Genomic DNA, 57,671 nt, shown 5'->3' with positions numbered 1-57,671 from the left:
GCAGGCCGTCTTCAGCGGCGACCACATCACGCACCACATCCCAGTTCATACGCAGGTTGTTGGTGATGTCTTCACGCTTGAGCATCGCATTGATGACTGCGGTGTGCTTGTCGACCACCGACGGGTTGCCCTTGTCGTCCAGCGGCGTATGCGCCTCCAGATAGACCTTGCCGCCACTCAGACCAAACTTGTACGGGTCGTTGATGATCCGCACGGACGTTCCGACCGGTACCATGCCCGCCATTTCCAGCACGTTGTTGTTGAACATGCGGAAGCAACCGTGGCTGGTGCGCATGCCGATACCGAACTTCTTGTTCGAACCGTGGATCAGGTAGCCCGGTGTGCCCAGGGTGAACTTGAACGGCCCCAGCGGGTTGTCAGGGCCGGCCGGCACGACGTTGGGCAGCGGATCACCGTCTGCTGCGTGCTCGGCCTTGATCGAAGCCGGAGGCGTCCAGGTAGGGTTCGGTGTCTTGGCGGTGATGCTGGTGTGGGCAATCGGCGAGCCCCAGCCTTCACGACCGATACCCAGCGGGAACGTGTACACCACGTTCTTGCCTTTCGGGTAGTAATAGAGGCGGTACTCGGCCAGGTTGATCACGATGCCTTCACGCGGACCTGGTGGCAGGATGAAGCGAGTCGGCAGAATGATTTCCGTACCGGCGCCAGGCAACCAGGCATCGACACCCGGGTTGGCCGCGACCATTTCCGTGTAGCCCAGATCGTAGGCGGTACCAAGGTCGGCGAAGGTATCTTCGTACTTGGCCTTGATCACCTGCACCTGGCCGATGATGTCCTCACCGGGCGGTGGCAGGGGAAGCTCCAATGCTGCGACTGGACCGGCCACTAAGAGGGCGGCAAGAGTCAGGCAGCGGGTGACGGCAGGAAAGCGCGACAACATCCGGAAAATCCTATGCATGATCAACTGAGAGTATAAGAACGCGATTGTACACTGCAGTCCGTTATTTCGGGGAGATCGCCCGATTACAGGCAGTGCGGGCCGATTTTGCGATTATCTTCGATCCCGTGTGGGAGCGGGCTTGCTCGCGAAGGCTGTAGGGCAGGCGGTGTGGATTTTTGAGGGTGAGGCGGCCTGCTGGCCGGGCCGATCACAACTGAACGCGTTTCCCTGTAGGAGCGAGCTTGCTCGCGAAAAACGCCAGGACAACGCGGGCATTCAGGCAGCACGCGTTATCGTTGACGTCCATCGCGAGCAAGCTCGCTCCTACAGAAGAGCAGAGCAACGGCAGGTCGGCGCACACCCGTGCTCTTCACCACTCAACAGGCCGAGCGCAACTGACCAGAGGGCAATGCCGCCGTTACCGTAGAAACGGATACACGCACAGTCGGCAAAAGGCTAACGCGCAATGACGGATCAAAGCTCAAACCGCAATTCCGGCCAGATCGGCGACGTCCCCCGCTTCTGCGACTCAAGAATGGCCCGGCACAACGAACACAGCCGCTGGTCCTGAAACACCCGGCGATCAACACTCGACCAGCGCGGTTGCGCCGGCAACAGACTGCCGCACAGGGTCCGGTCCGCCGAACCGCCCAACTCCAGCTGACGGGTCACCAGATGCACCCGCACTTCCTGGCAGGCGAACAGATCCAGCTGTTCGTCAGGCTCGATCAGTTGATAGGCAAATAGTGACCAGGCGGGACGCGGCATCGGGGGCTCCAAATCGGGGGCGCCACCTTAGCCGAAAGCCTGCTTCTAGAAAAGTGTCATAACAGTGGTTTTAGAGTAGGCCAGACATTTTCCAGCAACTTGTCCTGGGCCCCGGCCGCCGGGTGTATGCCGTCAGCCTGCATCAAGTCCGGATGGCCGCCTACGCCATCGAGGAAAAACGGCACCAGCGGGATCTTTTTCTCATCGGCCAGGTTGCTGTAGACCTCGGCGAACGCCTTGGTGTAACGCGCACCATAGTTGGGTGGCAATTGCATGCCGAGCAGCAACACCTTGGCACCGCTGGCCCGGGAGCTGTCGATCATCGAAGCAAGATTTTGTTGCAATTGAGTTGGCAGCATCCCGCGCAGACCATCATTGCCGCCCAGCTCGAGGATCACCAGTTCCGGTTTATGCTCTGCAAGCAGCGCGGGCAGGCGCGCCTGGCCTCCGGCACTGGTGTCGCCACTGATGGACGCATTGATCACTTTGTCGTCGAAACCTTCGTGCCTGAGCCGTTGCTCAAGCAGCGACACCCACCCCAGCCGGGTATCCAGCCCGAAACCGGCGCTGATACTATCGCCAACGATCAGGACTGTACCCGCCGCTGCGTTTTGGGCCATGCACATCAAGGCCAGGCCAGCACTCAAAAACCAGACACGCATCGGACTCTCCATGGGCGCAAGCATTCTCATCGCGAAGGACCTTAGCAAAGTGGTTCCCAGCGCGGAAGGTGAACTGACCATCCTGCACCAACTCAGCCTGGAACTGAACAAGGGCGACAGCCTGGCCATCGTCGGCGCTTCCGGCTCCGGCAAGTCCACCCTGCTGGGTCTGCTTGCCGGCCTCGACCTGCCGAGCAGCGGCGAAGTCACACTCGCAGGGCAAGGCCTGAGCAACCTCGATGAAGACCAGCGTGCGCGCATCCGCGCCGAGCACGTGGGTTTTGTCTTTCAATCGTTTCAGCTGCTCGACAGTCTCAATGCCCTGGAAAACGTCATGTTGCCACTGGAGCTCGATGGCCGCAAAGACGCCCGCGAACGCGCCACCCAATTGCTGCAACGGGTGGGACTGGGCCAACGCCTGACTCACTCGCCGCGCCAGCTCTCCGGAGGCGAGCAACAACGCGTGGCGATTGCCCGCGCATTCGCCGCCGAGCCCGATGTGCTGTTCGCCGACGAACCGACCGGCAACCTCGACAGCCACACCGGCGAGCGCATCAGCGACTTGCTGTTCGAGCTCAACCAGGAGCGCGGCACGACCCTGGTGCTGGTGACTCACGATGAACGCCTGGCCCATCGCTGCCGGCGCCTGATCCGTCTTGAAGCCGGCCTGCTGGTCGCCCCTCTGGAGCCTTGATGGCACGCCTGCCGCTGTTGCGCCTGTTCAGTCTCGCCATCCGCCAATTGCTGCGCGATGCCCGCGCCGGTGAATTGCGCGTGTTGTTTTTCGCCTTGCTGGTGGCCGTGGCCGCCAGCACCGCCATCGGTTACTTTGGCGCGCGCCTGAACGGCGCCATGATGCTGCGCGCTACCGAATTCCTTGGTGCCGACCTGCTGCTCGAAGGCAGTTCGCCTGCGCGCCCCGAACAGATAAGAAGCGGCACCGAACTGGGTCTGGAGCACGCTCAAGTGGTGGAGTTCTCCAGCGTCATCGCCACCGACAACAGCATTCAGCTGTCCAGCATCAAGGCGGCCGATGACACCTACCCGCTACGCGGCGAATTGAAAAGCGCGCCCGCCCCCTTTGCCACGCAAATAGTCGGTGGCGGACCGCACCCCGGTGAAGCCTGGGTCGAGGCACGCCTGCTGACCGCCCTGGACCTGAAGATCGGCGACAGCATCGATGTCGGCATGAAAACCCTGAAACTGGCGCGGGTGCTGACTTACGAACCCGATCGCGCCGGCAATTTCTACAGCCTGACACCGCGGGTGCTGATCAACCTCGACGACCTTGCAGCCACCGGCGTGGTGCAGCCCGGCAGCAGGGTCAGCTATCGCGACTTATGGCGAGGCAGCGCTCAGGCACTCGAGACGTATCGGCAACTGATCAAACCGGGGCTTGCCGCCAACCAGCGCTTGCAGGACGCCCGCGACGGTAATCGACAGATCGGTGGCGCCCTGGGTAAAGCCGAACGCTACCTGAACATGGCCAGCCTGGTGGCGGTGTTGCTGTCCGGCGTGGCGGTGGCGCTGTCGGCAACCCGCTTCGCCACCCGACGGTTCGATGCCAGTGCCTTGCTGCGCTGCCTCGGGCTGTCGCGCCGGGAAACCATGGTGCTGTTCAGCCTGCAACTGACTGTCCTCGGGCTGCTGGCCAGCATCAGCGGCGCCCTCCTCGGCTGGCTCGCACAGTTGGGGTTGTTTGCCCTGCTGCATGACTTGTTGCCGACCGACGTGCCTCCGGGCGGGCTGTTTCCGGCCATTGCCGGGATCGGTACCGGACTGGTGGCGTTGGCCGGATTCGCCTTGCCGCCACTGGCGGCTCTGGGTCGGGTTCCGCCATTGCGCGTGCTGCGCCGGGACATGCTGCCGATCCCTTCCAGCACCTGGATGGTCTACGGCGCAGCGCTGGGCGCCCTCGCCCTGATCATGTGGCGCCTGAGCCTGGACCTGGTGCTGACCTTTGCCCTGCTCGGCGGCGGCGTGATTGCAGCGTTGGTGCTGGGCGGCTTGTTGTTGCTGCTGTTGAAGAGCCTGCGGCGCATGCTTGCTCGTGCGTCCTTGCCCTGGCGCCTGGGACTGGGCCAACTGCTGCGCCACCCGCTCGCTGCCGCGGGCCAGTCCCTGGCGTTCGGCCTGATTCTGCTGTCAATGGCGCTGATTGCGCTGCTGCGCGGCGAGTTGCTGGACACCTGGCAGAACCAGCTGCCGAAAAACGCTCCAAACTACTTCGCGCTGAACATCCTGCCGGCGGACAAACAGGCCTTCACCGATCACCTGATCACCGTATCGGCGCAATCGGCACCGTTGTACCCGGTAGTGCCTGGACGCTTGATCAGCATCAACGGCGAGCCTGTACAGCAAATCGTCACCAAGGAATCGGCCGGGGACCGGGCGATCCAGCGCGACCTGAGCCTGACCTGGGCCGCGGACCTGCCGTCGGGCAACAAACTCACGGCCGGCAATTGGTGGAACCAACAGATGCCGGACGATGTTCCCGGCGTGTCGGTAGAAGGCAAGGTCGCCGAGAGTTTGAAAATAAAGCTCGGCGACCACCTGGTATTCAGCGTTGGCGGAGTCAATCGCGAGGCGAAGGTCACCAGCCTGCGGGAGATCAACTGGGACAACTTCCAGCCGAACTTCTTCATGATCTTCCAGCCCGGCACCCTCAAGGATCTGCCAGCGACCTACCTGACCAGTTTCTATCTGGCAGCGGGTCACGACCAACAGATTGTCGACCTGTCCCGCGCCTTCCCGGCAGTGACCATCCTGCAGGTCGAAGCCTTGCTGGAGCAACTGCGCAGCATCCTCGCCCAGGTAACCCTGGCGGTGGAGTACGTGTTGTTGTTCGTGTTGGCGGCGGGGATGGCGGTGCTGTTCTCCGGCCTGCAAGCGACGCTGGATGAACGCATTCGCCAGGGCGCGCTGTTGCGTGCGCTGGGGGCGGAGAGGCAATTGCTGGTCAAGGCCCGGCGTATCGAGTTCGGTTTGCTGGGCGCAGTCAGTGGCTTGCTGGCGGCACTGGGTTCGGAAGTGGTGAGCTGGGTGCTCTATCGCTACGCCTTTGACCTGCCGTGGCATCCACATCCATGGCTGTTGTTGCTCCCACTGGTGGGCGCCGTGCTCATTGGTGGTGCAGGGGTGTTCGGCACCCGTCGGGCATTGAACGCCAGCCCGCTGACAGTTCTGCGCGAGGGTTGATAGACTCCTGCCATCCTCACCACAAGAAGCTGTCATGAGCCGTTACCGCCCTCCCCGCACCGCTGGCACCGCGCTGATCACCCCCGAGGGTGAAGCGCGGATGCGCGCCGAGTTCCATGAGTTGTGGCATGTACGTCGGCCCCAGGTTACCCAGGCTGTCAGCGAAGCCGCGGCCCAGGGTGATCGCTCGGAGAACGCCGAATACACCTATGGCAAAAAGATGCTGCGAGAGATCGACAGCCGCGTGCGTTTTCTCACCAAACGCCTGGAAGCGCTCAAGGTGGTCAGCGAAAAACCCAGCGATCCGAACAAGGTCTATTTCGGCGCCTGGGTCACGATCGAGGACGAGGATGGCAAAGAGTCGCGCTACCGCATTGTCGGGCCGGATGAACTGGACCTCAAACAGGGCCTGATCAGCATCGACTCGCCCCTGGCCCGCGCATTGATCGGCAAGGCACTGGACGCCGAAGTCCGGGTCCAGACACCGACGGGTGAGCAGTGCGTGTACATCGTGGCAATCGAGTACCCGTGAGCGTTAAAGCCGGGTAATCAGCCCTTGCCGGGCAACGCGGGTCAGTTGCCGGATCACTTCAGGCGCATCTTCGAGGCTGGGGGACTGAATCACTGCCAGATCGAAACTGTCGTTGGCGAAACGAGCGAGCGATTCACCGTCTTCGACAAACTGGATCAGGAAGGCAGCGGGACCGCCGGTACGACGTGGCCAGCCATCGAGATAACGCAAGAGCGTCGGCTGATGTTTGCCGCCAAGCAGGATTTTTGGATTGCGCTGGGTGAGATGTGCCGTGATCGGCGCGGGACGTACAACGGGGTTTAGTGCATTCATTGTGTCGTGTCTCTGCCTCAAAAGTCTGCATGGCAGGTGAGAGGCAACACCGAACCAGCGCTTTAGCGGTATTTCGAAGCCTGTTCCGGCTTCTATCGGCAACTGGATGAGTCACCTGGCGCCCCGCAAGTAGCTGTTTAAATCGGCGCATGAGCAACATCCTAGAGAAGCTGACTGGACAGTGTCAAGAATGACGCTCAACAAAAAAGGCCCGCACAATGCGGGCCTTTTCGTTGAGCCAGAGCGGTCAACCGGCGATGGCACGGTCCGCCGAGAGCTTGCCCGCACCTTCGATCAATACCGCGAGACTGCCACCGAGCAACGCCAGGGCGAACTCATAACCGTTGTTGGCCATGAACAGACCGTTGCTGATGTGCACCGAGAAAATCGCGACCAGCGACAGGAAGATCAGGCCCAGTGCGGCCGGGCGAACCAGCAAGCCGATGATCAGGGCCAGGCCGGCGAAGAATTCGGTGCCGCCCGCCAGTACCGCCATCAGGTAACCCGGCGTCAGTCCGAGGCTTTCCATGTACTGCGCGGTTCCAGCCAGACCATAGCCACCGAATGCCCCGAAGAGTTTTTGCGAACCGTGAGCGGCGAAAACAATACCGACCACGATGCGCAGAACGGTCAGGCCGTAGCCAGCGCGGGTAGACAGTACCTTATTGATCAGAGTGCTCATGCTGTTTCATTCCTTGTCAGTGTGTGTGGGTTGGCCGCCATATTAATCAGTAATTCACATTCTAAAAGCGCAAAAAACCCGTAATAACAATCAAATTTGTTGATCATTTGCGTGATACAACCTTTTGCCCCTGGGGCTCCAACGACTCCCGCTCCCGGTCGAACGCCAAGTAATACTTGTTCACGCTATTAACATAACTGACAGGCCCCATACCCACTTGCTCCATGGCAATGCGTTCGACCTGGAAGAACCACTGGTTGGGATTCAAGCCTCGCCGGCGGGCTTCGGCGCGCATGCCTTGCACCCGCTCCGGCCCGATGTTGTAGGCCGCCAGCACGAAGGCCATGCGTTCGCGCTCGTTGAGTTTCGGACTGGCAAAGAATTTGCGCCGGATCATCGCCAGGTACTTGGCCCCGGCCTGCACATTGCCATCAAGGTCCTGAATATTGTTGACCCCCACCCGCTGCGCCGCAGAAGGCGTGATCTGCATCAGACCGGTGGGGCCACCGCCACTGCGGGCGGCGGGTTGCAGGGATGACTCCTTGAAGGCCAGCGCCGCCAGGTTCAGCCAGTCCATGCCCTGGGCGTCGGCGTGTTTTTGCAACACTGGGCGAAGTTTTTCCAGGCGCTGTCGGTCCGCCTTGGCCAGTGGATAGTGCACTTGATAGAGACGACGATAGATCCGCAGGAACGCGGCGTCCTGATCCGATGGTTTTTTGTAGACGGTGAGGAAGCGATCAATGCTGGCCCGCAGCATCGAGGCATCACGGCGCACGAACCAGAATTCCTCTCCCGGATCACTGACGAGTACCTGTTTGTCGAAACGCAGCCTGGGCAGGATCTTGCCCCAGCGTTCGGCGATCGGTTGCTCGACGATGGTCAGGTGGAAGATCCCGCCCTGCACCATCTCCAGTACATCCTCGACGGCAAGGCTCGGATCGACCCATTCGATCGTGACCGGTGGCAGTTTGTGCAAGGCGAGCTTTTGATTGATCTGGCTGACGGCATCCCCGGCGGCACTGCCTGCGGGTAATGCCAGGGTCTTGCCGGAAAGCTGTTCAAGCCTGGTGTAGCGGCGTTCGCCCTTGATGCCCACCAGGACCAACGGGATGTTGCTGGCAATCGGCTCACTGGTGCTGACGGCGAAGCCGGGTTGCAGTTCGAGCAACTCGCCTGGCGCCACCAGATCGCCCTCCCCCCGCTGCAATGCGCCAAGCAGTTGATCCTTGGCCTTGGGAATGATCTTGAGGGTGATTTCCTGACCGTCACGGGCGTGGCCGTTGAGGTATTGCTCGAACGCTCTCAGGCGATGGTACTCGACCCCGATCGCCTGCCCCTGGACTTCACCGGAACTGTTGCGGCTCTGGTTGACCAACACCCGCAGCACACGACTGCTGCGTATTTCCGCAAGGTCGCGCACCTTGCTGGCCGGTACCGCTTGCAACGGCCCGGGCAGACGCGCGACCGCCGTCATCGGCAGTAGCAGCGAACAACACAGCAGTAGCAAAACCGAGGGACGAATCATCCACTCTCCGGAAAGAATATGAGGCCCGCTTCAATGACGAAAACCATCAAGCGCGGCGACAAAAACAGAGCGCCCAAGGCGCTGGCAACGTGCGAAAGACTGGCACAATGATGGCAAAACTACCAACCAGGCCTGGTCCGCGGCTCAAGAGACAGCGTTAACCCGTTGTAGTTCTTGGTTTTTCTTATAAATCCACGGCTCTGATATGCTTTCCGGCCTTTGGGCCGAGGTAGCACCATGCAACTCATCGATATCGGCGTCAACCTGACCAACGCCAGTTTTGCCGACAAACACCAGGCCGTACTTGACCGCGCCTACGCGGCCGGCGTGTGCCAACTGGTGCTGACCGGCACCAGTGTCGAGGGCAGTGAACATGCCCTTGAGCTGTGCCAGCAACTGGACGAAAGCGCCCAGCGCCTGTTCGCCACCGCCGGTATTCACCCTCACTGCGCCAGCGACTGGAACGCCGACAGCGCCCGACGTTTGCGCAGCTTGCTCTTGGAGCCGAATGTGGTGGCCGTGGGCGAATGCGGGCTGGATTTCAACCGTGATTTCTCGCCGCGCCCGCAACAGGAGAAGGTCCTCGAAGAACACCTGGCCATGGCCGTCGAATTGCAGCTGCCGGTTTTTCTGCACGAACGCGACGCCAGCCAGCGCCTGCTGGAAATCCTGCGCGACTTCCGCGACCGACTGCCGGCCGCCGTAGTGCACTGCTTCACTGGAGAGCAGAAGGCACTGTTCAGCTATCTCGACCTGGACTTGCACATCGGCATTACCGGCTGGATCTGCGACGAGCGCCGGGGCACGCATTTGCACCCACTGGTCAAGGAGATCAAGCGCGGACGCCTGATGCTCGAAAGCGATGCACCGTATCTGCTGCCGCGCAGCCTGCGCCCCAAGCCGAAAAACGGGCGAAACGAGCCGGCGTACCTGACCGAAGTACTACGCGAAGTGGCACTGCATCGCGGGGAAAGCCAGGAGGATCTGGCAGCGCATACCACCGCGTGCGCGCGGGCGTTTTATGGTCTGCCATTGATCTCCTGATTGCCATTAAATCCCACAGGTTTGAAGTTGATCTGCATCAAGAGTCAGTCACCTGTATAGCGGCACAATGATGGCGTCTTGCCAAAACTGTTTCCGCTATCAGAGAAGACCTCCATGGGTGCCTGGCTTAGCAATATCTCGCTGAAATACAAATTCTGGGCGGTCAACGCCGTCGCTTTCGTCACCACCCTGTTGCTGGTGCTGTACGCGGTGCAACTCGAACAGCAGGCCCGCAGTCGCGCCGCCCAGGCTTCGGCCCAGGCTCAGGCGCGATTGCTCGAAGCCTGGCCCAGCGGGCAAACGTTGCCCCACGCCGACAACTTCCTTGCGTTCAGCCGAGGACAGGCACCCACGCTCAATGAGCAACCCGTGCAAGAACTGGCCGACGCCAATGGCTGGGTCGAGATCAACGTGATGCCGCTGTTCGGTGACAATCCGCTGATGGGTGCCGAAGTGTTTACCCGTGCCGACGGCCAGCGGGTCGCCGTGATTGCCCATGGTCCGAGCCTGAGCCAGGTGTTCAACGAGCGTTTTGCCAACTACGCGGTGGCGGTGTTCATTCTGATGTTGGCAATGCTCGGTGCATCGCAGTTATTGATCCGCTTCCTGCTCAGCCAGCTCAACACCTTGAAAGACGTCATGTTGCACGTGGAGAAAACCGGCGACCTGTCGGCCCGCGTGCCATTGGCCTGCAGCGACGAAGTCGGGCAAATGGCCAACGCCTTCAACGCCATGCAGGCCGGTTATCAACGGGTGGTCAACACCGTCGCCAGCACCGCCCGGCAACTGGACATCGGTGCCGCACGGCTGGCGGCCAGCATGAATGAAGTGCGCCACGGCATGCTGGGCCAGCAAAGCGAAACCGATCAGGCCGCCACAGCGATCAATGAAATGACCGCCACGGTCTATCACATCGCTCAACACGCCGGTGCCACCCGTGACCTTTCGCAATCGGCCGATACCCTGGCCGGCAGCGGGCAGGCGGTTGTGACACGGGTGCAGCGGTCGATTGCCGGACTGTCCGCCGGCGTCCAGCAGACTGCCGAGATGATTCAACGCCTGGCCGAGGACAGCCAGAAAATCAACGGCGTGGTCAACGTCATTCACAGCATCGCCGAGCAAACCAACCTGTTGGCGCTGAACGCCGCCATCGAAGCGGCCCGGGCCGGCGAGATGGGTCGCGGTTTCGCGGTAGTCGCCGATGAAGTACGCAACCTCGCCAAACGCGTGCAGACCTCCACGGATGAGATCACCCTCATGGTTTCGGCGTTACAGGCCGGCACACGGGACGCCGTGGACTTCATGCAAGAGAGCTCGTTCAAGGCCGACGACTGCGTACAACAGGCCCAAGAGGCCGGCGCGGCATTGGCCGATATCACCGGAGCGGTGGCGCAGATGCGTGAAAGCAACACGCAGATCGCGGTGGCGGCCGAGCAGCAGAGCCAGGTGGCGGAGGAGATGAACCGGGCGGTGGTGAGCATCCGTGACGTGACCGAGAACACGGTGCAGCAGACGGTGACGTCGGCGACCACCAGCAATGAGCTGGCGGCGTTGGCCGGTGAGTTGAGCAAGGCGATAGGTCAACTGAAACTTTGAGAGCCTCTTCGCGGGCAAGCCCGCTCCCACAGGTGACCGCGTTCTTTCATTGGAGTACGGTCAAAATGTGGGAGCGGGCTCGCTCGCGAAGGCTTCAGAACTGGCACCATCTATTCCAGTCATGGCACCTATCAAGCCAATAGCCAGCCTTGATTCGCCACCAGCATAGACCGGGCCTATTCTTAATCACATGTGTTCAACATGGATCGAGGATCGGCATCATGGGCAAACGTCACCCCAACCTACCCGCCTGGCAATGGCGAGCCTACCCGAACAATCATCAGCACCCGACCAATCTGGTGCTGCACCTGATCGCGGTGCCGCTGTTCATCGTGGCATTTCTGCTGATTGTGACCGGGGTGTTCAGCCTGAGCCTGGCAAATATCGCCATCGGCGTAATCGGTGTCATTGCGGCGCTGGCCTTGCAACGCCACGGCCACAACCTGGAGACCCAAGCCTCCGAACCCTTCAGTGATCGCAAGGATGCGGTATCACGCCTGTTGGTCGAGCAGTTCCTGACGTTTCCACGGTTCTTCCTCAGCGGCGGCTGGTGGCGCGCCTGGCGTGAGCGCCACCGCCGGCACTGATCAGGCGAACACAGTCACGGTCTGCCGGCTCATGGCGATCAACCGACCATCCGCGCTCCACATTTTTGCGGCGGCATGCCCGTAGCCGTCGGCGGCGTATTCGGTTTCGACGAGGTATTTGCACCAGTCCAGGGTGTTCAGTTCCAGCAGCGGCTGCACGAATTCGATGGTCCAGGTCAGCGTGCTGCCCATCGCCGGCTTCTTCAAAAACGGCATCAGGGCCGGCGGCCAGGCGTCCACCAGCGCCAGGATATGCGCCTCGCCGATAGCCTCTTCCTTTACGTCGCCGCGCAAACGTACCCAGCCACCCATTTGCCGGGATGTGCTACCGCTGAACGGCAGCCCGCCGACACTCCAGCGCATCGCCAGATGCCGCATGAACTCCGGGATGACGCCTTCGACGAAAGGCAATTCCTGGCATTCGTCCCAGTGCTTCATTTCAGGTGCCGGTTCAGCGGCCACCGCCACTTCCGAAGGTCGCGAGGCGCCGAAGCTGCCCTGGATCAACGTCACCACCTGGCCCTTCTGCATCACCCGGCCCAGCACTTGGCTGACGGCCTTGCCTTCGCGCAACACCTCGACGTCAAAACTGACCGGCACCTCGGGCTCAACCGGGCCAACAAAGGTGATTGCCAACGAACGCACCGGCCGATCCGCCGGAACCCGGGCGCGCATGACTTCGTACTGCAAAGCGGCCACCAGGCCACCGAAACTGGCTCGCCCCTGGGCCCAGGAGGCCGGGATAGACAGCTCCATCGGCTGGCTGCGGACAGCGTTGAGCAGTTCGGAAAAACGCATGAAAACCTCTGGAAATGGAAAAAGATGAAGGGATCTTAACCATCTGGCGACGTGGATACATCGCCTATTCCGGCCAAATTGACTGACAGATAAGTCGCACAAGGCTCGTGCCGGACATATAACCTGCAGGAACGAGCCTGCTCGCGATAGCACCCGGACAGCCAACATCAATGTTGAATGTCATGACCTCATCGCGAGCAAGCTCGCTCCCACAAAGGATCTCGAGTGGTCTCAGGATTTGAAACAGGCCTTGCTGAATTTTTCCAGAACGCGGTCCGCTCGGGTTTCGGCCTCGGCCATGGTGGCTTCCCACACGGCAACACAGGGTTGCAAATCCGCTTCCCGTTCAGCCATCGCCAGCCATTGCACGCAATCGTGCCAGTCGCCCAGCGCACCCTGGGCCGATTTCAGCCGGGGCATGGCCGCTTTCGGCAAACGGTCCAGTTCGGGGTAAGCGTCGATGCCATAGCGCACGCGCTTGATCAGCAGGCGCAGCCGATGACGGTCGTGGGTCGGATCGTGCAGTGCCTCGTCGAGTTTTTTCCATTGCTTGCCCAGGCGTTTTTCGATGCGCTTGCGCAGGCCCTTGAGCAATCCCTGGCGCTGAGCGGCACGCAGAAAACGCGGAAACGCATCGAGGACGATCAGCATTTGCGCGAGTTCGGGACTGGTCGCCACGGCCGGGTAAGCCTCGGCCATTTGCGCCATGCGCCACTGTGCGGCTTGGGGTTGATGGTGCTGGAGCAGGTACGCCGCCAGCACTTCGCGATCACGCAATGGTGTGGTCAGATCGCCCACCCGGGAGGCCGCCGCTTCCAGTTGTTCGACGCCGGGCAACCCGCGCAAGGGTCGCAACAGACTGCGTAACCGTCGCATGGTTGTACGCAGATCATGTAACGCTTCAGGGTCTGTACGCTCTTTCAAGCGGGCCTGACAGGCCAGCAGACGAACTTCCAGGCCCAGAACCTGAGCCACCAACCGATCGATCATGGGGGTTTACTCCGTAAACAGCGCCAGGTTGCAAGCTCCAGGCTGCAAGCTCGAAGACTCTTGCAGTTTAGAGCTTGTCACCGCTTTTGCTTTTAACGCCCTGCGCGCGATTCACGAATATAGAAGCGAGCCTTCTCGGCTTTTTTGGTGCAGCCTTCGAATCCCTCGAATTGCTGCTGGGTCTTGGCCGCGGTCAACAACGACAGGGCCTTGGAGTAGCTGACGGTCCCGGCGAAACCTTCGGCTTTGGCCAGGTCCAGTTCATGCCATGCCGCATCCAGGTTACTACCGCAGCTGTCGCGATAAGCGGTTTTGCCGGCACAACCAGCCAACGCCAGGGCAATCAAAGGCACGCAGATCCAGGCTTTCATCACTCACTCCTCAAGAATAGGTCAACAGTCATGCAGGTAAGACGTTGTGGCACCTGAAAAGTGCCGTTGGTCCGCTGTGCAAACTATAGCGCCGACGAGAATAACCATGTGCCGCCATGGAGTGTCGAAAATACGACGCTCTTGTCCCCTCGAACGACCATGGCGATTGAAGCATGGCCCTCGATGGGTGCATTGTTGAACCATTGAAACGAGGGCGATTCATGAAAAAGCGTGTCGCACTGGTATTGGGCTCGGGTGGAGCCCGGGGTTATGCACATATCGGGGTCATTGAAGAGATCGAACGGCGCGGCTATGACATTGCCTGTATCGCCGGATGCTCCATGGGCGCGGTGGTGGGAGGGATCTACGCCGCCGGCAAACTCAATGACTACCGTGACTGGATCGAGAGCCTGGATTATCTCGACGTGTTGCGTCTGGTGGACGTCAGTTTTCGTCTGGGAGCGATCCGTGGCGAGAAAGTCTTCGGACAGATCCGCAAGATCGTCGGCGAGATCAACATCGAAGATTTGCGTATCCCCTACACTGCGGTTGCCACCGACCTGACCAACCAGCAGGAAATCTGGTTCCAGGAAGGTTGCCTGCATCAGGCCATGCGCGCCTCGGCAGCGATTCCCAGCCTGTTTACCCCGGTGATGCAAGGCAACCGCATGCTGGTCGATGGCGGCATTCTCAACCCGCTGCCGATCGTGCCGGTGGTGTCGAGCCATTGCGACTTGATCATCGCGGTCAACCTCAACGCCACCAACCAGCGCCACTATCAATTGCCGGTCATCCAGCGTCCCGCCGCCTTCAAGACCCGCTTCGACAACCTGATCAACTCCGTCGGCTCGAAGTTGCCGTTCCGGCGCAAACAAGCCGAGCAATTGTTGATTCTGGAACAGGAAGCCTTGAAGGCCGAAGGTGCGGAGCTCAACCCGTGGATCGAATCCGCCGAGCCCCAGGCGCAGCAACCCGCGGCCGCTCCGGAAACCAGTGGTGCCCCCCGCTCCGCCACCGGTTCGTTCATCATCGACAACGTCGGGCCGGCGTCCTTGCTGGATTTGATCAACCAGAGTTTCGAGGTGATGCAGACGTCACTGGCGCAGTACAAGATTGCCGGGTATCCGCCGGACATCCTGATCAATGTGCCCAAGCGCGTGTGTCGGTTTTTCGAGTTCTACAAGGCGCCGGAGTTGATCGCGCTGGGACGGGAGATTGCGCGGGATACGCTGGACCGGTATGAGAATGAGCAGAACTGAACGTCTGAAAATTCTCGATTGAATGCAAGGGCCTCATCGCGAGCAAGCTCGCTCCCACAGGAGTTTCGGGCAGGCACACATTTTGTGAACACCAAAGATTTACTGTGGGAGCGAGCTTGCTCCGGGCGGCGTTCCGACGATGACGTCAGACCAGGCAACGAAGATCTAAAGGCTGCCTTCACTCAACAACCGATACCCCACCCCAGCCTCGGTCACGATGAACCGTGGTCGGGTCGGGTCATCCGCCAGTTTCTGGCGCAAATGCCCGACCACGATGCGCAGGTAGTGAGTGTCTTCGGTGTGAGTCGGCCCCCAGATGTCCTTGAGCAATTGCTGCTGGGTGATCACCCGCCCGGGATGCCGCGCCAGTTGCGCCAGCACGGCGTACTCCTTGCGAGTCAGTGCGACTTCGACATCGTCGAGCAGCACCCGGCGATACGCCAGGTCGACCGTCAACGGACCGAAGTTCAGCTCCGCTTGTTGCACCTCGCCTGCGGGCGCCTGGCGCAATAACGCACGGATCCGCGCCAGGAACTCCTGAATGCCGAATGGCTTGGTCACGTAGTCATTGGCGCCGCCATCCAGGGCCTCGACTTTCTGCCCTTCACCGGCGCGCACGGAGAGCACCAGTACCGGCACCGTCGACCATTCGCGAAAATCGCGCAATACCTGTTGGCCATCCATGTCCGGCAAGCCGAGATCGAGTACCAGCAAGTCCGGTTTGTTCAACGCAGCTTGCGCCAATCCTTCACTGCCGGTGCCCGCCTCCAGCACTTTGTAGCCCTGGGAAGCGAGGCTGATGCGCAGGAATTTGCGGATCTGCGGTTCGTCGTCAATGACCAAAATGGTCGCGGTCTGGCTCATGAATTCACATCAACACAAAGAAGTGGCAAGAGAGTAGCGCAAGCGCGATCAGGCTTCACTTTCGTATCCCGGCTGAGCCTGTAGCGGCAGGTGCAACGTGATGCAGGTGCCGCGCCCCTCGATGCCGTCGGCAACGCTGATACGCCCGCCATGGGCACCGACCATGCCCTGACAAATTGCCAGCCCCAGCCCCGTACCCTGCCCGCCGCGATCACCCCGCGCCGCGGTATAGAACATGTCGAAAATCTTCGCCCGATCCTCCTCCGGAATCCCCGGGCCCTCGTCGCTGACCGAGAAAAACAGCTCACTGTCATCAGCCCCTGCGCACAATTGCAAACGCCCGTGGGGTGGCGAAAACCGCGCGGCGTTTTCCATCACGTTGATCAGTGCCTGTTCGATCAGCGCGGCATGCACGAACAGCAACGGTAACTCCGCCGGCACGTCGGTGCTGACCTGCAACGGCGCAAGGACTGTCCGCAGACGGTTGAGCGCACTGCCGACGATGTCTGCCGGCGATACCCAGTCCCGCGCCAGCTTCAGGGCACCGTGGCCGAGCCGGGTCATGTCGAGCAGATTTTGAATGTAGCGGTCCAGGCGCTCGGCTTCATCGCGGGTGCCTTCGAGCAGTTCACGTCGATCCTCCAGCGGGATCGCTTCACCCAGGGCCAGCAGGCTATCGATACTGCCGCGCATGGATGTCAACGGTGTGCGTAAATCGTGGGACACCGATGCCAGCAAGGCGCTGCGCAGTTGCTCGGTTTCGCCGTGCAGCCGAGCCGCTTCCAGATCATCGGCCAGTTGCGCCCGGGCCAGCGCCTGGGCCAGCGGTTGGGTCAGCGCGGTCAACAAGCGTCGGCGTTGGCCGCTCAGGGCCTGGCCTTCCCTGGCGCACACGCCGAGCAACGCCAGCGGGCCGTCTTCCACCGATAACGGCCACCACCACCAGCGGCCGAACGGCAAGGTGCCGGTGCCCGCACCCGCGGGTTGATCGTGCTGCCAGGCCCAATCGGCGGCGGCGCGCTCAGCTTCGGTGAACTCCAGTGGGCCACCGGTTTCGACTTTCCAGCCGTTTTGCCCGTCGCGATTGAGCAAGCACAGTTGCACGTCGCTCCAACCGTTGAGGTGCTGGGCAGCCGCGCTGACCACAGCCTGGCGGTCGGTGGCGGCGGTCAGTTTGCGTGACAGGTCGAGCAGTTCGGTGGTCTCTTCCTGGGTATCGCGCAGTGCCTGCAATTGCCTGCGCTGGCGTGCCGCGAGGTTGCCGGTGAGGGCCGCCATCAGCAGGAAAAACAGTAAGGTCAGCACGTCTTCTTCCCGCTGGATGCTGAAAGAGAAATTCGGCGGAATGAACAGGAAGTCATAGGTCAGGAACGACAGCGCCGCACAGGCCAGCGCCGGCCCGAGACTGCTGCGCACCGCCACCAGCAATACCGCCGCAAGGAACACCAGGGAAATGTTCGGCAGTGGCAGTACGCTCGCCACGGCCCAGGCCAGAGCGCTGGCCAGAATCGTCGCCACCACGGCCAATGCGTAGTCGAACCAGACCAGTGAATGCATCGACCGCCGATGGGGTTGATGCGGTTGGTGATCGCTGTCGAGAACGTTGATTTCCAGCCCGCGCGCATTACGCAGCAGACGCGCCGCCAGCCCGCCACCGAACAGACGTCGGCGCAAACGCGGCCGGGACTGACCCACCAGCACCAGGCTGGCACGGCGTTCGGCGGCATGCTGGATCAGGGTTTTCGCCACCTCACCGGCACGCAGCAACACCACTTCGCCGCCCAGGCGCTCGGCCAGTTGCTGGGCGCTTTGCAGGCGCAGGCGGGACTGCTCGTCACGCACGCTGCCGTTGTCCACGTGCACCAGGCTCCAGGGCAAGTGCCGCCGCTGGGCCACGCGACTGGCATGACGCACCAGGCGCTCGGCCTGGGCATCGCCGTCGACCCCTACCAGCAAACGCCCGCGCACGGCCGGCGCCGCTTGCCCCAACTGACGATACCCCTGGGCCAGATCGTTATCGACTTGAGCCGCCGCGGTCTGCATCGCCAGTTCGCGCAGGGCCGTCAGGTTGGTCTGGGAAAAGAACGCATCGATGGCCGCCCGCGCCTGCTCCGGCACATAGACCTTGCCATCGCGCAATCGCTCGAGCAGCTCCCGTGGTGGCAAGTCGATCAGCAGCAGTTCATAAGCTTCCTGCAATACCCAGTCCGGCAGGGTTTCGCGGACCTGCACGCCGGTGATGCCACGCACCTGATCGTTGAGGCTTTCCAGATGCTGGACGTTGACCGTGGTGTACACATCGATGCCGGCGGCGAGCAGTTCCTGAATGTCCTGCCAGCGTTTTTCGTGACGACTGCCGGGTGCGTTGGTGTGCGCCAGTTCGTCGACCAGCACCAGCTTGGGTTTGGCGAGGAGCAGACCGTCAAGGTCCATTTCTTCGAGCAACACGCCACGGTACTCGGAGCGTACCAACGGCTGCTGCGACAAGCCGCCGAGCAGTGCTTCGGTTTCGGCCCGGCCGTGGGTTTCGACGACGCCGGCAATGACTTTCACCCCTTGGCGCAACTGGGTGTGGGCCGCTTGCAGCATGGCGTAGGTCTTGCCGACACCCGGCGCGGCACCGAGAAACACTTTGAGCCGGCCACGGCCATCGCGGGGCAGGTCTGCTAACAGCGCGTCGGCGCGGCCGGAGTTGCTCATGCTTGGGGTCTCTTTTTACCTGGATTGATGTAGTGACTGTTCTGCAGTCTTCGCGAGCAAGCCCGCTCCCACAGGTGTACGCACTCCAATGTGAGAGCGGGCTTGCCCGCGATTGGCAGCGCCGCTGATTTACAGTTTTTCCAGCGCCCGATTCAACTCAAGCACATTCACCACCGGCGGGCCTACCAATGGCTGCTCGATGTGGGCGTCCAGCAGTTGTTGCAGGGTCGCTACCGGCAGATTGCGCGCCGTCGCGACACGCGCCAGTTGATAGGCAATCGCCGCCGGTGGCAAGTGCGGATCGAGACCGCTGCCGGACGTAGTGACCAGCGCCAATGGCACCGGTCCCTGGCCTGGCACCAGCAGTTTGCTGGCATCGTCGATCACCCGCATCGCCAGCGCCGGGTTGCTCGGCGACAGGTTGCTGGCACTGCTCGACACGGTGGCAAAGGCACCGGCCGAAGGACGCGGGTGGAACCAGGCGTCGCCAACGAAATCCTGAGCGATCAGAGAGGACCCGCGGACCTTGCCCTCGGCATCCCGCACCAGGCTGCCGTTGGCCTGATCCGGGAACACGACCTGGGCCACGCCGGTGACCACCAGTGGATAAGCGACGCCGGTGATCAGCGTCATCAGGACCAGCAGGCTCAGGGCCGGGCGTATCAATGTGGACATTTGAAAATCCTCGAATTCACAGGAAAAACCTGTAGGAGCGAGCTTGCTCGCGATGGATCTGAAGGCGCCGCGCTTTGTCAGAAAGGGCGCGTTATCGTTAACCACCATCGCGAGCGAGCTCGCTCCTACAGGGGGCGTGTTCAGTCAAACCAGATGCAACGCCGTCAACAGCATGTCGATCGCCTTGATTCCCACGAACGGCACCAGAATCCCGCCCAGGCCGTAGATCAACAGATTGCGCCGCAACAACGCTGCCGCACTCGCCGCATGAACCCGCACACCGCGTAGCGCCAGCGGAATCAGCACCACAATGATCAGGGCGTTAAACACGATCGCCGAGAGGATCGCGCTCTGCGGGCTGCTCAAGTGCATCACGTTGAGCACACCAAGCTGCGGGTAGATCGCAGCAAACAGCGCCGGCAGGATTGCGAAATACTTGGCCACGTCGTTGGCGATGGAAAAGGTCGTCAGCGCACCGCGGGTGACCAGCAACTCCTTGCCGATCTGCACCACATCCAGCAGCTTGGTCGGGTCGCTGTCGAGGTCGACCATGTTGGCCGCTTCACGGGCCGCCTGCGTGCCGTCGTTCATTGCCATGCCGACGTCCGCCTGGGCCAGGGCCGGGGCGTCGTTGGCGCCGTCGCCGCACATGGCGACCAGACGACCGTCGTTTTGCTCGTGACGAATGCGCGCCAGTTTTTTCTCCGGCGTGGCTTCGGCCAACACATCGTCCACACCCGCCTCAGCGGCGATGGCAGCGGCGGTCAACGGGTTGTCGCCGGTGACCATGACGGTGCGGATCCCCAGTTTGCGCAACTCGGCGAAACGCTCGCGGATACCGGGCTTGACCACGTCCTTGAGGTGGATCACCCCGAGCAACTTGCCGTCGGCACACACCAGCAACGGGGTGCCGCCGCTTTGGGCGATCTTGTCGATTTCACGGGACAGGGCCGGTGCCAGGTCAGCACGCTTGAGGCCAACGAACGCCAGCAACGAATCCACCGCGCCCTTGCGGTACACGCGCCCCTGATAGTCGACACCGGACAAGCGGGTTTCGGCACTGAATGGCACGGCTGTCAGCACCTCAGCGGACGGTTCCGGTTGCGGATGGGTGCCGCGCAGGTACTCGACGATCGACTTGCCTTCCGCAGTGTCGTCGGCCAGCGAGGCCAGCAACGCGCCTTCGGCCAACTCCCCGGCTGTCACGCCAGCCGCGGCATATACCGCCGAGCAACGACGGTTACCGAAGGTGATGGTGCCGGTCTTGTCCAGCAGCAGGACGTGCACGTCCCCCGCCGCTTCCACCGCACGACCGGACTTGGCGATCACGTTCAGGCGCACCAGGCGATCCATACCGGCGATACCGATGGCCGACAGCAAGCCGCCGATGGTGGTCGGAATCAACGTGACCAACAGCGCCACCAGGAACACCAGCGGCAGGCTGCCATTGGCGAAGTGGGCGAACGGTTGCAGGGTGACGACCACCAGCAGGAAGATCAGGGTCAGGCCGATCAGCAGGATATCGAGCGCCACTTCGTTCGGGGTTTTCTGGCGCTTGGCGCCTTCGACCAGGGCGATCATGCGGTCCAGGGTCGACTCACCGGGGTTGGCGGTAATCTTCACCAGCAGCCAGTCGGACACCAGCCGCGTGTTGCCGGTGACGGCCGAACGGTCGCCACCGGACTCGCGAATCACGGGGGCCGATTCACCGGTAATCGCCGCTTCGTTGACTGCCGCGATGCCTTCGATCACCTCGCCGTCACCGGGGATCATCTCCCCGGCTTCGACGCGCACCACATCGCCCTTGCGCAGGTTGGCGGCGGGCACCACCTGAAAGCTGCCGTTGCCGGTCTTGCGCCGGGCGCTCAAGCCTTCACTGCCGGCCTTGAGGCTGTCGGCGCGGGCCTTGCCGCGACCTTCGGCCAGGGCCTCGGCGAAGTTGGCAAACAGCACGGTGAACCACAGCCATACCGCGATTTGTGCGGCGACGAAAGTCGGCACCGCCGTGTCGGGAATGAAGCACAGCACGGTGGTCAGGATCGCCGTCAGTTCGACCACCAGCATCACCGGCGCACGCTGCAACTGCCGTGGGTCGAGCTTGACGAAAGCTTGCAGCAGCGCCGGGCGCCACAGGGCCGAGATCGCGGTTTTAGTTTGTTCCGGTGCCTTGGCGGCGACGGTTTTGGTTACGGGCATATTCATCATCAGCTCCTTAGCTCTTTAACCCAAAAGCAGCCATACCCAGATGTTCAGCGATTGGACCCAGTGCCAAAGTCGGCAGGAAGGTCAATCCACCCACCAGCAAAATGGTCACGGTCAGCAGGGTCACGAACAGCGGACCGTGGGTCGGGAAGCTGTTCTGCCCGATCGGGGCGGTTTTCTTCAGCGCCAGGCTGCCGGCCAGGGCCAGGACCGGGAGGATGTAGCCGAAGCGACCGATCAACATGCCCAGGCCCAGCATCAGGTTGTGGAAGGGGGTGTTGGCGCCGAAGCCAGCGAAAGCGGAACCGTTGTTGGCACTGGCCGAGGTGTAGGCGTAGAGCAGCTGACTGAATCCGTGAGGCCCAGGGTTGCTCACCGCAGCCACCGGGCCTGGCAGGCTGGCGGCGATCGCGCCGAGCACCAGTACGCCAATCGGCATGACCATCAGGGTCACCACCAGCAATTGCACCTCCCTGGCTTGCAGTTTCTTGCCGAGGTATTCCGGAGTGCGGCCGATCATCAGGCCGGCGAGGAACACCGCGATCAGCACGTTGAGCAACATGCCGTAGAGCCCGGCGCCAACGCCGCCGAAGATCACTTCGCCGACCATCATGTTGACCAGGGCCACCATGCCGCTCAGTGGGTTGAGGCTGTCGTGCATGCCGTTTACCGAACCGTTCGACGCGGACGTGGTGGTCACCGACCAGAGCACGGTGGCGGTGGTGCCGAAACGCGCTTCCTTGCCTTCCAGCGGCGCGGTCTGCTCGACAGCGACGTTGTTCAAGGCAGGGTTAGGTTGGTATTCAGCCCACAGCGAGGTCGCGCCGCCGATCAGGAACAGCGCCAGCATGCAGGCGATGATCGCGCGACTCTGACGCAGGTCCTTTACGTAGTGACCGAAGGTGAACACCAGTGCCACCGGGATCAGGATGATCGAGGCCACTTCGAACAGGTTGCTCCACGCCGTCGGGTTCTCGAACGGATGCGCCGAGTTCACGCCGAAGAAGCCACCACCGTTGGTGCCCAATTGCTTGATGGCAATCTGACTGGCAGCCGGTCCCAGCGGAATCACTTGGTCAACACCCTGCATAGTCACTGCATTCACGTACTGCGCGAAAGTTTGCGGCACGCCCTGCCAGACCAGGTACAGCGCCAGCAGCAGGCACAGCGGCAGCAAGCCGTAAAGGGTGGCGCGGGTCATGTCGACCCAGAAGTTGCCCAGAGTCCGGGTGGATTTGCGGCCGATGCCGCGACACAACGCGACCAGTACCGCCAGACCGGTGGCGGCGCTGACGAAATTCTGCACGGTGAGGCCAGCCATCTGGCTCAAGTAGCTCAGGGACGCTTCGCCGCTGTAGGCCTGCCAGTTGGTGTTGGTCATGAAGCTGACGGCGGTGTTGAACGCCAGCGTCCACTCCTGACCCGGCAGGTTCTGCGGGTTGAGCGGCAGGTGGTCCTGGAACAACAGGATCGTGAACAGCAGCAGGAAACCCGCGAGGTTGAAGGCAATCAAGGCCAGGGCGTATTTCTGCCAGCTCTGTTCGGCTTGCGGATCGACGCCGGCCAGACGATAACAACCACGTTCGACCGGACCGAGAATCGGCGTCAGCCAGGTGCGCTGCCCTTCCATCACCTTGTAGTAGAAGCGCCCGAGAAACGGCGCCGGGACCAAAACCAGGGCAAAAAAACCGAGGATCAGCCAATAGTCATAACTGTGCATAGCCGCTCCTAGTTCCGGTCCGCGCGCAGCAGCGCAACCAACAGATAAATGAACAGCCCCACTGCCAGCAGCAGCGACACCCCGTCCAGAACGCTCATGGAAGTTCTCCGTGTTACGGCGTATTGCCGCGTGTGGAGTCATTGTCGGAAAGGAGGCTGTAAAGGAACGAGATCGAGGGTGCCCGCAGGGCATAAAGAAAGCGTAAAGAGTGGGTTTACGCGGGGGTTACAGGGTGCGGGAAGGCGTTCCAGCACGGAAAAAACCGGGAGTGTCGTACGTAGAGCGTTAAATTGTGCGCGAGAGTAGTGAGTGCTGGTTGCAAGTCATGGATAATCCGGCCCAAATGACGCGACGCAACCGATTGGGGTCAGGATCTCTTGCACCTCCCCGCTTGCGCCTGCAAGCTACCTCTATTCGCATTACTGAAAAAGGCTGGCCCAACGTGCGTATCCTAATTACCGGCGGAGCCGGTTTCATAGGCTCGGCCCTTGTCCGCGAGCTGATTCAACACACTGAGCATGAAGTGCTCAACCTGGACAAACTGACGTATGCCGGCAATCTCGAGTCGCTGACCAGCATTGCCAACGACACTCGCTACGAGTTCGTTCAGGCCGATATTGTCGATCAGGCGACCGTCAGTGCAGTGCTGGCGCGCTTTCAGCCTCACGCGATCATGCACCTGGCAGCGGAGTCCCACGTCGATCGTTCCATCGACGGGCCATCGGAATTCATCCAGACCAACATTGTCGGCACCTACAGCCTGCTAGAAGCCGCCCGAGCCTATTGGCAAGCCCTCCCGGAACCTGAGAAAAGCGCCTTCCGCTTTCATCACATTTCCACTGACGAGGTTTACGGCGACCTGCACGGTGTCGATGATCTGTTCACGGAAACGACGCCCTACGCGCCGAGCTCGCCCTACTCCGCCAGCAAGGCAGCGTCCGACCACCTGGTCCGCGCCTGGCAGCGGACCTATGGCTTGCCGGTGCTGCTGACCAATTGCTCGAACAATTACGGGCCGTTCCACTTCCCCGAGAAACTGATTCCGCTGGTCATCCTCAATGCGTTGGCCGGCAAGCCGCTGCCGGTGTATGGCAATGGCCTGCAAGTGCGCGACTGGCTGTTCGTCGAGGATCACGCCCGTGCGCTGCTCAAAGTGGTGACCACCGGCACTGTCGGTGAGACTTACAACATCGGCGGGCATAACGAACGAAAGAACATCGACGTGGTGCGTGGCATCTGCGCCCTGCTCGAAGAATTGGCACCGCACAAGCCCGAGGGCGTTGCGCATTACGCCGACCTGATCACGTTCGTCCAGGATCGCCCTGGGCATGACCTGCGTTACGCAATCGACGCCAGCAAGATTGAACGCGAACTGGGCTGGGTGCCCGAAGAGACCTTCGAAACCGGCCTGCGCAAAACCGTTCAATGGTACCTGGACAATCTGGAATGGTGCCGCCGCGTTCAAGACGGCAGCTATCAGGGCGAACGCCTTGGCGCCATCAATCCCAAGGAGCTGCTCGCATGATGAAAGGCATCGTTTTGGCGGGTGGCTCGGGCACGCGCCTGCACCCGATTACGCTTGGAGTGTCGAAACAGCTGTTGCCGGTCTACGACAAGCCAATGATCTACTATCCGATTTCGGTGCTGATGCTGGCCGGCATCAAGGATATTCTGCTGATTTCCACCCCGCAGGATCTGCCCCAATATCGCAATCTGCTGGGTGACGGCAGCCAGTTCGGGGTGAATTTCAGCTTTGCCGAGCAGCCATCACCGGACGGTCTGGCCCAGGCCTTTCTGATTGGCGAAGAGTTCATTGGCGATGACCCTGTGTGCCTGATCCTGGGCGACAACATCTTCCATGGTCAGCACTTTGGCGAACAATTGCAGAACGCGGCAAAACGCACCTCCGGCGCCACCGTATTCGGCTACTGGGTCAAGGACCCCGAGCGCTTCGGCGTGATTGATTTCGACAGCGATGGCCGTGCCCTTTCGATCGAAGAAAAACCGAAAGCGCCGAAATCCAGTTATGCCGTTACCGGCCTGTACTTCTACGACAACGATGTGATCGAGATCGCCAAGGCGGTGAAACCTTCGCCTCGCGGCGAGCTGGAAATCACAGACGTCAACAATGCCTATCTGCAACGTGGCGATCTGCAGGTCGAGCGTTTTGGTCGAGGTTTCGCCTGGCTCGACACCGGCACCCACGATAGCTTGCTCGAAGCCTCTCAGTACGTGCAGACCATCGAACACCGCCAGGGTCTCAAAGTCGCCTGTCTCGAAGAGATCGCCTATGAAAACGCCTGGATCAACCGCGAACAGTTGATGGAGCGCGCCCGGTACTTTGGCAAAACCGGGTATGGCCAGTACCTGGCCAAGCTGGCAGGGGAAGAGCAATGAACCTGTGCGAGCCCGATTCGCCCGGTAACGAGACTGGACTGTTCCCGTGAAAATACTCATCAATGGCCGACACGGTCAGGTTTCACATGAATTGCAACAGCGGCTGGGGGCTGTCGGCGAACTGGTCGTATTGGGTCGCGATCAGCTCGATCTCGCGCAGCCCGATCAGATTCGCCATCAAGTGCAAAACATTCGACCCGATCTGATCATCAACGCGGCGGCCCATACAGCGGTTGATCTGGCAGAAAGTGAACCGCAATCAGCCTTTGCCATTAACGCCGTAGCTCCCGGCATCCTTGCCGAAGAAGCGCTGGCTCTCGACATCCCGTTGATACATTACTCCACGGACTATGTATTCGACGGGATGAAAGCCGGACCTTACAACGAGGACGACACGCCCAACCCGCTCGGGGTATACGGCAAGAGCAAGCTGGCCGGCGAACAGGCCATCAGGGACGTGCAAGGTCAATATCTGATTCTGCGTACCAGCTGGGTCTACTCGACTCATGGCCGCAATTTTCTACTGACGATGCAACGTCTGCTGCAAGAGAAACCTGAGTTACGTGTAGTCGCCGATCAAATCGGCGCACCTACATGGGCCGGTACAATCGCCAATAGCACCCTTGCCCTGATTGAACGCTGGCAGACGAGTCAGGTTACCAACTGGGGTACTTATCACCTGAGCGCTCAAGGTGAGACCTCCTGGTTCGGCTTCGCCCAGGCGATCGGTGAAGCGCTGCGACAACAGGGCAAGCCCTGCGCCGACCTGTTACCGATCCCGTCCAGCGACTACCCGACACCCGCAGCCCGACCGCTCAACTCGCGCCTGGATTGCAGTCGCTTGCAACGCGACTGGGGTGTCAGCCAACCAGACTGGCAAACGGCGTTGCGCGAGTGCCTCAATCTGCAAGCCTGAATATCAACCGCTGCCCGCACCTGCATTGAAATACCAAACCTGCGCGTTGCCGCGGTGTGGGAAGCGGGTATGCGGGCTTGCTCGCGAAAGCCGCATTTGAAACCGGCGCGCCCCTGACTGACGCACAATATTCGCGCATCCAGTGGCGAACATCCCCGATACGACAGCTTTCAGCCCATTACGACGTGCAATCGCGAAATGGCACGCCCACTGCACTGGCCTCCCCTGAGCTTTCCAAACCACTCAGGGAGCAAACCCATGAACACACAACTCAAACCCACGCTGGGCACCTTGCACCTGTGGGGCATTGCGGTCGGGCTGGTGATTTCCGGAGAGTATTTCGGCTGGAGCTATGGCTGGGGCGTGGCCGGAACCTTGGGCTTTCTGGTGACTTCGTTCATGGTCGCCACCATGTACACCTGCTTCATTTTCAGCTTCACCGAACTGACCACCGCCATTCCTCACGCTGGCGGTCCCTTTGCCTACAGTCGTCGCGCCTTTGGCGAGAAAGGCGGCTTGATCGCCGGACTGGCGACACTGATCGAATTCGTCTTCGCCCCACCGGCGATTGCCCTGGCCATCGGCGCCTACCTCAATGTCCAGTTTCCTGCCCTGGACCCGAAACACGCGGCAGTCGGTGCCTACCTCGTATTCATGGGCCTCAACATCCTGGGCGTGAAACTGGCGGCGACCTTCGAACTGGTGGTCTGCGTGTTGGCGGTCGCTGAATTGCTGGTGTTCATGGGCGTGGTCGCCCCGGCATTCAGCTTCAGCAACTTCGCGCTCAATGGCTGGGCCGGCTCCGACGTGTTCGGCGCCCCGGCGATTGCCGGGATGTTCGCGGCCATCCCCTTTGCCATCTGGTTCTTCCTCGCCATCGAAGGCGCAGCCATGGCCGCCGAAGAAGCCAAGGACCCGAAACGCACGATTCCCAAGGCTTACATCAGCGGTATTCTGACCCTTGTGCTGCTGGCGATGGGTGTGATGTTCTTCGCCGGTGGTGTCGGTGACTGGCGCACCCTGTCGAACATCAACGACCCGCTGCCGCAGGCAATGAAAACCGTGGTCGGCGAAAGCTCGGGCTGGTTGCATATGCTGGTGTGGATCGGCCTGTTCGGCCTGGTGGCGAGTTTCCACGGGATCATCCTCGGCTACTCGCGGCAGTTCTTCGCCCTCGCCCGGGCCGGTTACCTGCCGGCGTCCCTGGCCAGATTGTCGCGTTTTCAAACCCCGCACCGGGCAATCATCGCCGGCGGTGTGATCGGCATTGCAGCCATCTACAGCGACGGCTTGATCAACCTCGGCGGCATGACACTGACCGCCGCGATGATCACCATGGCCGTGTTCGGCGCCATCGTGATGTACATCATGAGCATGCTCAGCCTGTTCAAACTGCGTAAAACCGAGCCGAACCTGGAGCGCACCTTCCGCGCCCCGTGCTACCCGCTGGTGCCGTTCATTGCACTGATGCTGGCGGTGGTGTGCCTGGTGGCGATGGCCTGGTTCAACACGTTGATCGGCCTGATCTTCCTGGGCTTCATGGTGGCCGGTTTCCTGTACTTCATGCTCACCGCGCAATTGCGCGCCGACGCACCAGCGGATGCGATGTTGACCGGACATTGAAAGCGTTCGAGTGAACCTTGAACAACAGGCATAGAATGGGGGTAATAGCGATGGAACTGCGACAAAACCCCATCACTCAAAGTGGTATGCACGATCGGTTGGCGAACCCTCGCCAACCCGCCTGCTTTCAAGGAGAGTCCTATGCCCTGGTATGCCTGGTTGATTCTGGTCGTTGCCATCGGCTCGATCGTTGGTGGTCTGATGCTGCTGCGTGACACCGCCAACAAGGTCGAACTGACCGAAGAGCAACGTAAGCGCGTCGCCGAACGCAATGCGGAAATGGACGCCAAGGAAGCGCAGGACCGCTGACTGAAAACCCCGCCTGGAACGGCGGGGTTTGTTTTTGCGTGAAAGCACCTGAATTCATGCCGCTTCTGACCCATATCGAAGCATCTGCATGTTTTTTAGAAGTAGAAGTACAGTCACCATGCAATTTTCATTGGTTAATATGTCCGCATTGATGCGGAGATATCAGATGCGTTACTCGCAGGACCATAAAGCCCAGACCCACCAACGCATAATCAAGGAAGCTTCAGCGCGATTTCGACGCGACGGTATCGGCGCGACCGGGCTGCAACCCCTGATGAAAGCACTGGGCTTGACCCACGGCGGCTTTTACTCGCACTTCAAGTCCAAAGACGAACTGGTAGAGAAAGCCTTGCAAGAGGCTGGCGCACAAGTCGACGAGTTGTGCGCGCAAATCTTCGCCGAGGAGCATCCACTCGAATCCTTCATCAACGCTTATCTGTCCGAATGGCATCAAACCTCACCTCAGGAAGGCTGCCCGCTGTTGACCATTTCTTCGGAACTGGGGCTGCGTGGTCAACCGAGTCCAACCAGCGACGTCGTGCTCCAGGCGCGACTCGATCAGATCCAGCACACCCTTGACGGAGAGCGGACCGCCGAGCGCAGCATTGTGATCATGTCTACGCTGGTCGGCGCCTTGCTGTTATCGCGTAGCGTTGCCGACGCCGAATTTGCCCAACGGATTCTCGACGTCGCACGCGAACACCTCAAACACTCGCAGGATTAACCCTGCCAACGCTTGAACAGCACACTGGCATTGACCCCGCCAAATCCGAAGCCGTTGGACAATGCGTATTCGATGGTCATTGGCCGAGCATTGCCATGAACGATGTCCACGCCTTCAGCGGCAGGGTCCGGGTTTTCGAAGTTGAGGGTCGCCGGCACGATCTGGTCGCGGATCGCCAGCAGCGTAAAGATCGCTTCGAGTCCACCCGCTGCACCGAGCAAATGCCCGGTCGCCGACTTGGTCGATGTCACGGCAATGCCGTTTTGCGCGCCGAACAATGCCTTGATCGCCGCCAGCTCTCCCAGATCCCCCACCGGAGTCGAGGTTGCATGCGCATTCAGATGCTGAACCTGAGCCGGTGAAACACCTGCTTGTGCCAACGCCAACGACATCGCTCGCCGCGCACCGCTGCCGTCCTCGGGGCCGGCGGTCAGGTGAAAGGCATCGGCGCTGGTGCCGTAGCCGACCAGCTCCGCCAGCGGGTGCGCGCCCCGGGCCAGTGCATGGTCCAGAGACTCGATGACCAGCAGCCCGGCCCCTTCTCCCATGACAAATCCATCTCGACCACTGTCGAACGGTCGCGAAGCGCGCTCAGGCGTTTCGTTGTAAGCGCTGGACAAGGCGCGAGCAGCCGCAAACCCGGCAAGGCTGACCCGATCGATCGCCGCTTCCGCACCGCCGCACACCGCGATATCCGCCTCCCCCGTACGGATCAGCCGCGCCGCGTCACCGATCGCCTGAACCCCGGCAGCGCATGCCGTGACCGGCGCGCCTAATGGCCCCTTGAAACCATGCTGGATCGACACATGACCTGCCGCGAGGTTGACCAGAAATGAAGGGATAGTGAATGGAGACAAACGTCTCGGACCACGGCTATCGGTGGTGCGAACCGCCTCGGCAATCGCGCCGAAACCACCTACACCTGAACCGATAATGGTGGCCGTGCGCTCCTGGGCATTGGCATCCAGCGCTTGCCAGCCGGCTTGCTCCAGTGCCTGACGCGCCGCTTCCATGGCGAACAGGATGAAGCGGTCCATCTTCTTCTGCTCCTTGGGTGAGGTTGCCCGGTCCGGATCGAACCCCGCCTCCGGATCGTCAGCCAGAGCAGGCACTGCACCGCCAACCTTGGCCGGCAGATCGGCAACCACCTCTTGCGGTAAATTGCGCAGCCCGGAACGCCCGGCCAACAGCCGCGCCCAGACCACTTCGACACCGCTCCCCAGCGGTGACACCAGGCCCAGGCCCGTTACAACTACTCGACGATCACTCATACCAAATACACCTCAAGCCGATTGATGGCGCTTACCGATAACGGGCAGCGGCCTTGCTTCTGGAAAGGTTAGGCGCCATGACATGACGCGCCGCCACGAACGCATCCCAATCCGCCGCATCGGGCAACGAAGGAATGGTGATCAATTCACCCTGATCTAGGCCCGACAATGCGGCATCGACCATCTCACCCGCCTCCATCACCATTTCCGCTGGAATTTGTGAAGCATCAATACCGGAGCGCTCCCAGATCTCGGTTCGTGTCACACCCGGCAGTACCGCCTGGATCTTCACTCCGGTGCCATCCAGCTCTGCGTTCAACGATTGAGTCAAGCTCAATACGTAGGCCTTGCTGGCGCTGTATGTCGCGTTGAAACGCTCGGGAAACAATGCCACCACCGATGCGATATTGATGATCGTGCCGCGCCCGGCCTTGGTAAAGCTGGCCGCAGCCGCCGAGGCCAATCGCGTGACAGCGGTGATATTCAACTGAATCATTCGCTCCAGTTGATTGGTATCGGCATTGGCCAACAGCCCGTCCGCCGCCACACCGGCGTTATTGAGCAACAGGCTGATACTCGAATCGCTGCGTAACCGCTGTTCGAGTTGCAGCACGTCTTCCTTCTGGGTGAGATCCGCCTTCAGCACTTCGACCTTGATCCCATGCTCGGAGCGCAGCTTACTCGCTGCCGCCTCCAGCCGCGGCTCGTCGCGAGCCACCAACAACAAATCAAAACCACGGGCTGCCAACCGCTCAGCGTAAACCGCCCCGATACCTGAAGAAGCGCCGGTGACGAGGGCCGTACCTTGGGACTGAACTGAATTCATGACGGTGCTCCTGGAGAATGCTGAAGGACGCCTGACGCGAAAGCACTTCGGCGCAAGCGGATTTTATTATAACCATAATTCCATTAAAATATGATACCCGTAATTTTTACTTGGCCGAGGACCGGAGGGTTCTCGTCAGTAACCCAAGCCAGAATGGAGAGTAGCCCCAGAATGACCATGAAACCGCGACGAGCCTATGGGATGGAGCGAACGGTATTGCGAGCCGACCGATAAACGGTGGGGCGAATCAACAAAGCGCTTTCAACGGTCACAGAGAGACGGGGGCCAGACCATAGGGCCTTCAAGGCGATGTCTGAGCCGCGACTGCGCTCGCATCCGTGACAGTTCCCCGCCCTTGCTGTTTGTTAACAAATGCTGGAAAATCCAAAAAATTTAACAAAATGTAAAGTTTTCTAACCTAGATGACGGCAATTTCCAGACATAGTTTGGAGAGTCTGTCCAAATTTTTAGAGCGCGTAATGAACATTCCAGTAAACACTATTGATACCCCCCGACAGGAAGTTGTTGAAGTAAAGGAGCTTATCGGTAGCCTTTGGGATCAAAGGGCGATTGTTCTATTGTTTACTGCACTGACTGTTACCGTCGCTATTGCCTATGCTCTATTGGCAACGCCTGAATATGAAGTTGAAACTACTGTCCGGCCTGTCCCACTGGCAGACCTGGATGAGTTGAATGAGTCCGGAATCTACAAACTCCTTCCAAATGACGCACTGAACAACATTGGTTCTTCAATGCAGTCTTATGATGTCCGCCTGAAGTTCTTCCAGGCCAATCCGCAATACCTTGCGCCATTGCAGGCACCAGGGCAATCCATTGAGAATACATTTGAGAGATTCAACGAAAGAGCATTTTCGCTTGAGAAAATTGACCCTAAAAAAAGCTCCAGCCTTTCCGAAGCCGTTGGCCTTAGTCTCAGATATCCTCAGGGTATAGATGGCGTAGGCATCTTGAGAGACTTTACCGACTTCGTTGTCAAAGGCGAAAAGGAAAAAGTTGCTTCAAACTTAAAAACATTGATTGCCAACCGCATCGACCAGGCTGAAAAGAAGCTGGAGTCAAAAAAGTCCGCTTATGAGGCAGAGAAAGACTCCAAAATTGCCCACTTGCTGGAAAAAGATCAGCTAAAAAAGCAAGTACTTCAAGACGAACTCAAAGCACTGCGTCAACAACTGCAAAGCCGCAGACAAAACCGCATCAAAGAACTTGATGAAGCCATTGTCATCGCCAAGAAACTCGGAATTGTAAAACCCACCACACCTTCGGCGCTGGGAGATGGAGAGCAAGCACATCAGGGCAACATGATCCGCACGGAAGTCAACAACCAGAAAATACCTCTGTACTTCCTGGGACAGGCGGCACTGGAAGCAGAGCGTGCCACCTTGGTAGCTCGTCATTCCGATGACTTCACCGAGCCGCGTATCGATGAGATTCAAAAAGAGCTCAGCCTGCTGGCCACCAACCGCGAAGCAGCACTTCTCAAGGAGCGGAATCATCCTGAGCTGTTTCTCAAGGACTTCGCGGACATCAGCGGTGAGTTGACTCACCTGAAGCAACTGAATGTAAACTTCGATCAGTTAAAACTGGTCAATGTCGATAAAGATGCGACGGAACCTCAAGCGCCTATAAAACCGAAGAAAGCCCTGATCGTTGGATTTGGCCTGATCTTTGGATTCATACTCGGCCTGGGTGTCGCCATCATTCGTCGCGCCGTACTGTCTCTGCATTCATCACGTCGTTAATTGTCGAGGGCTGCGCTTGCTCTTCAAGCGCAGCCCGACTTGACCAATAGCTTTAGTACCATCCTGTATCCCCAAAAAAATTCCAACAGCGCTTTTTTGACAATACAGCTTGTCAGTCCCGCTACGCAAAGAGCGCGTGACGGCCGACAACTTACTCCCGCAGCGTCTCTGGTGAAGTGATCGCTTGATCATTTCCACTCAACCAGAGATTGACGTTTTCGACACTTTCTTCCGATAACTTTCCGGCCCAGCGATTCAGGATAAAAAGGTTGGTTATAAAGTCGTATTGAGTCTTGAGCAGATCGCGACGTGCTTTGAATTCGTTCTGCACAGCGGTCAAGACATCCACGGCATTAACCACGCCATAGGTAAATGCTTTTTCAGCAGCAATGCGCGATTGCTCGGCCGAGGCCAATGCATTGCGGCTGGCGTGGATCTTTTCCACGCTTGAGTCTGCAGTCAAATACGCGTTTGTCGTTTCCTTGACCACCTGCCGACGCGTCGCTATCAATTGCTGTTCTGCGGTGAGCTGATCCTGATACAGCTGCCTTACCCGCGCGGACGTCGTGCCACCGCTATAGATCGGTATCTGTACTCCCACACCCGCGACATAGCTGTCGGTCTGTGGCGCCAACGAATTGTTGTAGCCTTCGTTGCTCTGCTGCGCGCTCAGGTTCAGATTGACCGTGGGATAGTGCCCGCCCTTACCTTCGCGCAAGGCAGCCTCTGCTGCTTCCTGTGCATTTTCACTGGCCTTGATCGCCGGGTTGTCGGCGATCGCCAAATTGACCCAACTCTCCAGGCTTTCGGCGGACACCTTCAATTCGACGTCATTACGCACACGACTCAGCTTCTCTTTGACCGGTCGTCCGATAATTTCCGACAACGCAACACGGCTCAGGCTGGACTGGTTACGCGCTTCGACTTCCTGGGCAGCCAGCGAATCGACTCGGGCCTGGAGATCCAGCAAATCGGTAACCATCGCCAATTGTTTGCTGTAAAGCGCACTGACCCTGTCGAGGTTCTTCTGGGTAGCCCTGCGTTCGGCCCGCACCAATTCAAGTTCATCATCGGCAGCCAGCGCAGCGAAATATCGCTGTGCAAGATCCACCGTGGCCTCGGCCTGAGCCTCTTTTGATTCGGAGTCAGCCTGCTTGGCCAGGCTTTTATAGCGCTGGTAGTTTTCCCAGGCAGCCTTGTTATACAACGGCTGGGTCAACCCCACCGAATAATTGCGACTGTCGTAGGCCTCGTCGATTTGAAGGTTGGACTGTTTGATCCGGTTGAAACCCGCGTTGGCCGTCACCGAAGGCAACAGACTGCCAAACGCCTGGTTTTGCTGCTCGACCCCGGATTGAGCCTTGGAGTAAGAGGAGATCACCCGAGGGTCCTCCAGGCGCGACTCGCGGTACAACTGCATCAAGTCGACCGAGTAGCTCTGTTTACTGACCGAAGCTGTTTGCGGCGTAGTGATAGAGGGTCGGGCGGTGGGCGCTTCAGCAGCATGGACAGGCAATGCCATCGAACCCAAAACCAGGCAGGGAAACAGACGCACGATCACTCCTCGATCATTGACTGGGCGATAACGTCACGTGCCGGCTGCATCAAGTATTGCAGCATGGTGCGCTCTCCGGTGTTGATCAATACGTCTGCCGGCATGCCCGCCAACAGCTTGCGATCTCCCAGCTTCCGCGCGCCCTCCCCCGTCACACTGATGCGTGCCAGGTAGTACGGCGCACTGGTTTTCTCGTTGATCAAACGATCGCCGGATACACTCGTCACTCGACCTTCGATGACAGGTGTCGTGGCCGTGTTAAAGGCGCTGAAGCGAATGTCCGCCAACTTGCCGATAGCGATTCGGTCGATGTCATTGGGCGAAACCTGCGCCTCGACCACCAGGTCGGAAACGGATGGAACGATATCCAGCAAGGGCGTAGCGGGTCGCACAACGCCACCGATGGTGTGAACCGTCATGCCAATCACCATCCCGTCTTCCGGAGCGCGAATAATCACCCTGCTCAGGCGATCTTCCAGCGCCGAGGCTTTTTTCTGCAGGTCGTAGGCCTTGGTCTGGGTCTCTGCCAACTGCTTGGTAACGTCGGCGTTGAAGTCCTTGTCGATCTGCAGGATCTGCAACTGGGTTTCGTTGATCTGCAACCTGGTCTTGATGTTTGTCGAGCGGTGATCCGCCACTTCAGACTTGAGCAAGTCCAGCTTGCGCGCCTGTTCCAGCATCCGCTGTTTGTCGACAAAACCCTGGGCCAGCAACTCTTTCAACTCGGCAATTTCGCCGCTGTAGGATTCCTGCAAGCTGGTCTTGGTACCGATCATGGTGTCGGTTCCCTTGATTTGCTGATTCAACTGACCAATACGCTCTTGCAGGACCGAGATTTGCCCAAGTCGCGAGCTACGCCGCGCGTTGAACACCTGCGTCTCGCCGAAACGCGCCTCATCACTGCGCTGACTGTCGGAATTGACATCGCTCGGGAAGGCAATTGTCGGAAGGTTATCCCGCTCGGCGAGCAAGCGCGCCTCCGCCGTCCTGGCAGCGATCAACTGGCTACGGGTCATCTCGTATTCGGAGCGCAGTTGAGCGTCATCGAGCACGATGATCGGGTCGCCCTTCTTTACGACATCGCCGTCATGGGCAAGCAGGTCCTTGACGATGCCGCCCTCCAGATGCTGCACCGTCTTGCGATACGTTTGCACGGTAACGACGCCCGGCGCGTAGGCCGCACCGTCGAGTGGGGCAAACGTCGCCCACCCGCCGAACAGGCCGAACGTCACCAGTACAATGAAAAATCCTGTTCGGCGTATAGACATGTCGGACGTGGGCAGATCTGCGAAAGTATCGGCAGGAGTAGCGAGCGTACGGTTCATCGAGAGTTTCCTGTCAAACGTCGGTCGACACGACGTCTGTGCCGGCCCAGGCAGCCGGCTTTTGCTGGGCGGCCAATTGAGGCGCATTGAGTTGCGCGAGGACCTGATCCCGCGGGCCATACAGGCTGATGGTGCCGGCGTTCATCACCAGCAAGCGGTCGAGCTGGGCCAGGATCGAGGTCCGGTGGGCGATGACGAAGACCGTCGCCCCCGTGAGTTTCAAATGTTGCAGCGCCAACGCCAGCGCACGTTCACCGATCTCGTCCAGGTGAGCATTCGGCTCATCCAGAACGATAAGCCGCGGGCTGCCATAGAGTGCCCGGGCCAGCCCGATACGCTGACGTTGCCCACCCGACAGATTGATGCCCCCTTCGCCAATGACCGTATCGTAGCCATTGGGCAGCATCAGAATCATTTCGTGGACACTGGCGGTCCTGGCCGCCTGCACCACTTTATCCGGATCAACGACACCAAAACGCGCGATGTTGTCGCTGATAGTGCCTTCGAACAATTCAATGTCTTGCGGCAAATACCCGAGGTGCGGCCCCAATTGGCTTCTGTCCCAATTGGCAATATCGGCGGCATCCAGACGAACGACCCCAAGCTGTGGTTTCCACACGCCCATCAAGGCCTTGCCAAGCGTCGACTTGCCCGAGGCGCTTGGTCCGACAACACCGATCATGGCGCCTGCCGGTGCGTTGAAACCGATGCCTTTGATGATCGGGGTCCTTGATCCCGGAGCCCCCAGCGTGAGGTTCTCTACCGTCACATGTCCGATTGGAGCGGGCAATTGCATCCGCTCCGGCTCGGCACTTTGCTGGTCGAGAACGCTGTTCAGGCGTGCGTATTGTGAGCGGGCAGCAATGAATCCTTTCCAACTGCCGATCATCAAGTCCAGCGGCGCCAGCGCTCGCCCCAACAGCACGGAACCTGCGATCACCAGCCCGGGGCTGATCTCATGGCTGACCGCCAGATAAGCGCCAAGGCCAAGAATCAGTGATTGAACGAGCAGACGGAAAGTCTTTGATATCGATGTGATGATCCCGCTGCGATCGCTGGCTCGGGACTGCAACAACAGCACGTTCTTTTGACGCAGACTCCAGCGTGACATGAGGGAGTCAAGCATGCCCATGGACTCGATCACTTCGGCGTTGCGCAAGTTCTTGGTGGTGTGCAGTGTCGCACCAATGCTCTGCTTGTTGGCCTCCGCCAGAACTTTGCCCGTGGATTGCTCATTGATACTGGCCAGCGCCAGCAAAACCACCGCACAACCGATTGCCGTCCAGCCATACCAGGGGTGAAACAGGAACAGCACTGCGATATAGATCGGCAACCACGGAGCATCAAAAAACGCGAACATACCGTTCCCTGACATGAACTGGCGCAGCCCGGTCAGGTCGCTGAGCGACTGGGCCGACGCATCCATGCCACCGCTGTCCAAGGCCCGTTTGAAACTGGCCCTGTAGACATCACGGCCAAGCAGCACGTCGAGCCTGGTGCTGACACGAACCATGATCCGCGAGCGTACCCACTCCAGCAGGCCCATCGTCACGAGCAGGAAGGTCAGGATAATGGTCAACATGACCAGCGTCGTCAGGCTGCCGCCCGTGACGACCCGCCCGTAGACCTGAAGCATGTAGAAGGTCGGGACCAACATCAGTGCATTGATGAACAGACTGAAAAAACCCACCGATATGAAGCTGCTCCTGCAGGCCCTCAGGGCTACTTGCAGGCTGTTTTCGGGTGTACTGCGTATCATCTCGGAACTGACAACCTGGTGTATTGATCGGGGGATTGCGGGGCGCGCGAGTGTATCACCTGAGCAACGCTTGCAGAATGAAATCGCCAGTATTCCGGCAGAGCAATGCAATCGACGAGCAGCACTCGCCCTTACTCTCTGAAGATTTATAATTACGATATGGCTAATAATGGTTCTTTAACATACCGCCCAAAGAACTGTAACATATGTGAAACTTTGGCCAGCAACGCCGTTTGCAGAACGATTCGGGTATCGGGAGCGGCCACCCAATCAATATGGAGTCACTTTTGATCAATTATTTTTCTTTAATCGCCGATATCGTCCGGGAAGAAGCAGCTGCAACCGGCGCGTTGCTGCAAGACGTCGCCCGCGAACTATTGGCCACCAATACAACTCACTCGGATGGAGCCTGGTGGGTTGCCCACGGCAATGACCCTTTCTATACCGCCGAGCAAATTTACAAGACCGTCACAGGCGACCCGACTGCCGAACGCGCAGAACTTCTGTGCGGCAACATGGTTAACGTATTCAGCGGCCTCTGCGCGGAGCTTGGCCTGCAAAAACGCACCATCTGGACGTACGCAGACTCCCAGGGATACTTCCAGGGACATACCTACATTGAAGTTTTCAATACCACAACCAACAAGTGGGAAATCCAGGACGCGGACTATAACGTCTATTACACCGACGTTCGAACGGGCGAGCGTGTCGGTGTCAAAGACATGATGAACGCAGACGATATTGAAAACTTCATTCCTCATAATTCCAGTGTATCCGGATGGTCAGAGACAGGCGCAGAAGGCTTGCGCCTGGCCAATCTCTATGCAGCGCAAGTAATCACTTCAGAGCATAAGCTCTATACCAGTAGCGACAGTCTGAGCGACACCTTGCTGGACAGCATTGCCAACTCCCTTAGTGGAGTTTTTGACTATACGGTAGTAACCGCTCCGGGCGATCCAACCGTCACGCACTTTACCGATAGCAACGCAACCACCGAAAACTCACGAGCCACGATAACAGGGACCGCGGGCGCAGACTTCATTTCATATGACGGCAGTTCGATCAGCCCGGTGTTCGCCAATCTGATCGGAGGAGAGGGTAATGACACGCTCGCTCTACATTTTTCCGCTGGTCAACTCTATGGCAACGCAGGCAATGACGTCCTGATTGGCGGAATGCGGGCGGATCTCCTGGTCGGCGGTACAGGTGATGACTACATGTCCGGCGGAGCCGGTGCAGACCAGTATGCGTTTTCCAAGGGCGACGGCTTCAACGATATCGTCGACAGTTTCGGTGTAGGAGCAGATCAACTCGTTTTCCTCGGCGTCAGCGGTGCCGGCGGTACGGGCCGCACACAAATTTCGCAAAGTGATTTCAACTTGAGGGTCGATCAGACAGTAACCGAGGACGGCGTCTATCTTCGCTATGACATCGATGGCGATGTACGTTTCGATGGAGGGATGTTGCTCGAAGGCCGTACGAACCTGCTCACCGCCAGCGACGCTATTTTTATGTTCAACGCTGACCCCCTCAAAGACTTCAAAACCATGGCTGCCACTGGCAATGCCGGTTACGGGTACGCCGATCAAATCTTCGGCGGCAGCTCGGCAGACAAGATCCTCTACACCGGCACCTCAGGCGCCATACTGGCTGGCAGTGTCACCGGTATAAACAGCGGCAATGACGTCATCCAGTCTCGTTCGGATGCAAACTGCTCGCTGAACGGTCACGATGGCAACGACGTATTGATTGGAGGTAACGGAAGCGACTTCATCGTCGGCGGTACCGGTAACGACCTGTTGATCGGCGGAAACGGTCACGACTTCTTCACATTCACCGCGGGCTCGGGCTCAGACACCATCCAGGACTTCAAACAAGGTGAAGACACCCTGTATATCTACGGCTGGACGGCTTCTACCAAGGCTGTGACGCAAACGCTGCAAGACAACGGGCTGGTTGTGACTTTCGACACCGCCGGCGATGGCGCTCACGGTGGCAATATCACGCTACTTGGCCAGACGACCTTGCTGAGCAATACCGACATGTTGTTTGCCTGAGTTCGGGTGATCAGCCCATCGGGCATTAGTTTCGCTAAAGAAAAAGGCCGATCAATGATCGGCCTTTTTCGTTGAATCACACCTCAGTTCACTTCGATCCTGTCGCGGTTTTTGTCCAGAATCGCCTTGCCGATACCCTTCACCTCCAGCAATTCGTCAACTGACGCAAAAGCACCATTACTTTCACGATAAGCAACAATCGCTTTCGCTTTGGCCTCGCCCACTCCAGCCAGCTCACGTTGCAGCGTAGGTGCATCAGCACTATTGAGGTCGACTTTGCCGGATTGTGCCTTGGCGACCACATCCTGCGCCAGAGGCGCATTCGTCACCTCAGGTGCCTTGGCAGGTGCGGCGATTGCCGTAAGAGAGACGCTGGTGAGCAAGGCGAAAACCAGAGAGTAGAAACTGCTTGTACGCATTAGGGAAGCTCCATGCCATCGTTTGAGAAAGCGGCCTTTCCGAAGCCGCTCTCCAAACTTAGGCGATGCTATTGAACTGTCAAAAATGTGTACGTTACCGGATATGAAACAATCAGGGTTCCAGGCGGCGCTGCTGGTAGATCCAGTCAACGATCTCACCGTCCGGGGTGTAGCCGCTGACAGTGTCACGCAACAGCTGGCGGACGCGCGTATAGTCGTCCTGGTCCACCGCAGCGAGCAACTCGCTCAACTTGCCCTTCAGCAAATCCCAGGACAGGTGATCCTCGTTGGCCGTCATGATCATCGGGTGCTGTGTGGCCGCCACGTTGTCACCGATCAGCAGCTCTTCGTAAAGCTTCTCGCCCGGACGCAGCCCGGTGAACTCGATAGCGATGTCGCCATGCAGGTTTTTTTCCGAGCGCACGCTCAGGCCGGACAAATGGATCATCTTCTCGGCCAGCTCGACGATCTTCACCGGCTCGCCCATGTCCAGGACAAAGACATCACCGCCCTGTCCCATGGAGCCCGCCTGGATCACCAACTGTGCCGCTTCAGGGATGGTCATGAAGTATCGAGTGATCTTCGGATGCGTGACCGTCAGCGGACCGCCCGACTTGATCTGTTTGTGAAACAACGGAATGACCGAACCCGATGATCCCAGGACGTTACCAAACCGTACCATCGTGAAGCGCGTTTTGTTCACACGGGAAACATTGCTCGTATCACCGAACAACACCGGGGCCAACTCACGGCTCAGCGCTTGCAACGTCAACTCGGCGAGGCGCTTGGTGCTACCCATGACATTGGTTGGTCGCACGGCCTTGTCGGTGGAAATCAGGACAAAGTTGGCCACCCCTGCCTGGAGCGCGGCCTGGGCCGTATTGAGGGTGCCTATCACATTATTGAGCACGCCTTCGGCAATGTTGTGTTCGACCATGGGGACATGCTTGTAGGCCGCGGCGTGATACACCGTGTCTACTCGCCAGGTTTTCATGACATCCAATAACTTGTCCGGGTTACGAACCGACCCGAGTATCGGCAAAAGACGGATGGACAGCGACTCTCGAGCGATCCGCTGCTCCAGTTCGGACAAGATGGAATAAAGATTGAACTCACTGTGTTCGAACAGTAGAAGCGTTGTCGGGCGCAGCGTCAGAATTTGCCGGCAAAGCTCGGAGCCAATGGAGCCCCCGGCGCCCGTGACCAACACGGACTGCCCCGTGATGCAATGCTCGAGCAAATCAGCCTGGGCCGGGACTGCGTCACGCCCAAGCAGGTCTGCAATGTCTACTTCCTGGATATCATCGACCTTGACCCGGCCGCTGGCCAGGTCCATGAAACCCGGGACGCTGCGAACGTGTAACGGAAAGCCTTCGAGAAACCCGAGAATCTCGCGACGGCGTCCACGGTTGGACGAAGGAATGGCGAGGAGAATCTCCTGAGCGCCAGTGTTGTCGATCATCTGTTGGATGTGCTTGGGCGTGTACACCTGCAACCCGGAGATCACCCTGTCGGCGATTCCGCTATCGTCATCGATAAAAGCAACAGGCCGCATGACGCGCCCCATCCGCAATGCAGTAACGAGTTGATTACCCGCCGCCCCCGCGCCGTAGATGGCCACTTTCGGCAGTCCGTCATCCCGGCTGGTGAACGGGACGTGCTGAGCTGCACTGAACCAGTCGCCCATGAAATACTGACGCATGGCCAGCCGCAGCCCACCGATCATGATCAGGCTCAACCACCAATAGTTGAAAATGATCGAACGAGGAACGACGTTTTGATGATTGCTGTACCAGTACACCACAACGCCAAGTATCAAGGACGATAGTGTCACTGCCTTGATAATGGCAATGAGCGCGTCATTTCCAAAGTAACGCATGACGGCACGGTACATGCCAAAGCGGACGAAAAGAGGAATGGCAATGACAGGTGCACTGACAAAAAGCCAGACGTGCTGAGTGAACGGGTTGACTAACTCGTCCACCCCAAGGCGCACGACAAACGCCATCCACAGGGCACACCAGACCAACGAAATATCGGTCAGAACCTGCAGAATACGCTTATGTCGTCTTGGCAGACTTAACAACCTTGCCCGAATCTTATCCATAACCCCTCTAAACACCTTTCGAAGCTCCTAGCATTGATACAGTAACTACAGCTTTCGGTAACTCACTTGCCGATAAAGCAATACTCAAAAACCAATGCGTCCATCACGCCTTGCCAGCGATTTCCAACTCGCCTGCGTGAAACTTGAAAGCCAGCAACACCAGAGGCACGTAGGCCAGGACCAATCCAGCCATGCCATCGAGATACTGCATGACGACCAATATAGCCACTGGTACTAACCACAACAAATTGATCGCAGCGATTGCCAGCGTAACCGCCCGATGACTGCCATATTTTCGTGAAGCATACTGGTATCCATGGCTGCGATGGGCCTCATAAACCTTGTCCCCCCGCAACAGCCGACGAATGAGGGTAAATGTGGCATCAACAATAAAGACGCCCAACAAAATGAGCCAGGCCCAGAGGAACAGTGGGTTCGTCCATGCCGCATAGAGCGACATCACCGCCAATATGATGCCCAGAAAACCACTGCCGGCATCGCCCATGAAGATCTTCGCCGGCGGAAAATTCCAGACAAGGAAACCCAAGACCGCCATCGCCAGTACAAGCGGAGCAATGGCGAGGCTGCTGTGGCCCGCGATCCAGTAAACCAGGCAAGCACCGACACAGGCGCAAATCGCCTCGACGCTGGCCAGACCATCAATACCATCCATGAAGTTGTAGAGATTGAGCATCCAGACCAGATAGAAGGCTGCGATGACATAACCGAACCAGCCGAGACTGAACTCGTGGCCGAACAGATTGATCGGCGCCATCCCCCCAATCCAGAACAATGCCCAAATGGCACCACCGAAATGCGCAAGCAGGCGCCAACGCGCGGCAATATGCCCATGGTCATCTAGAAAACCAACGATTGCGATCCAGCCGCCGGCCCCCAGCAGAGCCAGTGCCATCGGCCAGGCCACGGCATCTGTCCAGGCCAGGACAGGCAACGCAATCAGAAAGCTCACAACAATAGCCACACCACCACCCCGAGGGGTCGGAACCGAATGTGAACTACGCGCATTAGGAATATCTATCAAACTGCGTGCCAATGCGTATTTGCGCAATGCACCTGTGCCCAAGAATGAAACACCCACCACCAACGCCAACAGCCATATTGTGTTCAAAGGTCAACTTCCTGAAACAGCCAAAACCGATTCTGCAACGAACCGGCACTGTCATAAGCCAGCTTGGCGCTGGCTTTCCTGGTAGTGATTGGCAGTCGACGCAAGCGCATCATCGACGCTGATCGGAAGAATCCAACCCAGCAATTTTCGAGTCTTGCTTATATCGACTTGCAGCGTCTACGACGCTCAGGATTTTGACCAGACAGTACGATTGATGTAGTCGGTATAACTCAACACAACCCGAACTACCTGCTTCGACACAGGACCTGCCTGGTAATCCCTTACGACCGGGATAACGCGCTGGCTGCGATCATGCTGGCTGGTCACGACACGTACGGCATCCAGCACGCCTGCCACTTTCAGACCACTCATGATGAGGGTGCCTTCATCCATCCCTTCCGGACGCTCGTGCGCATTACGAATAGTAATGGCAGGCAGATTCAGCAGCGAAGCTTCCTCTGTGATGGTGCCGCTATCGGACAACACGCAAAACGCCGACATCTGCAACTTGATGTAGTCGAGCAGACCGAATGGCTTCGAGAAACGAATCAATGGGTGATCGAGGGATTCACCAATCGCTTCCAGGCGCTTGCGGGTACGAGGATGCGTGGAAACGATAATGGGATACTGGTACTTGTCGGCCAGGGCTCGCAGGGTTTTAAGCAAGTCGCGAAGGTTTTCCGGCGTATCGACGTTTTCTTCACGGTGAGCACTGATGATGAAGAACTTGTCCTGCTCCAGGCCTTCTCGCGCCAGCACGTCGGAAGTGAGGATTTTCGGCATGTAATAGTCGAGTACCTCCTCCATGTGCGATCCGGTCTTGATGATCGTTTCCGGACGAATCCCTTCAGCGATCAGGTATCGCCGGGCATGCTCTGTCAGGACCATGTTGATATCGCTCAGGTGATCGAGCACCTTGCGATTGAGTTCTTCAGGCACGCGCTGATCAAAGCAGCGGTTGCCGGCTTCCATATGGAACACCGGAATCTTGCGGCGCTTGGCGGCAATGACGGCTAGACAGGTATTGGTATCGCCGTAGAGCAAAAGCGCATCAGGCTTCTCGGCCTCAAATACTTCATCCGCCTTGGAAATCACTTCGGCGATGGTCTTGGCTGCGGTATCGCCTGCAGCACCCAGGAAGTAATCAGGCTTGCGAATTTCAAGGTCATCGAAAAAAACCTGATTCAATTCGAAGTCATAGTTTTGACCTGAGTGAACCAACACATGATTAACCTGCTTATCAAGCTCGGCAATGACGCGGCTCATCTTGATAAGTTCTGGTCGCGTACCGACCAGCGTCATGACCTTAAGCATCAAGTTGCTCCTGAATGTAGTCCAGGTTCAAAAGAACTTTCTTCACGCCTTCAACATCCAGACGCTCAGTATTGTGCGAGGTGTAATCGTCCAGATCGGAAATTTCCTGCTCGCCTTCAACAAAGAACTTCTTGTAGTTCAGGTCACGATTGTCCGATGGAATGCGATAGTAACGCCCCATGTCTTCGGCTTTGGCCATTTCTTCGCGAGAGATCAGCGACTCGTAAAGTTTTTCGCCATGACGGGTGCCAATGACCCTGACGTCATTGTCGCGAGCAAAGAGTTCCTTGAGCGCTTGCGCCAGGTCCTCTACTGTCGAGGCAGGTGCTTTCTGGACGAAAATATCACCTTGCTCGGCGTGTTCGAACGCGTGCAGAACCAGGTCGACGGAATCCTCGAGCGACATCAGGAAGCGTGTCATGTTCGGGTCGGTGACGGTCAGCGGCTCGCCACTTTGCAGCTGCTTGATGAACAACGGGATAACCGAACCGCGCGACGCCATGACATTGCCGTAGCGGGTTGCGCAGATCACCGGGCCTTTAGCCGGGATCATCCGCGACTTGGCAACCATCAGCTTCTCAGCCATGGCCTTGGAAATACCCATGGCATTAATCGGATAGACAGCCTTGTCGGTACTCAGTACAACGACACGTTGCACACCCGAAGCAATGGCCGCATTCAAAACGTTTTCGGTACCCATGACGTTGGTACGCACGGCTTCCATCGGGTAAAACTCGCAGGAAGGTACCTGCTTCAGGGCCGCGGCGTGGAAAATGTAATCCACACCCACCATGGCCTGATCAAGGCTATCGCGATCACGTACGTCGCCGATGTAGAACTTCACTTTGTCATTGGACAAAGCAATGCGCATGTCTTCCTGCTTTTTCTCGTCACGGCTGAATACGCGAATCTCTTTTACGTCGGTATCCAGAAAACGCTTCAACACCGTATGGCCAAACGAGCCCGTACCGCCCGTGATCATCAAAACCTTATTATCAAACATAACTACCTTCTCAAACCTGATTGAATTTAATGATCAACGCAACGCGCGCATCGATTTAACCAATTCCAACCATGAAGGTGGAACGTAACCGGTTGCAGCCTGAAACTTCGAGGAGTCCAGTGAGCGATCTATAGAAAGTTGACTGTCCGCGATGATATCGATTTCCTTTTCGTAAACTTCCGCTACCAGCTTCAGAAGAGACAACTTGTCAATCGGAGCCACCGATACATGGTAAAGGCCATGAAGCTGCGGATTCGGTATTACGTAGTCGTGAATGACACGTGCCAGTTCCGCGGTAGGCAACCCCGAAAAAATAGCCTTTTCATAGCCTTTGACGGCGCCATTCTGGGAAAGAAACCAGTCCACCAGCGAATACTGGCTTCCCAATTCGTGACCAATGATGGAGGTCCGCAGGGTGATCGCATTCGATTCGGCATGCAGCTCGCCAATATACTTCGACTTACCGTAGAGATCTTCCGCGTCGGAGATATCCTCTTCGGTGTATGAACCCTTGCGACCGGAGAACACGCAATCGGTGCTGATGTGAATCAGACGTGCCCCGGACAGCGCACACAGCTTGGCAATTCGGTGCGGCAACATCGCATTGATAGGCAGAGCCGACAGAGGATCCTTGGCATCGGCCAGCTGCTTGATCAATCCAACGCAGTTGATGACGACATCCGGCTTGACCCGTGCCAATACCGAAACCAGGGAGTCATGGTCAAGCACGTCAACGTTACTGATCAACGAACCGTGGGTGTTTTCAGAAAAGTATCTGGCGCCATTCGGGTTGCGCAATGTGCCCCACACCTCAAGGTGCGGGTTTCCGTGGAATTGCCTGAACACCGTGCTACCCAGCATTCCGGTGACTCCTAACACAAGAACCTTCATTTTGACCTGCCTTTCAATTCGTTAATCCTGCTGTGGAGAAGCTCGACCAGGCGCTGGCTTTGCCGCTCCATTTCGAAATGCTCGAGGTAGTACGCTCGCCCTGACTGCCCCAACGATTCCCGTTGTTCCAGAGTCATGCGGAAAAGTTGTTCAATGCTGTTCGCCATACCTTCGGCGTCCTGCGCCGGACTCGTCAGACCAGCCCCAGCCTCCTGAACGATGCGGGCCCCCTCGCCATCCAGTGCAGCAATGATGGGTCGCCCTGCTGCCAGGTAAGCCTGAACTTTACTGGGGATGGTATAGGAGAACGCCTCATTCTGCTTCAACGTCACCAACAAACCCGCTGCCCGGCTGAAAAAATGTGGCATTTCGCTCGCCGGGAAACGTCCGGCAAGGATGAGGTTGTCCAAAGCTCGTGATTGCTTCTGGCTTTCGATCCAGCTCAACATGCTGCCGCTGCCGACCAGAACAATTTTAAGGCCGGATAAACCGCGAAGCTTGTCCGCCACCTCGACGAGGGTTTCAACCGACTGGGCAGTCCCGAGGTTTCCGGCGAAAACGAGGCAGAAGTTATTCTCGAGCTCTGCAAGCAAGGGCGCGGGAATCCGCGTTGGCTCAGTGCTTGGAGGCACGTCCTGATAGGAATTTGGGTAATACACAATTTTACCCGGGTCAGCATAGCGGGCAACCGGTTCACGGAATGCTCGCGACTGAACCAGAAGCGTATCGACGAACGCGTAAATGCCTCTCACCATCCAGCCCGCGGCACGCAGCGCTGTTTTGTTCTTGACGAATCCCGTTGCACTAAGGCTCTCTGGCCACAGATCTTGAACCCATACAGCCAGATGGCTCTTGAGCTTCCACTTCAGATAAATGGCAGGGATGGCCGCCGTAATGGGAGACATTGCAAAGACAAAGATCGCATCGTAATTTTCGCCTTTGACTGCACGCGGGAAGTATCTCAGCCCATTAACGACGAAAGATAAATAATTGAACAGCAGGTTTTTTGCACCCGATGAACCACGAGGCCTGAGCGGTGCGCGACAGATCTTGACCGAAGAGTCGTAGATTTCTTCCTGGTATCCAGAAGCACTGTAACCCTCGAATACAACTCCCTCCGGATAGTTTGGTTTCCCGGTGAGAACCGTTACGACGTGCCCCTGAGCAGTTAAAGTTCTGACCAGATCATTAATAATAAAAAATTCCGGCCAAAAATATTGCGACACCACAAGAATTTTCATCTGTCAAACACTTCCCTTTGCGCGCCCGGCCAAAGCCAGCAACTCGAACCACGTTTTTCTCGAGGTGTTTTCCCAGTCAAACTTGTCACTTTGCGTTACTGCCTCGGCGGACAATTTCTTCAAAACATCTGGGCTCGTTAACGCCTCGGTGAGAATATCTTGTATGTTTTTTGAATCAAACGGCGAAAAATAAAGTGCAGCCTCTGCTCCAAATTCCGGCATCGGCATTACATTGGAACAGATCATTGGCCTACCGGAAGCCATCGCTTCAAGAAGAATATTCGGGCAGTTCTCACAGGACGAAGCAAAAAGATTCAGATAGGCGTGATGATACAGAGGAGGAAGACTGTGATAGGGAATAGCGCCCAACAACAGCACCTGACTTTCCAGGCCAAGTGTAGAAATCAGAGCTTTTACGCGCTCGGCCTCAGGCAGATGTGTTTCACCCACGAAAAGCAACGGAAACCTTTCACGAAGCTCCTGAGGGAGGTTTGCGTAGGCACTGACAACCTCATAATGATGTTTGTAAACATCAAATCTCGACACATATAAAATGTAATCACGCGCCGGAAGAAAATCCGGACGAACAGGGTTATCGCTGTGAGTTCGAAACACCGAACCAATACCATGGGGAATGGTGACGGCGTTTTTCACCTTGGTCAGCGACTCGATTACACTCCGCGCGTAATTGGAGATGAAGATTGTCAAATCAGCTTCCGACATGCTCTTGAGCATAATGCGGTTCAACAACCAGTTCCTGAGGCGCTGTAATCCCAATGGGATACTTTTGCGTACGCGCAAATCAAACGGGATCATGTTCCGAAACATCGTCGCAACCTTGCAGCCTGCAGGCGCACGAGTGCTGACTACCCCACCGGGGCAAAACAGTACGTCGGCCTTTTCCGCCTTCAAGATACCGGGCAGCGCCCACTTTTCCCAGAGTGCCCTGAGAATCGGGTTCTCTGTGGGCCAGGCCGGTTCGACCCGACGGATCCGGGGATGATCCGGCAGCTTCAGTGAAGCCGGGGCGAAGACAACGATCTCAAGATCTTCGTTGACGGGAACAAATTGAAAAAGATTGATCAGGTATGTCTGACCTCCGCCAAGTCGGGCAGAGAGCGCGTTGAAAACTATCTTCATAGAACACCATTGCTCAATATAATTAACGACTATTTTTATCAAGCCAGGACTGGAACATTAGAATATTCCACAAATGAAGACTGCGATCGTAGGTTCCGTTTTGATGCTGGACCCATGCCGAACGAATTTTCTGACAATCAAAATAACCTTCTCTCTTGATTCGCTCTTCCGTCAACAACTCTTCCGCCCACTCTCTAAGCGGCCCACGCAGCCATTGCGCCAGGGGAATGGAGAAACCCGCCTTCGGCCTATCGAAGAATGAATTGGGTACATAGCGTTTCAGCAACTCACGAAGCGGCCACTTCCCGACACCATTTTTGATCAATTGGTCTGAAGACAAGGAAAACGCCAGTTCCGCAACTCGATGATCGAGCAAGGGCGCGCGGGTTTCGAGGCTCGCGCTCATGGCGCCGCGGTCTACTTTAACCAGCAAATCGTCAGGCAAATATTGAGAAACGTCCCACCGACGCATTTCCTCAATATAGTCGTCCGCCGATTCCCAGCAAATAGCGCCCTGACCTTGACTGCCAACTCCGAGCACGACGTTGTCATCAGGCTGCCACTGCGACATCAAACCGGTGTACATCTGCGCCAGACTCTCGGATGCCAGCAACTCGGACATTCTGTAGATGCGGCGACCATTCACTTTTGCTCGTACCGAACCCGGTAAAACAGAGCAGACGTTGTCCCACCCTTTTGAGGAAAGCGAGCGAAGTGAGTAAGCCATGACACGGCGTGCAGGCAATGGAAGCTTTTCTATACGCGCCCATAAGCCAGCAGTGATCTGGTAGCGGGGATAACCGGCAAAAAGTTCATCACCGCCGTCCCCGGACAGCGCAACAGATACATGTTGCTTGGTCATCCTGGAAACCAGGATTGTAGGGATCTGCGAGGAGTCAGCGAAAGGCTCGTCGTAAATTTCCGGCAAATGCGGAATGATCGAAACGGCGTCGTCCGCACCTAGATAAAACTCAGTGTGATTCGTCCCCAAGTGCTTGGCGATCGCCTTCGCATAAGGGGCCTCATCAAACTCAGGCTCATTGAAGCCGATGGTGTAAGTGTTGATACTTGAACTGCTTTGCGACTGCATCAACGAAACAATCAGGCTTGAATCCACCCCACCGGACAGGAACGCACCGAGTGGAACATCCGCAATCATCTGCGACTTCACCGCAGCCGACAGCCTTTCACCAACAACGTCCACCACTTCTTTGTCACTGGCCTGCGACAACTCATCCCTTAATGCACTGGATTCCGCCAGGGACCAGTATGAAACAGGTGCCTGCCGGGAAGAAAAAGAATCCACCGTCAGATAATGGGCTGGCGGCAGTTTCTTGATACCTTCGTAGATAGACTCTGGGGCTGGAACATAGCCAAACCTGACGAACTTCGCCAGTGCGTGACGATCAATGCGCAGATCATCAGTAAAGGCCGCCTTGATTGCTTTCAACTCGGAGGAGAAAACAAACCGGTTACCGACAATACCGTAATACAGGGGTTTTTCCCCCATACGATCCCGGGCTAACGTAATTGTCTTGCTGACTTTGTCCCAGACAGCGAATGCAAACATTCCGACCAGATTTTCGAGCGTGGTTTGTACACCCCATGCCTCGATCGCGGCCAGCAGGACTTCCGTGTCAGAGTGACCACGCCAGATACGCGTCGAACCGGAGTCAATCAGTTTTTGTCGCAACTCATTGAAATTATAGATCTCACCATTGAACACAATAACGAAACGCTCGTTATCGGACACCATTGGCTGACTTCCATGTACCGACAACTCTAGAATGGAAAGCCGCCGATGGCCCAGCGAAATCCCACTATCGGCATCTGACCAAACTGCTCCGTCATCGGGCCCGCGATGTATCAGCGCATCCACCATTTTGCCAACGGCAAAGGCGCTCTGCTGATCCAACTTCCACCCGACAACTCCCGCAATTCCGCACATACCTACGCTCTCACTCCAGTGAAAATATTTAAACTCACTTCAAAACCCGAACGAGTTTCATCGCGAAGAATAATCCAAATGACAACACATAAAAAACCATCGCATTCAGCAAGCTTATTTCACCATACCAAACCCAGTGCATAACCGATGCAGCACAAAGCATATACAGAAAAAGCTGCAAGAAGTCCTGATCGCGCCAGCCCGAATCGACAAAACGCAAGAAACAGACGCTGATGAACCCATTGAAGAATACACCAAACAAACCGAAGTTTTCGAACGCCACACCAGCGGCATGGATCCCGCCCATCCCGGTAATGAAGTACCAGTAGGCCGGGTTGTCCACCGTAATGGGCTTCACTACACCGAAAGCCGTATAGATAGGAGAAGGTGCCAGCGAAAGAAACATGTCGAGGTAGGTCTGACCATACCGCAGGTGCTCCCCATCCCAGAAGCCTGTCAACTGCTGGACGAGCGGCAGGATGATTGCATTCCAGGAGTTGAACAAAAAGAACTGTTCAATATTATCCGTAGTTAAATCAACATCCATGCGCACCATGGAAACAATAACGCCGCTGCTCAGAACTACCAGCATAAAAGCCGCAACACACAACAATGTTTTGAATTTGATGAGATGGCTGTAGCGAAACATCAAACCCAGCACATAGGCCACTACCAACACAACAAAGTCCCGATCTCCGGTCATCGCGTTGGCAACGGAATAAGCCAGCACCAGCAGCGCCGAGAAGGTAAGCATGTACCATGATGGATAGGCAAACGCCAATGCAGTGACCGCAATGATAGAAAAAACCACCACAGCCTCAACACCCGCAAACATCACGAGCATCGCCTCTACATTTATCAGTCTGAACAAAACAAAGAAGACCGAGACTGAAAGAAACACCAGCCCTGCCAACTTGAAGTCCAATGGAGAGAAAAAAGCGTTGCGGCTCGAGGAGGAATTTTCGGCAGGCACCAAAAGCCCCAGCAGGTAGGCAGTCAGCCCGCCCGCGACGCCTAGAAACCAGACAAGCGAAAGTCTGAATACGAACTGTTCATCAAGGTAAAAACTGTAGTCTCCGATCGGCCAAAGCGTAACGGTATCGCTCCATAGACTGCTTACCAGTCCAAGGAAGGGCACCGAATAGCAGACGGCGTACAACGCAACCAGATATTTTTTGGATATCAGGCACAAAATGATTTGAACGAGCAAAATCAGCAAGCATGTCGAAACCAGTAATATGACCATGAACCTAACTCAAAAAATTAAAGCAATAGAACCGACTACCAGGTCCAACACTGGCCCCAACATCACTTACAGTCATGCGTATAGCGTGAGCATGACTCATATCGAATATACTTTTCATTGCAGCAACTTACGTCCGCCCATGGACGCAAGCACTACAATTTGTGCAACCAGGGCCAGGATGAATGACCTGAAAAGATCAATCGCCAACATATCACCCTTCACACCCGCGAAAACCGTCGACGACAGATAGACAACCGCATAAACGCAACTAGCCAGAAAAACAACCCTGGTCAGGTTTTTGCTGTGCAGAATCTGAGTAATGATAGTAGTCACAAGGCCAAGACCTCCCGCCAATACCGCATAAGCCAGAAGATCGGTTTTACTGCACAAACTGCTACCCAGAATACATAACCAGTAACTCTGCGTCAGAATCATGAACAAAGGCAAACAAATCGAAACTGCAACTCCGAGCATCAAGTACAACTTGCTGGAATTTTTTCCGTGGCCGGCTAGCTTGACGATGGCATATGAAGCAAGCGAACTCGGAAGAACCGTAACCAGAATATAAAAAAGAAAAAACAGATTGAAATAGCCCACTTCAGAGACATTCAAACTTGAATTCGCAAATATCATCAGACAAATGATATGAACAGGCGCCCCCAGAAGCATGCTTCCAGCGATGGCAGGAGCACCAGAACGGGAGAGCAGAGTTGCCATCTTTGCAAAAGAGAAGTACTCACGCCCTACCCCTTTTACATGGCTGAACTTGCTCGCCTTTATCATAAAAAAACCGAACGCAGGAGCGATCAACGTGCAGAGTGCAAGTGTCAAAATGACACCCTCTATACGCCCTTCAACCTTCGCGATAGCCAGTACCAGGAGCAATCCAAGCAGCCCATGAGCAGCCAAGGCAGCCACCCATCTTCCAGAGGTGTTAAGCGAGAACATCAGACCGGTTATGGTCAGATTGCAAACACAGGCAAACCCGAGGAAAAACGCGCCGACCATCAAGTACCCAGCACTCACCTCATAAGAAGACGCGGGCACCGGGAACACTGAAAAAACAACGACACAGAGGGCACCCACAACGATGCCGCCCCATGCCATGAGACTCAAGGAAGTCCTGTAGCTTACACTTTCGGCATTCATTACCGCATAGCGACTTAGTGCCACACTCAAGCACTCACCCACCACAGTCGCGATGCCTGTTACGATCGCGTAGTGGTAAGAAAATACGCCGTACAACTCAACCCCTAACATTCGGGCCAGGCTGAACAGCAAAACAAACATGCAAAGTTTGTTTGCCAAAACCGTAATAGCACAGATCTCTTTAATCACAAGAGTTAACTTCTTGCGAAGAACGAAACGTACCAGTCAGCTGCTTTCAACATACCTTCGCCAACATTGAAGAGAGGTTGATAGCCCAGCAGATCCTTTGCCTTGTCAATATTGGCTTGCGAATGCCTTACATCACCGGCACGGAAATCCCGATATACCATTTCAGACGTGGTCGTGACATCAACATTAGACAAAGCACCCTTGATACAAGCAAAGACCTGATTCAATGTTGTGCGGTCTCCAACGGCGACATTGTAAACATTGTTTTTTGCTTCAGGACTCGCACAGGCAGCCAGAATATTGGCCTGGACCGCATTCTCTACAAAGCAGAAATCGCGACTCGTTTCCCCATCACCATTAACGAAAACCTCCTCGTTGTTGATCATGGCCGCAGTCCACTTGGGAATAACTGCTGCATAGGCGCCATTTGGATCCTGACGCTTGCCGAACACGTTGAAGTAACGAAGACCAATGGTTTTGAAACCGTAGGTGCTGGAAAAGACCTCAGCGTACAGCTCATTTACATATTTCGTGACGGCATAAGGAGAAAGAGGCTTTCCGATAACCCCCTCGACTTTAGGCAGTCCCGGGTGATCGCCATAGGTAGAGCTGGAGGCTGCGTAAGTAAAACTCTTGACCTGCGCGTCTTTCGCCGCGACCAGCATATTCAGAAAGCCATCAATATTGGTGCTGTTCGTGGTAATGGGATCATTGATGGAACGAGGGACGGACCCAAGCGCCGCCTGATGCAGAACGTAGTCCACCGGAATATCAGTGGCCGCATCAAAAGTCATCGCCCTTCTGCAGTCTTCAATATTTCTGATATCCCCGGTCACCAGCACAAATCGCGCCCATTGCTCCGGGCTCACTACCGACTGCACCTCGTCGAGATTACGTTGATGCCCGGTCGCAAAGTTATCGAGCCCAACAACCCGTTGATCCAACTGCAGCAGCGTCTCCAATAGATTGGAGCCGATAAATCCGGCGACACCTGTAATCAACCAAACCTTGGGAGACTGTTGAATTTCAGCTTTGATTTTCTCGAAACGGATCATGTAATTCTCGACTTGGCATTTTTATGTCAGTGATAACGAATCAGGGTCTTCACAGACCCTGAGGATCACAGACGCAGATCTGACTGAGAGGCATCCAGCAGATACTTGAGGTCATAGAGAACGTGTTCGGCTTTACCCAGGCTCCGGATGTTCTCAGCGCCCATCGCGGAAAACTCGTTATGTGCCACAGCCAGAATAATACCGTCGTAGGAATTGGCCTCTGGTTGACTGATAGGAGTAATCGAGTACTCATGCACTGCTTCAGCCGTATCTACCCACGGGTCGTACACATCAACAACAATATTGAATTCAGCGAGCTCATTTACGATGTCGATAATTTTGGTGTTGCGCAGATCAGGGCAGTTTTCTTTAAACGTCAACCCCATAATCAGCACTCGTGCACCATCAACATGAATTTTGCGCTTGAGCATTGCCTTGACTAGTTGAGAGACGACGTAGGCGCCCATACTGTCGTTTAAACGGCGACCGGCTAGAATGATTTCCGGGTGGTAACCAATAGACTGAGCCTTGTGAGTCAGGTAGTAAGGATCTACACCAATGCAATGCCCGCCTACCAGGCCCGGACGAAATGGCAAGAAGTTCCACTTCGTCCCGGCAGCCTCCAGAACGGCCTCGGTATCAATACCCATTTTATTGAAAATCAATGCCAACTCATTGATCAGCGCAATATTCAAATCGCGCTGCGTATTTTCAATAACTTTTGCAGCCTCAGCAACCTTGATGCTCTTGGCCTTGTGAGTGCCAGCGATAATGATTGTGTTATACAGCGCATCGACAAGATCGGCGACTTCTGGAGTTGAACCCGCTGTAACTTTTTTAATGGTAGTTACGCGATGCTCTTTATCGCCCGGATTTATGCGTTCCGGACTATAACCTGCAAAAAAATCAACATTGAATTCGAGACCGGATACTTTTTCCAACACCGGTACACAGTCTTCCTCGGTAGCGCCAGGATAGACCGTTGATTCATAAATAACGATATCGCCTTTTTTCAGAACACGACCAATGGACTCACTCGCTTTAACCAAGGGCGTCAAGTCCGGTCTCTTGTGCTCATCGATCGGCGTAGGCACGGTAACAATAAATACGTTGCAGGCAGACAACTCATTCAGCGCGGAGCTAAAGCTCAATCCTGACGCGGACTGCAACTCATCATCAGACACCTCGAGAGTAGCGTCATGACCGGCTTTCAGCGCTTCAATTCGTCGCTGGCTGATATCAAAACCAACCACTTGCATTTTTTTGCCAAACTCAACCGCCAGCGGCAAGCCCACATAACCGAGACCCACTATGGCCAACTTCACATCTTCGAGTTTAAGCATTGTTTTCCCTTGCCATTCATCAATATTAAGTCGATCGTTAAGCACTTCACATCTCGCGCGTCAAAAACGTACGGCATAGCTGCGTAAACTGGAAATTATACCGAAAGCTCCGCAGGGAACCACAATCATTTACAGCAGTCCGGGAAAGAATATCCCCACGCCTTGGCGCAACTGCGAGGAGCAACGCGCCACCCGGGATAATAGCCGCCAATGAAACGACTGGAAACTGCCGACGATCAATTCGTGACCATCACTGCCTATCACACTGCAGAGCAAAGCTCGACCCCTCCCGTCGAAAAAAACGCTGAGCCGGGTGATTACGAGCCAGGAAACATATCAGGCATGATTTCGTCAAACCCGGACAGACAGGCAAATCGAAAGTCGATCCACCTGGCACTGCCCGCGAGAGAACAGGACCCAGCTTCCTTCCAAGGTTAAATTAATGCCCCACCGCTCGGCGATAGGGCACTGAAATATTACTGACAGAGGGTATAAAGTTTAATCTTCTGATTTCGCTGCGAAGAACCCACGCAACAATACGACAGCCAAACCCAGAATAAAGCCAGAAATAATACCCAAGACAAGGATCAATGCCTTGTTAGGCTTGACTGGGGTATCTGGCAGCTCGACGTCTCCGTCCTGCCGATAGACAGACACCGCCGTCGCGTCAGTTTTCAACCCTTTGAAAAAGTTGTATTTACCCTGAAGCTCACGCAAACGATCCGTGAATGGGTCATCCGACGTGCGGGCCTGGAGATTTTCGATTTCCGCCTTCAGCGCTTTCGAACCACGCATGTACGTAAGCTGACCAGACTCACCACCTGCAATAACAGACTGACTCAGCGTAATGGCGGGCGGCCTCTCCAATCCAATCGACTCGGCAATGCGCAAGGCTTCAGCCAACCTGGCAATCGAGTCTTCTTTCGCCAAGCGACTAGCATCCCTTGCGGAGCTTATCTGCTGCTCCAAATTACGAGCACGAACCTCAGACTCGATCGAAAGATTCCTGATCATTTCATTTTTAGCTAAATCGCCGGCCTGGGCAATGTACGCTGCGGCCCATTTTCTGGCCTGCTCAGGGTTGCTGGTCTGTACGACAACCAGATATCTGTCCGAGGCCTCCTTGAGTGGAGAAACGACACGGAGCACCTGAGAGAAATCCGCATATAAAAGATCCAGGGACCTTTTACGCTGATCCTCGGACAAACTTGGTAGATAGACCTTGTAAAAAAAATCCCGACGCAGCGACTCTGCCTGCAAACGACGAATATATATGTCGTAGACATCCTTAACATTATAAGGCGCCAACTCCGTATCTCTCGTTCGCCCGTAGTTAAAGTTAGCAATATCGTTCTGAGTTGGCGGATTTACGAAAGCCTTCGCCTCATAAATTGGAGTAGCGACAAAAGCGTAGCTCGCTGCAGCGACTGCCCCAAGGACAGCAAAAGCTAAAATGATAAATTTCTGACGTGAAATAGCGCGAACAAACCTTTGAAACTCAAAATCACTTGAATTATTTTCTTCTCTGGAGTTGCCCTGCATATACTGATAGCCTTTTACTTATAAAGTTACTTTACATTCCACGAACA

Annotated in this window: 49 protein-coding genes (1 of these 49 cut by a window edge); 15 read left to right on the top strand and 34 right to left on the bottom strand. The window is 57.2% G+C overall.

Annotated elements, in window-relative coordinates:
* From ABIE16_RS03755 to ABIE16_RS03745, 3 genes are all read right to left on the bottom strand, one after another.
* A protein-coding gene (locus ABIE16_RS03755; RefSeq protein WP_057713807.1) for a L,D-transpeptidase family protein crosses the window boundary here: on the bottom strand, nt 1-901 show its 5' portion. It extends 74 nt beyond the left edge of the window; only the first 901 of its 975 coding nucleotides appear in the window; its start codon is at nt 899-901; its stop codon lies off the left edge, out of view.
* 474 nt (nt 902-1,375) lie between these two features.
* Nucleotides 1,376-1,669 carry a hypothetical protein gene (locus ABIE16_RS03750; RefSeq protein ID WP_003226812.1) on the bottom strand — a complete coding sequence of 98 codons (294 nt, stop codon included), beginning with the start codon at nt 1,667-1,669 and terminating at the stop codon, nt 1,376-1,378.
* Nucleotides 1,670-1,725: 56 nt separating this feature from the next.
* Nucleotides 1,726-2,331: an arylesterase gene (locus ABIE16_RS03745; RefSeq protein ID WP_090457081.1), complete on the bottom strand. Its 606-nt coding sequence runs from the start codon at nt 2,329-2,331 to the stop codon at nt 1,726-1,728.
* A 10-nt stretch (nt 2,332-2,341) separates the two neighbouring features.
* Between ABIE16_RS03745 and ABIE16_RS03740 the strand changes: the two genes are divergently transcribed.
* From ABIE16_RS03740 to greB, 3 genes are read left to right on the top strand one after another with little or no spacing between them, the layout of a single operon-like run.
* Complete coding sequence (locus tag ABIE16_RS03740) at nt 2,342-3,025, top strand: ABC transporter ATP-binding protein (protein WP_046043370.1); 684 nt, start codon at nt 2,342-2,344, stop codon at nt 3,023-3,025.
* Complete coding sequence (locus ABIE16_RS03735) at nt 3,025-5,529, top strand: ABC transporter permease (protein ID WP_429520584.1); 2,505 nt, start codon at nt 3,025-3,027, stop codon at nt 5,527-5,529. The genes ABIE16_RS03740 and ABIE16_RS03735 overlap by 1 nt, the downstream gene beginning before the upstream one ends.
* 34 nt (nt 5,530-5,563) lie before the next feature.
* Entirely contained in the window at nt 5,564-6,061 is a 498-nt protein-coding gene (gene greB, locus ABIE16_RS03730) for a transcription elongation factor GreB (RefSeq protein ID WP_057713804.1), read from the top strand.
* Between the two features lie 3 nt (nt 6,062-6,064).
* Here the strand turns inward: greB and ABIE16_RS03725 are convergent, their stop codons facing one another.
* The 3 genes from ABIE16_RS03725 to ABIE16_RS03715 all read right to left on the bottom strand — a co-directional run bounded on the left by ABIE16_RS03725 (nt 6,065) and on the right by ABIE16_RS03715 (nt 8,580).
* On the bottom strand, nt 6,065-6,373 hold the full coding sequence (locus ABIE16_RS03725) for a hypothetical protein (protein ID WP_057713803.1): 309 nt from the start codon (nt 6,371-6,373) through the stop codon (nt 6,065-6,067).
* Between the two features lie 247 nt (nt 6,374-6,620).
* Nucleotides 6,621-7,055: a DoxX family protein gene (locus ABIE16_RS03720; RefSeq protein WP_429520583.1), complete on the bottom strand. Its 435-nt coding sequence runs from the start codon at nt 7,053-7,055 to the stop codon at nt 6,621-6,623.
* A gap of 103 nt (nt 7,056-7,158) precedes the next feature.
* Complete coding sequence (locus ABIE16_RS03715; RefSeq protein ID WP_057713801.1) at nt 7,159-8,580, bottom strand: transglycosylase SLT domain-containing protein; 1,422 nt, start codon at nt 8,578-8,580, stop codon at nt 7,159-7,161.
* Nucleotides 8,581-8,817: 237 nt separating this feature from the next.
* Between ABIE16_RS03715 and ABIE16_RS03710 the strand changes: the two genes are divergently transcribed.
* From ABIE16_RS03710 to ABIE16_RS03700, 3 genes are all read left to right on the top strand, one after another.
* The gene (locus tag ABIE16_RS03710) at nt 8,818-9,624 is read left to right on the top strand and encodes a TatD family hydrolase (protein WP_340313531.1); all 807 of its coding nucleotides are present in this window, start codon (nt 8,818-8,820) and stop codon (nt 9,622-9,624) included.
* Nucleotides 9,625-9,738: 114 nt separating this feature from the next.
* Nucleotides 9,739-11,220, top strand: coding sequence for a methyl-accepting chemotaxis protein (locus ABIE16_RS03705; RefSeq protein ID WP_429520582.1), 1,482 nt, complete (start codon nt 9,739-9,741; stop codon nt 11,218-11,220).
* Between the two features lie 221 nt (nt 11,221-11,441).
* Complete coding sequence (locus ABIE16_RS03700; RefSeq protein ID WP_057713798.1) at nt 11,442-11,807, top strand: Mpo1-like protein; 366 nt, start codon at nt 11,442-11,444, stop codon at nt 11,805-11,807.
* Here the strand turns inward: ABIE16_RS03700 and ABIE16_RS03695 are convergent, their stop codons facing one another.
* The 3 genes from ABIE16_RS03695 to ABIE16_RS03685 all read right to left on the bottom strand — a co-directional run bounded on the left by ABIE16_RS03695 (nt 11,808) and on the right by ABIE16_RS03685 (nt 13,966).
* On the bottom strand, nt 11,808-12,605 hold the full coding sequence (locus tag ABIE16_RS03695) for an acyl-CoA thioesterase (RefSeq protein WP_407514892.1): 798 nt from the start codon (nt 12,603-12,605) through the stop codon (nt 11,808-11,810). It abuts the gene before it with no gap.
* A 231-nt stretch (nt 12,606-12,836) separates the two neighbouring features.
* Complete coding sequence (locus ABIE16_RS03690; RefSeq protein ID WP_154860257.1) at nt 12,837-13,595, bottom strand: CHAD domain-containing protein; 759 nt, start codon at nt 13,593-13,595, stop codon at nt 12,837-12,839.
* Between the two features lie 92 nt (nt 13,596-13,687).
* A complete protein-coding gene (locus ABIE16_RS03685; protein ID WP_034150181.1) occupies nt 13,688-13,966 on the bottom strand; it encodes a hypothetical protein in 279 nt (92 codons plus the stop codon).
* 221 nt (nt 13,967-14,187) lie between these two features.
* Here ABIE16_RS03685 and ABIE16_RS03680 point away from each other — a divergent pair, with 221 nt between their 5' ends.
* Nucleotides 14,188-15,225, top strand: coding sequence for a patatin-like phospholipase family protein (locus tag ABIE16_RS03680; RefSeq protein WP_429520581.1), 1,038 nt, complete (start codon nt 14,188-14,190; stop codon nt 15,223-15,225).
* Nucleotides 15,226-15,390: 165 nt separating this feature from the next.
* On the opposite strand, the gene ABIE16_RS03675 is transcribed toward ABIE16_RS03680, so the two are convergent.
* The 6 genes from ABIE16_RS03675 to kdpF all read right to left on the bottom strand — a co-directional run bounded on the left by ABIE16_RS03675 (nt 15,391) and on the right by kdpF (nt 23,484).
* Nucleotides 15,391-16,089 (bottom strand): response regulator, encoded by a 699-nt coding sequence (locus tag ABIE16_RS03675; RefSeq protein WP_090457093.1) that lies wholly within the window; start codon nt 16,087-16,089, stop codon nt 15,391-15,393.
* Between the two features lie 48 nt (nt 16,090-16,137).
* A complete protein-coding gene (locus ABIE16_RS03670) occupies nt 16,138-18,789 on the bottom strand; it encodes a sensor histidine kinase (RefSeq protein WP_218494451.1) in 2,652 nt (883 codons plus the stop codon).
* A 129-nt stretch (nt 18,790-18,918) separates the two neighbouring features.
* Nucleotides 18,919-19,464, bottom strand: coding sequence for a potassium-transporting ATPase subunit KdpC (gene kdpC / locus ABIE16_RS03665; RefSeq protein WP_218494450.1), 546 nt, complete (start codon nt 19,462-19,464; stop codon nt 18,919-18,921).
* Nucleotides 19,465-19,608: 144 nt separating this feature from the next.
* The gene (gene kdpB, locus ABIE16_RS03660; protein ID WP_429520580.1) at nt 19,609-21,666 is read right to left on the bottom strand and encodes a potassium-transporting ATPase subunit KdpB; all 2,058 of its coding nucleotides are present in this window, start codon (nt 21,664-21,666) and stop codon (nt 19,609-19,611) included.
* A gap of 10 nt (nt 21,667-21,676) precedes the next feature.
* Nucleotides 21,677-23,386, bottom strand: a complete 1,710-nt coding sequence (kdpA, locus tag ABIE16_RS03655) for a potassium-transporting ATPase subunit KdpA (protein WP_218494448.1) — start codon at nt 23,384-23,386, stop codon at nt 21,677-21,679.
* 8 nt (nt 23,387-23,394) lie between these two features.
* The gene (gene kdpF / locus ABIE16_RS03650; RefSeq protein ID WP_007899818.1) at nt 23,395-23,484 is read right to left on the bottom strand and encodes a K(+)-transporting ATPase subunit F; all 90 of its coding nucleotides are present in this window, start codon (nt 23,482-23,484) and stop codon (nt 23,395-23,397) included.
* 344 nt (nt 23,485-23,828) lie between these two features.
* Here kdpF and rfbB point away from each other — a divergent pair, with 344 nt between their 5' ends.
* The 6 genes from rfbB (at nt 23,829) to ABIE16_RS03620 (ending at nt 29,355) form a co-directional block, all read left to right on the top strand.
* Nucleotides 23,829-24,911: a dTDP-glucose 4,6-dehydratase gene (gene rfbB / locus ABIE16_RS03645; RefSeq protein WP_429520579.1), complete on the top strand. Its 1,083-nt coding sequence runs from the start codon at nt 23,829-23,831 to the stop codon at nt 24,909-24,911.
* On the top strand, nt 24,908-25,783 hold the full coding sequence (gene rfbA / locus ABIE16_RS03640) for a glucose-1-phosphate thymidylyltransferase RfbA (protein WP_057713789.1): 876 nt from the start codon (nt 24,908-24,910) through the stop codon (nt 25,781-25,783). Before rfbB ends, rfbA begins: the two co-directional genes overlap by 4 nt.
* 46 nt (nt 25,784-25,829) lie before the next feature.
* Nucleotides 25,830-26,699, top strand: coding sequence for a dTDP-4-dehydrorhamnose reductase (gene rfbD, locus ABIE16_RS03635; RefSeq protein ID WP_429520578.1), 870 nt, complete (start codon nt 25,830-25,832; stop codon nt 26,697-26,699).
* Nucleotides 26,700-26,957: 258 nt separating this feature from the next.
* Entirely contained in the window at nt 26,958-28,322 is a 1,365-nt protein-coding gene (gene eat, locus ABIE16_RS03630) for an ethanolamine permease (protein ID WP_218494446.1), read from the top strand.
* A 141-nt stretch (nt 28,323-28,463) separates the two neighbouring features.
* Entirely contained in the window at nt 28,464-28,631 is a 168-nt protein-coding gene (locus tag ABIE16_RS03625; RefSeq protein ID WP_007985427.1) for a DUF2897 family protein, read from the top strand.
* Between the two features lie 166 nt (nt 28,632-28,797).
* On the top strand, nt 28,798-29,355 hold the full coding sequence (locus ABIE16_RS03620) for a TetR/AcrR family transcriptional regulator (protein WP_429520577.1): 558 nt from the start codon (nt 28,798-28,800) through the stop codon (nt 29,353-29,355).
* On the opposite strand, the gene fabF is transcribed toward ABIE16_RS03620, so the two are convergent.
* Together fabF and ABIE16_RS03610 are read right to left on the bottom strand one after the other, a co-directional pair.
* On the bottom strand, nt 29,352-30,626 hold the full coding sequence (gene fabF, locus ABIE16_RS03615; RefSeq protein ID WP_429520576.1) for a beta-ketoacyl-ACP synthase II: 1,275 nt from the start codon (nt 30,624-30,626) through the stop codon (nt 29,352-29,354). The two genes, ABIE16_RS03620 and fabF, sit on opposite strands and share 4 nt — an antisense overlap.
* 31 nt (nt 30,627-30,657) lie before the next feature.
* Nucleotides 30,658-31,452: an SDR family NAD(P)-dependent oxidoreductase gene (locus ABIE16_RS03610; protein WP_090457109.1), complete on the bottom strand. Its 795-nt coding sequence runs from the start codon at nt 31,450-31,452 to the stop codon at nt 30,658-30,660.
* Between the two features lie 479 nt (nt 31,453-31,931).
* On the opposite strand from ABIE16_RS03610, the gene ABIE16_RS03605 reads away from it, so the two are divergent.
* Nucleotides 31,932-33,212 (top strand): Wzz/FepE/Etk N-terminal domain-containing protein, encoded by a 1,281-nt coding sequence (locus tag ABIE16_RS03605; protein ID WP_429520575.1) that lies wholly within the window; start codon nt 31,932-31,934, stop codon nt 33,210-33,212.
* Between the two features lie 151 nt (nt 33,213-33,363).
* On the opposite strand, the gene ABIE16_RS03600 is transcribed toward ABIE16_RS03605, so the two are convergent.
* Genes ABIE16_RS03600 through ABIE16_RS03590 form a run of 3 tightly spaced genes read right to left on the bottom strand, consistent with a single transcriptional unit; the run spans nt 33,364 to nt 37,848 of the window.
* The gene (locus ABIE16_RS03600) at nt 33,364-34,734 is read right to left on the bottom strand and encodes a TolC family outer membrane protein (RefSeq protein ID WP_218494510.1); all 1,371 of its coding nucleotides are present in this window, start codon (nt 34,732-34,734) and stop codon (nt 33,364-33,366) included.
* Between the two features lie 35 nt (nt 34,735-34,769).
* Nucleotides 34,770-36,092, bottom strand: a complete 1,323-nt coding sequence (locus tag ABIE16_RS03595) for an HlyD family type I secretion periplasmic adaptor subunit (protein WP_429520574.1) — start codon at nt 36,090-36,092, stop codon at nt 34,770-34,772.
* A gap of 13 nt (nt 36,093-36,105) precedes the next feature.
* Entirely contained in the window at nt 36,106-37,848 is a 1,743-nt protein-coding gene (locus ABIE16_RS03590; protein WP_429520614.1) for a type I secretion system permease/ATPase, read from the bottom strand.
* A 290-nt stretch (nt 37,849-38,138) separates the two neighbouring features.
* On the opposite strand from ABIE16_RS03590, the gene ABIE16_RS03585 reads away from it, so the two are divergent.
* Nucleotides 38,139-39,908 (top strand): calcium-binding protein, encoded by a 1,770-nt coding sequence (locus tag ABIE16_RS03585; RefSeq protein WP_429520573.1) that lies wholly within the window; start codon nt 38,139-38,141, stop codon nt 39,906-39,908.
* A gap of 83 nt (nt 39,909-39,991) precedes the next feature.
* On the opposite strand, the gene ABIE16_RS03580 is transcribed toward ABIE16_RS03585, so the two are convergent.
* The 14 genes from ABIE16_RS03580 to ABIE16_RS03515 all read right to left on the bottom strand — a co-directional run bounded on the left by ABIE16_RS03580 (nt 39,992) and on the right by ABIE16_RS03515 (nt 57,624).
* Nucleotides 39,992-40,327 (bottom strand): ComEA family DNA-binding protein, encoded by a 336-nt coding sequence (locus ABIE16_RS03580; protein WP_340313567.1) that lies wholly within the window; start codon nt 40,325-40,327, stop codon nt 39,992-39,994.
* 112 nt (nt 40,328-40,439) lie between these two features.
* On the bottom strand, nt 40,440-42,434 hold the full coding sequence (locus ABIE16_RS03575) for a polysaccharide biosynthesis protein (RefSeq protein ID WP_340313569.1): 1,995 nt from the start codon (nt 42,432-42,434) through the stop codon (nt 40,440-40,442).
* Nucleotides 42,435-42,537: 103 nt separating this feature from the next.
* Complete coding sequence (locus ABIE16_RS03570) at nt 42,538-43,563, bottom strand: MraY family glycosyltransferase (protein ID WP_340313571.1); 1,026 nt, start codon at nt 43,561-43,563, stop codon at nt 42,538-42,540.
* A 186-nt stretch (nt 43,564-43,749) separates the two neighbouring features.
* On the bottom strand, nt 43,750-44,877 hold the full coding sequence (gene wecB / locus ABIE16_RS03565; RefSeq protein WP_340313573.1) for a non-hydrolyzing UDP-N-acetylglucosamine 2-epimerase: 1,128 nt from the start codon (nt 44,875-44,877) through the stop codon (nt 43,750-43,752).
* The gene (locus ABIE16_RS03560; protein ID WP_340313575.1) at nt 44,870-45,880 is read right to left on the bottom strand and encodes a polysaccharide biosynthesis protein; all 1,011 of its coding nucleotides are present in this window, start codon (nt 45,878-45,880) and stop codon (nt 44,870-44,872) included. Before ABIE16_RS03560 ends, wecB begins: the two co-directional genes overlap by 8 nt.
* A gap of 33 nt (nt 45,881-45,913) precedes the next feature.
* Nucleotides 45,914-46,771 (bottom strand): dTDP-4-dehydrorhamnose reductase family protein, encoded by an 858-nt coding sequence (locus ABIE16_RS03555; RefSeq protein ID WP_349734977.1) that lies wholly within the window; start codon nt 46,769-46,771, stop codon nt 45,914-45,916.
* A complete protein-coding gene (locus ABIE16_RS03550; RefSeq protein WP_340313579.1) occupies nt 46,768-48,012 on the bottom strand; it encodes a glycosyltransferase family 4 protein in 1,245 nt (414 codons plus the stop codon). Before ABIE16_RS03550 ends, ABIE16_RS03555 begins: the two co-directional genes overlap by 4 nt.
* A 3-nt stretch (nt 48,013-48,015) precedes the next feature.
* Complete coding sequence (locus ABIE16_RS03545; RefSeq protein ID WP_429520572.1) at nt 48,016-49,152, bottom strand: glycosyltransferase family 4 protein; 1,137 nt, start codon at nt 49,150-49,152, stop codon at nt 48,016-48,018.
* Between the two features lie 22 nt (nt 49,153-49,174).
* A complete protein-coding gene (asnB, locus tag ABIE16_RS03540; protein ID WP_429520571.1) occupies nt 49,175-51,100 on the bottom strand; it encodes an asparagine synthase (glutamine-hydrolyzing) in 1,926 nt (641 codons plus the stop codon).
* Nucleotides 51,101-51,134: 34 nt separating this feature from the next.
* On the bottom strand, nt 51,135-52,319 hold the full coding sequence (locus ABIE16_RS03535) for a hypothetical protein (RefSeq protein ID WP_340313585.1): 1,185 nt from the start codon (nt 52,317-52,319) through the stop codon (nt 51,135-51,137).
* 141 nt (nt 52,320-52,460) lie between these two features.
* Entirely contained in the window at nt 52,461-53,684 is a 1,224-nt protein-coding gene (locus ABIE16_RS03530; protein ID WP_340313587.1) for a hypothetical protein, read from the bottom strand.
* Between the two features lie 5 nt (nt 53,685-53,689).
* On the bottom strand, nt 53,690-54,739 hold the full coding sequence (locus ABIE16_RS03525) for an NAD-dependent epimerase/dehydratase family protein (protein WP_340313589.1): 1,050 nt from the start codon (nt 54,737-54,739) through the stop codon (nt 53,690-53,692).
* A gap of 65 nt (nt 54,740-54,804) precedes the next feature.
* Complete coding sequence (tviB, locus tag ABIE16_RS03520) at nt 54,805-56,082, bottom strand: Vi polysaccharide biosynthesis UDP-N-acetylglucosamine C-6 dehydrogenase TviB (protein ID WP_340313591.1); 1,278 nt, start codon at nt 56,080-56,082, stop codon at nt 54,805-54,807.
* Nucleotides 56,083-56,580: 498 nt separating this feature from the next.
* Complete coding sequence (locus ABIE16_RS03515) at nt 56,581-57,624, bottom strand: LPS O-antigen chain length determinant protein WzzB (protein ID WP_340313593.1); 1,044 nt, start codon at nt 57,622-57,624, stop codon at nt 56,581-56,583.
* Between the last annotated feature and the right edge of the window lie 47 nt (nt 57,625-57,671).

The sequence above is a fragment of the Pseudomonas sp. 2725 genome, from assembly GCF_050434585.1.
Lineage (GTDB): Bacteria > Pseudomonadota > Gammaproteobacteria > Pseudomonadales > Pseudomonadaceae > Aquipseudomonas > Aquipseudomonas jessenii.
Note: the sequence above shows the minus strand (reverse complement) of the source record. Positions and strands in the feature narration are given on the sequence as shown.

Excerpts from the sequence above, each read along its gene's own strand:
- ABIE16_RS03580 (WP_340313567.1), bottom strand. The coding sequence starts at position 40,327 with ATGCGTACAAGCAGTTTCTACTCTCTGGTTTTCGCCTTGCTCACCAGC.
- ABIE16_RS03695 (WP_407514892.1), bottom strand. The coding sequence starts at position 12,605 with ATGCGTTTTTCCGAACTGCTCAACGCTGTCCGCAGCCAGCCGATGGAG.
- ABIE16_RS03620 (WP_429520577.1), top strand. The coding sequence starts at position 28,798 with ATGCGTTACTCGCAGGACCATAAAGCCCAGACCCACCAACGCATAATC.
- ABIE16_RS03605 (WP_429520575.1), top strand. The coding sequence starts at position 31,932 with ATGAACATTCCAGTAAACACTATTGATACCCCCCGACAGGAAGTTGTT.
- ABIE16_RS03745 (WP_090457081.1), bottom strand. The coding sequence starts at position 2,331 with ATGCGTGTCTGGTTTTTGAGTGCTGGCCTGGCCTTGATGTGCATGGCC.
- ABIE16_RS03715 (WP_057713801.1), bottom strand. The coding sequence starts at position 8,580 with ATGATTCGTCCCTCGGTTTTGCTACTGCTGTGTTGTTCGCTGCTACTG.
- eat (WP_218494446.1), top strand. The coding sequence starts at position 26,958 with ATGAACACACAACTCAAACCCACGCTGGGCACCTTGCACCTGTGGGGC.
- ABIE16_RS03610 (WP_090457109.1), bottom strand. The coding sequence starts at position 31,452 with ATGAATTCAGTTCAGTCCCAAGGTACGGCCCTCGTCACCGGCGCTTCT.
- ABIE16_RS03705 (WP_429520582.1), top strand. The coding sequence starts at position 9,739 with ATGGGTGCCTGGCTTAGCAATATCTCGCTGAAATACAAATTCTGGGCG.
- ABIE16_RS03525 (WP_340313589.1), bottom strand. The coding sequence starts at position 54,739 with ATGATCCGTTTCGAGAAAATCAAAGCTGAAATTCAACAGTCTCCCAAG.
- ABIE16_RS03700 (WP_057713798.1), top strand. The coding sequence starts at position 11,442 with ATGGGCAAACGTCACCCCAACCTACCCGCCTGGCAATGGCGAGCCTAC.
- tviB (WP_340313591.1), bottom strand. The coding sequence starts at position 56,082 with ATGCTTAAACTCGAAGATGTGAAGTTGGCCATAGTGGGTCTCGGTTAT.
- kdpB (WP_429520580.1), bottom strand. The coding sequence starts at position 21,666 with ATGAATATGCCCGTAACCAAAACCGTCGCCGCCAAGGCACCGGAACAA.
- ABIE16_RS03555 (WP_349734977.1), bottom strand. The coding sequence starts at position 46,771 with ATGAAGGTTCTTGTGTTAGGAGTCACCGGAATGCTGGGTAGCACGGTG.
- kdpF (WP_007899818.1), bottom strand. The coding sequence starts at position 23,484 with ATGAGCGTTCTGGACGGGGTGTCGCTGCTGCTGGCAGTGGGGCTGTTC.
- ABIE16_RS03625 (WP_007985427.1), top strand. The coding sequence starts at position 28,464 with ATGCCCTGGTATGCCTGGTTGATTCTGGTCGTTGCCATCGGCTCGATC.
- ABIE16_RS03550 (WP_340313579.1), bottom strand. The coding sequence starts at position 48,012 with ATGAAAATTCTTGTGGTGTCGCAATATTTTTGGCCGGAATTTTTTATT.
- ABIE16_RS03675 (WP_090457093.1), bottom strand. The coding sequence starts at position 16,089 with ATGAGCCAGACCGCGACCATTTTGGTCATTGACGACGAACCGCAGATC.
- greB (WP_057713804.1), top strand. The coding sequence starts at position 5,564 with ATGAGCCGTTACCGCCCTCCCCGCACCGCTGGCACCGCGCTGATCACC.
- ABIE16_RS03680 (WP_429520581.1), top strand. The coding sequence starts at position 14,188 with ATGAAAAAGCGTGTCGCACTGGTATTGGGCTCGGGTGGAGCCCGGGGT.
- kdpC (WP_218494450.1), bottom strand. The coding sequence starts at position 19,464 with ATGTCCACATTGATACGCCCGGCCCTGAGCCTGCTGGTCCTGATGACG.
- ABIE16_RS03690 (WP_154860257.1), bottom strand. The coding sequence starts at position 13,595 with ATGATCGATCGGTTGGTGGCTCAGGTTCTGGGCCTGGAAGTTCGTCTG.
- ABIE16_RS03670 (WP_218494451.1), bottom strand. The coding sequence starts at position 18,789 with ATGAGCAACTCCGGCCGCGCCGACGCGCTGTTAGCAGACCTGCCCCGC.
- ABIE16_RS03740 (WP_046043370.1), top strand. The coding sequence starts at position 2,342 with ATGGGCGCAAGCATTCTCATCGCGAAGGACCTTAGCAAAGTGGTTCCC.
- ABIE16_RS03750 (WP_003226812.1), bottom strand. The coding sequence starts at position 1,669 with ATGCCGCGTCCCGCCTGGTCACTATTTGCCTATCAACTGATCGAGCCT.
- ABIE16_RS03720 (WP_429520583.1), bottom strand. The coding sequence starts at position 7,055 with ATGAGCACTCTGATCAATAAGGTACTGTCTACCCGCGCTGGCTACGGC.
- rfbA (WP_057713789.1), top strand. The coding sequence starts at position 24,908 with ATGATGAAAGGCATCGTTTTGGCGGGTGGCTCGGGCACGCGCCTGCAC.
- ABIE16_RS03735 (WP_429520584.1), top strand. The coding sequence starts at position 3,025 with ATGGCACGCCTGCCGCTGTTGCGCCTGTTCAGTCTCGCCATCCGCCAA.
- fabF (WP_429520576.1), bottom strand. The coding sequence starts at position 30,626 with ATGAGTGATCGTCGAGTAGTTGTAACGGGCCTGGGCCTGGTGTCACCG.
- ABIE16_RS03685 (WP_034150181.1), bottom strand. The coding sequence starts at position 13,966 with ATGAAAGCCTGGATCTGCGTGCCTTTGATTGCCCTGGCGTTGGCTGGT.
- asnB (WP_429520571.1), bottom strand. The coding sequence starts at position 51,100 with ATGTGCGGAATTGCGGGAGTTGTCGGGTGGAAGTTGGATCAGCAGAGC.
- ABIE16_RS03545 (WP_429520572.1), bottom strand. The coding sequence starts at position 49,152 with ATGAAGATAGTTTTCAACGCGCTCTCTGCCCGACTTGGCGGAGGTCAG.
- wecB (WP_340313573.1), bottom strand. The coding sequence starts at position 44,877 with ATGCTTAAGGTCATGACGCTGGTCGGTACGCGACCAGAACTTATCAAG.
- ABIE16_RS03515 (WP_340313593.1), bottom strand. The coding sequence starts at position 57,624 with ATGCAGGGCAACTCCAGAGAAGAAAATAATTCAAGTGATTTTGAGTTT.
- ABIE16_RS03600 (WP_218494510.1), bottom strand. The coding sequence starts at position 34,734 with ATGGCATTGCCTGTCCATGCTGCTGAAGCGCCCACCGCCCGACCCTCT.
- ABIE16_RS03710 (WP_340313531.1), top strand. The coding sequence starts at position 8,818 with ATGCAACTCATCGATATCGGCGTCAACCTGACCAACGCCAGTTTTGCC.
- ABIE16_RS03595 (WP_429520574.1), bottom strand. The coding sequence starts at position 36,092 with ATGAACCGTACGCTCGCTACTCCTGCCGATACTTTCGCAGATCTGCCC.
- ABIE16_RS03725 (WP_057713803.1), bottom strand. The coding sequence starts at position 6,373 with ATGAATGCACTAAACCCCGTTGTACGTCCCGCGCCGATCACGGCACAT.
- ABIE16_RS03560 (WP_340313575.1), bottom strand. The coding sequence starts at position 45,880 with ATGTTTGATAATAAGGTTTTGATGATCACGGGCGGTACGGGCTCGTTT.
- ABIE16_RS03575 (WP_340313569.1), bottom strand. The coding sequence starts at position 42,434 with ATGGATAAGATTCGGGCAAGGTTGTTAAGTCTGCCAAGACGACATAAG.
- kdpA (WP_218494448.1), bottom strand. The coding sequence starts at position 23,386 with ATGCACAGTTATGACTATTGGCTGATCCTCGGTTTTTTTGCCCTGGTT.